The sequence below is a fragment of the Streptomyces sp. B1I3 genome (assembly GCF_030816615.1).
In the GTDB taxonomy this organism is placed as follows: Bacteria; Actinomycetota; Actinomycetes; order Streptomycetales; family Streptomycetaceae; genus Streptomyces.
Genome location: NZ_JAUSYD010000001.1, coordinates 6,034,067 through 6,091,010 on the forward strand (window position 1 = coordinate 6,034,067; position 56,944 = coordinate 6,091,010).

53 protein-coding genes (2 of these 53 cut by a window edge) are annotated in these 56,944 nt (G+C 71.7%); 32 read left to right on the plus strand and 21 right to left on the minus strand.

Translation table 11 applies throughout. The features are described 5' to 3' along the window. The 3 genes from QFZ58_RS27360 to QFZ58_RS27370 all read left to right on the plus strand — a co-directional run. On the plus strand, window positions 1-104 hold the 3' end of the coding sequence (locus QFZ58_RS27360) for a PAC2 family protein (protein ID WP_307127559.1). 835 nt of this gene lie to the left of the window's left edge; only the last 104 of its 939 coding nucleotides appear in the window; its start codon lies beyond the left edge, outside the window; the stop codon is at window positions 102-104. A 55-nt stretch (window positions 105-159) separates the two neighbouring features. Further along, window positions 160-765, plus strand: a complete 606-nt coding sequence (gene coaE, locus QFZ58_RS27365) for a dephospho-CoA kinase (RefSeq protein ID WP_307127560.1) — start codon at window positions 160-162, stop codon at window positions 763-765. A gap of 72 nt (window positions 766-837) precedes the next feature. Then, window positions 838-1,221, plus strand: a complete 384-nt coding sequence (locus tag QFZ58_RS27370; protein ID WP_307127561.1) for a tetratricopeptide repeat protein — start codon at window positions 838-840, stop codon at window positions 1,219-1,221. A 71-nt stretch (window positions 1,222-1,292) separates the two neighbouring features. On the opposite strand, the gene QFZ58_RS27375 is transcribed toward QFZ58_RS27370, so the two are convergent. After that, a complete protein-coding gene (locus QFZ58_RS27375; protein WP_307129011.1) occupies window positions 1,293-1,571 on the minus strand; it encodes a DUF6343 family protein in 279 nt (92 codons plus the stop codon). A gap of 82 nt (window positions 1,572-1,653) precedes the next feature. Here QFZ58_RS27375 and QFZ58_RS27380 point away from each other — a divergent pair, with 82 nt between their 5' ends. Further along, window positions 1,654-2,796, plus strand: coding sequence for an ADP-ribosylglycohydrolase family protein (locus QFZ58_RS27380; RefSeq protein ID WP_307127562.1), 1,143 nt, complete (start codon window positions 1,654-1,656; stop codon window positions 2,794-2,796). Window positions 2,797-2,925: 129 nt separating this feature from the next. After that, window positions 2,926-3,462: a DoxX family protein gene (locus tag QFZ58_RS27385; protein WP_307127563.1), complete on the plus strand. Its 537-nt coding sequence runs from the start codon at window positions 2,926-2,928 to the stop codon at window positions 3,460-3,462. On the opposite strand, the gene QFZ58_RS27390 is transcribed toward QFZ58_RS27385, so the two are convergent. Further along, on the minus strand, window positions 3,456-3,824 hold the full coding sequence (locus QFZ58_RS27390) for a hypothetical protein (RefSeq protein WP_307127564.1): 369 nt from the start codon (window positions 3,822-3,824) through the stop codon (window positions 3,456-3,458). The genes QFZ58_RS27385 and QFZ58_RS27390 overlap by 7 nt on opposite strands. Window positions 3,825-4,041: 217 nt before the next feature. On the opposite strand from QFZ58_RS27390, the gene QFZ58_RS27395 reads away from it, so the two are divergent. The 3 genes from QFZ58_RS27395 to QFZ58_RS27405 all read left to right on the plus strand — a co-directional run bounded on the left by QFZ58_RS27395 (window position 4,042) and on the right by QFZ58_RS27405 (window position 9,471). After that, entirely contained in the window at window positions 4,042-5,151 is a 1,110-nt protein-coding gene (locus QFZ58_RS27395) for a slipin family protein (RefSeq protein ID WP_307127565.1), read from the plus strand. A gap of 121 nt (window positions 5,152-5,272) precedes the next feature. Next, window positions 5,273-8,191, plus strand: coding sequence for a DEAD/DEAH box helicase (locus tag QFZ58_RS27400; RefSeq protein WP_307127566.1), 2,919 nt, complete (start codon window positions 5,273-5,275; stop codon window positions 8,189-8,191). Beyond that, complete coding sequence (locus QFZ58_RS27405) at window positions 8,188-9,471, plus strand: SWIM zinc finger family protein (protein ID WP_307127567.1); 1,284 nt, start codon at window positions 8,188-8,190, stop codon at window positions 9,469-9,471. The genes QFZ58_RS27400 and QFZ58_RS27405 overlap by 4 nt, the downstream gene beginning before the upstream one ends. Window positions 9,472-9,478: 7 nt before the next feature. Here QFZ58_RS27405 and QFZ58_RS27410 read toward each other — a convergent pair whose 3' ends face one another. The 3 genes from QFZ58_RS27410 to QFZ58_RS27420 form a co-directional block, all read right to left on the minus strand. Then, on the minus strand, window positions 9,479-9,787 hold the full coding sequence (locus QFZ58_RS27410) for a hypothetical protein (protein WP_307127568.1): 309 nt from the start codon (window positions 9,785-9,787) through the stop codon (window positions 9,479-9,481). A 209-nt stretch (window positions 9,788-9,996) separates the two neighbouring features. After that, window positions 9,997-10,620, minus strand: a complete 624-nt coding sequence (locus tag QFZ58_RS27415) for a peptidase (protein ID WP_373428597.1) — start codon at window positions 10,618-10,620, stop codon at window positions 9,997-9,999. A gap of 23 nt (window positions 10,621-10,643) precedes the next feature. After that, the gene (locus QFZ58_RS27420) at window positions 10,644-11,855 is read right to left on the minus strand and encodes a pyridoxal phosphate-dependent aminotransferase (RefSeq protein WP_307127570.1); all 1,212 of its coding nucleotides are present in this window, start codon (window positions 11,853-11,855) and stop codon (window positions 10,644-10,646) included. An 86-nt stretch (window positions 11,856-11,941) separates the two neighbouring features. On the opposite strand from QFZ58_RS27420, the gene QFZ58_RS27425 reads away from it, so the two are divergent. Further along, window positions 11,942-12,625 (plus strand): helix-turn-helix domain-containing protein, encoded by a 684-nt coding sequence (locus tag QFZ58_RS27425; RefSeq protein WP_307127571.1) that lies wholly within the window; start codon window positions 11,942-11,944, stop codon window positions 12,623-12,625. A gap of 121 nt (window positions 12,626-12,746) precedes the next feature. Here the strand turns inward: QFZ58_RS27425 and QFZ58_RS27430 are convergent, their stop codons facing one another. Beyond that, window positions 12,747-13,112, minus strand: a complete 366-nt coding sequence (locus tag QFZ58_RS27430) for a nuclear transport factor 2 family protein (RefSeq protein WP_307127572.1) — start codon at window positions 13,110-13,112, stop codon at window positions 12,747-12,749. Between the two features lie 34 nt (window positions 13,113-13,146). Between QFZ58_RS27430 and QFZ58_RS27435 the strand changes: the two genes are divergently transcribed. Then, window positions 13,147-13,788: a uridine kinase gene (locus tag QFZ58_RS27435; RefSeq protein WP_307127573.1), complete on the plus strand. Its 642-nt coding sequence runs from the start codon at window positions 13,147-13,149 to the stop codon at window positions 13,786-13,788. Between the two features lie 307 nt (window positions 13,789-14,095). On the opposite strand, the gene QFZ58_RS27440 is transcribed toward QFZ58_RS27435, so the two are convergent. The 5 genes from QFZ58_RS27440 to QFZ58_RS27460 all read right to left on the minus strand — a co-directional run bounded on the left by QFZ58_RS27440 (window position 14,096) and on the right by QFZ58_RS27460 (window position 19,036). Then, on the minus strand, window positions 14,096-14,998 hold the full coding sequence (locus QFZ58_RS27440) for a carbohydrate kinase family protein (protein WP_307127574.1): 903 nt from the start codon (window positions 14,996-14,998) through the stop codon (window positions 14,096-14,098). Next, entirely contained in the window at window positions 14,995-15,945 is a 951-nt protein-coding gene (locus QFZ58_RS27445) for a pseudouridine-5'-phosphate glycosidase (protein ID WP_307127575.1), read from the minus strand. The genes QFZ58_RS27440 and QFZ58_RS27445 overlap by 4 nt, the downstream gene beginning before the upstream one ends. A gap of 44 nt (window positions 15,946-15,989) precedes the next feature. Continuing rightward, on the minus strand, window positions 15,990-17,285 hold the full coding sequence (locus tag QFZ58_RS27450; protein WP_307127576.1) for an MFS transporter: 1,296 nt from the start codon (window positions 17,283-17,285) through the stop codon (window positions 15,990-15,992). 251 nt (window positions 17,286-17,536) lie between these two features. Further along, window positions 17,537-18,082: a methylated-DNA--[protein]-cysteine S-methyltransferase gene (locus QFZ58_RS27455; RefSeq protein ID WP_307127577.1), complete on the minus strand. Its 546-nt coding sequence runs from the start codon at window positions 18,080-18,082 to the stop codon at window positions 17,537-17,539. Window positions 18,083-18,163: 81 nt separating this feature from the next. Further along, window positions 18,164-19,036, minus strand: coding sequence for a glycerophosphodiester phosphodiesterase family protein (locus tag QFZ58_RS27460; RefSeq protein WP_307127578.1), 873 nt, complete (start codon window positions 19,034-19,036; stop codon window positions 18,164-18,166). A 213-nt stretch (window positions 19,037-19,249) separates the two neighbouring features. Here QFZ58_RS27460 and QFZ58_RS27465 point away from each other — a divergent pair, with 213 nt between their 5' ends. From QFZ58_RS27465 to QFZ58_RS27485, 5 genes are all read left to right on the plus strand, one after another. Then, complete coding sequence (locus QFZ58_RS27465) at window positions 19,250-20,119, plus strand: MHYT domain-containing protein (RefSeq protein WP_307127579.1); 870 nt, start codon at window positions 19,250-19,252, stop codon at window positions 20,117-20,119. 39 nt (window positions 20,120-20,158) lie between these two features. Further along, on the plus strand, window positions 20,159-22,282 hold the full coding sequence (gene uvrB / locus QFZ58_RS27470) for an excinuclease ABC subunit UvrB (RefSeq protein WP_307127580.1): 2,124 nt from the start codon (window positions 20,159-20,161) through the stop codon (window positions 22,280-22,282). A gap of 131 nt (window positions 22,283-22,413) precedes the next feature. Continuing rightward, window positions 22,414-22,992, plus strand: a complete 579-nt coding sequence (locus tag QFZ58_RS27475; protein ID WP_307127581.1) for a TerD family protein — start codon at window positions 22,414-22,416, stop codon at window positions 22,990-22,992. A gap of 131 nt (window positions 22,993-23,123) precedes the next feature. Further along, window positions 23,124-25,070 (plus strand): TerD family protein, encoded by a 1,947-nt coding sequence (locus QFZ58_RS27480; RefSeq protein WP_307127582.1) that lies wholly within the window; start codon window positions 23,124-23,126, stop codon window positions 25,068-25,070. Window positions 25,071-25,353: 283 nt separating this feature from the next. Next, window positions 25,354-26,352 (plus strand): TerC family protein, encoded by a 999-nt coding sequence (locus tag QFZ58_RS27485; RefSeq protein WP_307127583.1) that lies wholly within the window; start codon window positions 25,354-25,356, stop codon window positions 26,350-26,352. A gap of 93 nt (window positions 26,353-26,445) precedes the next feature. On the opposite strand, the gene QFZ58_RS27490 is transcribed toward QFZ58_RS27485, so the two are convergent. Then, complete coding sequence (locus QFZ58_RS27490) at window positions 26,446-27,102, minus strand: MBL fold metallo-hydrolase (protein ID WP_307127584.1); 657 nt, start codon at window positions 27,100-27,102, stop codon at window positions 26,446-26,448. Between the two features lie 10 nt (window positions 27,103-27,112). Then, complete coding sequence (locus QFZ58_RS27495; protein ID WP_307127585.1) at window positions 27,113-27,802, minus strand: maleylpyruvate isomerase family mycothiol-dependent enzyme; 690 nt, start codon at window positions 27,800-27,802, stop codon at window positions 27,113-27,115. Window positions 27,803-27,976: 174 nt separating this feature from the next. Here QFZ58_RS27495 and uvrA point away from each other — a divergent pair, with 174 nt between their 5' ends. From uvrA to QFZ58_RS27565, 14 genes are all read left to right on the plus strand, one after another. Then, entirely contained in the window at window positions 27,977-30,994 is a 3,018-nt protein-coding gene (gene uvrA, locus QFZ58_RS27500; protein ID WP_307127586.1) for an excinuclease ABC subunit UvrA, read from the plus strand. 251 nt (window positions 30,995-31,245) lie between these two features. Further along, window positions 31,246-31,674 (plus strand): Rieske (2Fe-2S) protein, encoded by a 429-nt coding sequence (locus tag QFZ58_RS27505; protein WP_307127587.1) that lies wholly within the window; start codon window positions 31,246-31,248, stop codon window positions 31,672-31,674. 110 nt (window positions 31,675-31,784) lie between these two features. Then, window positions 31,785-33,848 carry an excinuclease ABC subunit UvrC gene (gene uvrC, locus QFZ58_RS27510; RefSeq protein WP_307127588.1) on the plus strand — a complete coding sequence of 688 codons (2,064 nt, stop codon included), beginning with the start codon at window positions 31,785-31,787 and terminating at the stop codon, window positions 33,846-33,848. A gap of 77 nt (window positions 33,849-33,925) precedes the next feature. Next, complete coding sequence (gene rapZ / locus QFZ58_RS27515) at window positions 33,926-34,870, plus strand: RNase adapter RapZ (protein ID WP_307129012.1); 945 nt, start codon at window positions 33,926-33,928, stop codon at window positions 34,868-34,870. Further along, window positions 34,867-35,901, plus strand: a complete 1,035-nt coding sequence (yvcK, locus tag QFZ58_RS27520; RefSeq protein ID WP_307127589.1) for a uridine diphosphate-N-acetylglucosamine-binding protein YvcK — start codon at window positions 34,867-34,869, stop codon at window positions 35,899-35,901. Before rapZ ends, yvcK begins: the two co-directional genes overlap by 4 nt. Continuing rightward, window positions 35,892-36,881 (plus strand): DNA-binding protein WhiA, encoded by a 990-nt coding sequence (gene whiA, locus QFZ58_RS27525; RefSeq protein ID WP_030919772.1) that lies wholly within the window; start codon window positions 35,892-35,894, stop codon window positions 36,879-36,881. The genes yvcK and whiA overlap by 10 nt, the downstream gene beginning before the upstream one ends. A 191-nt stretch (window positions 36,882-37,072) precedes the next feature. Beyond that, window positions 37,073-38,083: a type I glyceraldehyde-3-phosphate dehydrogenase gene (gene gap, locus QFZ58_RS27530; protein WP_307127590.1), complete on the plus strand. Its 1,011-nt coding sequence runs from the start codon at window positions 37,073-37,075 to the stop codon at window positions 38,081-38,083. 110 nt (window positions 38,084-38,193) lie between these two features. Next, a complete protein-coding gene (gene pgk, locus QFZ58_RS27535; RefSeq protein ID WP_307127591.1) occupies window positions 38,194-39,405 on the plus strand; it encodes a phosphoglycerate kinase in 1,212 nt (403 codons plus the stop codon). Window positions 39,406-39,411: 6 nt separating this feature from the next. Then, on the plus strand, window positions 39,412-40,188 hold the full coding sequence (gene tpiA / locus QFZ58_RS27540; protein ID WP_307127592.1) for a triose-phosphate isomerase: 777 nt from the start codon (window positions 39,412-39,414) through the stop codon (window positions 40,186-40,188). A 114-nt stretch (window positions 40,189-40,302) separates the two neighbouring features. Beyond that, complete coding sequence (gene secG / locus QFZ58_RS27545) at window positions 40,303-40,539, plus strand: preprotein translocase subunit SecG (protein ID WP_307127593.1); 237 nt, start codon at window positions 40,303-40,305, stop codon at window positions 40,537-40,539. A gap of 109 nt (window positions 40,540-40,648) precedes the next feature. Continuing rightward, window positions 40,649-40,984, plus strand: coding sequence for an RNA polymerase-binding protein RbpA (locus QFZ58_RS27550; RefSeq protein ID WP_073747820.1), 336 nt, complete (start codon window positions 40,649-40,651; stop codon window positions 40,982-40,984). Window positions 40,985-41,137: 153 nt separating this feature from the next. Beyond that, window positions 41,138-42,790: a glucose-6-phosphate isomerase gene (gene pgi / locus QFZ58_RS27555; RefSeq protein ID WP_307127594.1), complete on the plus strand. Its 1,653-nt coding sequence runs from the start codon at window positions 41,138-41,140 to the stop codon at window positions 42,788-42,790. A gap of 4 nt (window positions 42,791-42,794) precedes the next feature. After that, window positions 42,795-43,298, plus strand: a complete 504-nt coding sequence (locus QFZ58_RS27560) for a PH domain-containing protein (RefSeq protein ID WP_307127595.1) — start codon at window positions 42,795-42,797, stop codon at window positions 43,296-43,298. Next, complete coding sequence (locus QFZ58_RS27565; protein WP_307127596.1) at window positions 43,295-44,806, plus strand: PH domain-containing protein; 1,512 nt, start codon at window positions 43,295-43,297, stop codon at window positions 44,804-44,806. Before QFZ58_RS27560 ends, QFZ58_RS27565 begins: the two co-directional genes overlap by 4 nt. Before the next feature lie 222 nt (window positions 44,807-45,028). On the opposite strand, the gene pgl is transcribed toward QFZ58_RS27565, so the two are convergent. Genes pgl through tkt form a run of 5 tightly spaced genes read right to left on the minus strand, consistent with a single transcriptional unit; the run spans window position 45,029 to window position 51,613 of the window. Further along, window positions 45,029-45,811: a 6-phosphogluconolactonase gene (gene pgl / locus QFZ58_RS27570; protein WP_307127597.1), complete on the minus strand. Its 783-nt coding sequence runs from the start codon at window positions 45,809-45,811 to the stop codon at window positions 45,029-45,031. Further along, window positions 45,808-46,839 (minus strand): glucose-6-phosphate dehydrogenase assembly protein OpcA, encoded by a 1,032-nt coding sequence (gene opcA, locus QFZ58_RS27575; protein WP_307127598.1) that lies wholly within the window; start codon window positions 46,837-46,839, stop codon window positions 45,808-45,810. Before opcA ends, pgl begins: the two co-directional genes overlap by 4 nt. After that, on the minus strand, window positions 46,836-48,368 hold the full coding sequence (zwf, locus tag QFZ58_RS27580; protein WP_307127599.1) for a glucose-6-phosphate dehydrogenase: 1,533 nt from the start codon (window positions 48,366-48,368) through the stop codon (window positions 46,836-46,838). The genes opcA and zwf overlap by 4 nt, the downstream gene beginning before the upstream one ends. A 4-nt stretch (window positions 48,369-48,372) precedes the next feature. Next, window positions 48,373-49,491 carry a transaldolase gene (tal, locus tag QFZ58_RS27585; RefSeq protein WP_307127600.1) on the minus strand — a complete coding sequence of 373 codons (1,119 nt, stop codon included), beginning with the start codon at window positions 49,489-49,491 and terminating at the stop codon, window positions 48,373-48,375. 34 nt (window positions 49,492-49,525) lie between these two features. Beyond that, on the minus strand, window positions 49,526-51,613 hold the full coding sequence (gene tkt, locus QFZ58_RS27590) for a transketolase (RefSeq protein WP_307127601.1): 2,088 nt from the start codon (window positions 51,611-51,613) through the stop codon (window positions 49,526-49,528). 286 nt (window positions 51,614-51,899) lie between these two features. Between tkt and QFZ58_RS27595 the strand changes: the two genes are divergently transcribed. Then, entirely contained in the window at window positions 51,900-52,853 is a 954-nt protein-coding gene (locus tag QFZ58_RS27595) for a heme o synthase (RefSeq protein ID WP_307127602.1), read from the plus strand. 100 nt (window positions 52,854-52,953) lie between these two features. Continuing rightward, complete coding sequence (locus QFZ58_RS27600) at window positions 52,954-53,322, plus strand: hypothetical protein (RefSeq protein WP_307127603.1); 369 nt, start codon at window positions 52,954-52,956, stop codon at window positions 53,320-53,322. A 113-nt stretch (window positions 53,323-53,435) separates the two neighbouring features. On the opposite strand, the gene QFZ58_RS27605 is transcribed toward QFZ58_RS27600, so the two are convergent. The 3 genes from QFZ58_RS27605 to QFZ58_RS27615 all read right to left on the minus strand — a co-directional run bounded on the left by QFZ58_RS27605 (window position 53,436) and on the right by QFZ58_RS27615 (window position 56,227). Beyond that, window positions 53,436-54,452: a heme A synthase gene (locus tag QFZ58_RS27605; RefSeq protein ID WP_307127604.1), complete on the minus strand. Its 1,017-nt coding sequence runs from the start codon at window positions 54,450-54,452 to the stop codon at window positions 53,436-53,438. Between the two features lie 75 nt (window positions 54,453-54,527). Next, window positions 54,528-55,295 carry an ABC transporter permease gene (locus QFZ58_RS27610; RefSeq protein WP_307127605.1) on the minus strand — a complete coding sequence of 256 codons (768 nt, stop codon included), beginning with the start codon at window positions 55,293-55,295 and terminating at the stop codon, window positions 54,528-54,530. Continuing rightward, on the minus strand, window positions 55,292-56,227 hold the full coding sequence (locus QFZ58_RS27615) for an ABC transporter ATP-binding protein (RefSeq protein WP_307127606.1): 936 nt from the start codon (window positions 56,225-56,227) through the stop codon (window positions 55,292-55,294). The genes QFZ58_RS27610 and QFZ58_RS27615 overlap by 4 nt, the downstream gene beginning before the upstream one ends. 203 nt (window positions 56,228-56,430) lie before the next feature. On the opposite strand from QFZ58_RS27615, the gene QFZ58_RS27620 reads away from it, so the two are divergent. After that, window positions 56,431-56,944, plus strand: the 5' portion of a protein-coding gene (locus QFZ58_RS27620; RefSeq protein ID WP_307127607.1) for a metalloregulator ArsR/SmtB family transcription factor. 236 nt of this gene lie beyond the right edge of the window; 514 of the gene's 750 nt are visible here — the first part of the coding sequence; it begins with the start codon at window positions 56,431-56,433; the stop codon falls past the right edge of the window.

Consider the following 56,944-nt stretch of genomic DNA (forward strand, 5'->3'; position numbering starts at 1 on the left):
AGACCCGGGGCAACCTGGTCGCGGAGCCCGCCGACCTCCCGTCGGCGGACGAGATCGGCCTCGAGTTCGAGCGCTTCCTCGCCGAACGTGAGGGCGACTCCTGAGCGGTCGCGAACGGTCACGGACAGGTGGCCACCGGTCGGCCGATAGGCTCGGCGCATGCTGAAAGTGGGCCTGACCGGCGGGATCGGCGCCGGCAAGAGCGAAGTGTCACGGCTGCTGGCGAGCTACGGAGCCGTACTGATCGACGCCGACAGGATCGCGCGCGAGGTCGTCGAGCCCGGTACCCCCGGGCTCGCGTCCGTCGTCGAGACCTTCGGACCTGGTGTGCTCACGCCCGACGGCACCCTGGACCGGCCGGCGCTGGGCGCGATCGTCTTCGCCGATCCCGGCCGTCTGGCCGCGCTCAACGCCATCGTCCACCCGCTCGTCGGCGCCCGCTCCGCCGAACGGGAGCGGGCCGCCGGCCCCGACGCGGTCGTCGTCCACGACGTACCCCTGCTCACCGAGAACGGCCTCGCCCCGCTCTACGACCTGGTGGTCGTGGTGGACGCCGCCCCCGGAACCCAGCTCGACCGGCTCGTACGGCTGCGCGGCATGACGGACGCGGACGCCCGCGCGAGGATGGCGGCGCAGGCCACGCGTGAGGAGCGGCTGGCCGTCGCCGACCTGGTCGTCGACAACGACGGACCGCTTGAGGATTTGGAACCGCAGGTGCGCCGGGTGTGGTCGGAGCTGACCGAGCGTGCCGCCGCCACCCACTGAAGCGGGATCCGCCCGGAATACCGGTAGCCCGCGGGATGTTGAGGAGCGGCAGGCCAGGGGAAGGATGTGACCGTGCCCGAGAACAACCCGGAAACCCATGTCATCGATTTCCGTGCGGCGGAGCAACTGCTCGCCGCACGGGATCCGCGGGGCGCGGTCAAGTTGCTCGACTCGGTGATAGCCGCCCACCCGGAGAACACCGCGGCCCGTCTGCTGCGTGCCCGGGCGTTCTTCGCCGCAGCCCAACTGCGCCCGGCGGAGCTCGAATTCGAGCTGGTCCTGGAGCGGGAGCCCGACAACGCCTTCGCGCACTTCGCCCTGGCCCGCACCTTCCAGCGCGCCGGCCGGCCCGAACAGGCGACCCGGCACTTCCGGCTGGCCGCCGCCCTTGACCCGAAGCCGGAGTATCTGCAGGCCGCCCGCTTCGACGACCGCCCCGGCGGCGACCGCTCCTGACGGCCCCGGCTCAGGCCACCTGCCGCCCACCCGTGGGGGTCTTACAGCGGTCCTGCGGGTGGAGGCGGGTCCTACGGCTTCCGGTCGTCCCGGGAGGCCTCGTCGGGTTCGTACGGAGGGATGTCCCGGCCCGGCTGGTAGTGCGGGCCCTGGCGGATGTGGCGGACGACGAGACAGCAGTCCGTGAGCGCGACCAGCAGCAGTACTCCGCAGGCGGTCGCCCAGCCGACGCGTCCGGCCACCAGGAATGCGGCCAGACCGAACGCCGCCCAGGCCATCCCCCATACACTCAGCCAGAGCCGCATCCGCAGGGGGCTGCGCGCAGTGGCCGGTTCACTTCCGGTACGCATCGGCATCGCCTCTCTCCTCCCAGGATGACCCCGCGGAGCGGTGTGCGGAAGCCGAGGCCGGACGGAAGACGGGGAGCGTGCCGTGAACGCGACAGGGCAGGGGACCGCCGGCAGCGCGCCGTGGGGTGAGAGCGTCGCCCGCCGGGCCAGAGTGCGCGGCACCCTGCTGGGCGGCGCGATCGGGGACGCGCTCGGCAACCCGGTGGAGTTCCTCTCGATCGACGGCATCCGCCGCGCCTACGGGGAACGGGGTGTGCGTGAGCTCGTCGCGGACGCGGACGGGGTCGTCGGGCGGATCACGGACGACACGCAGATGACGCTCTTCACGGCCGAAGGGCTGATCAGAGCCCGCGCCCGGGCCCGCTCCACAGGCATCGGCGGCGCGGAGGCCGCGATCGTGCGCAACGCCTACCTGCGCTGGCTCGACACCCAGAACCACCCCGCCCCGCCCGCGCGCGGCGGCGGCAGCGCCGTACGGACCGGGTGGCTGAGGCAGCAGCCCTGGCTGTACGCGCGCCGGGCGCCCGGCAACGCCTGTCTCACGGGACTCGCGGCCGGCCACGCCCCCGACGACGGCGCGCCCCTCGATGTGCCGGGGCCGGTCAACCCGCAGTCCAAGGGCTGCGGCACGGTGATGAGATCCGCGCCGTTCGGCCTGCTGGGCGACGACCCGGCGACAGCCTTCCGGCTGGCCGCCCGGTGTGCGCAGATCACCCACGGCCACCCCACCGGGGCATTCGCGGCGGGCGCGCTCGCCGCGATCGTCGCGCACCTCCTGGAGGGCGACTCCCCGGCGGGTGCCGTACTGCGTGCGATGGAACTGCTGGGCCGCCACCACGGCCACGATGAGACGACTGCCGCCCTGCGCGCCGCCGTCGACCTGGCCGCACGGGGCGGGCCGACGGCCGAGCGGGTGGAGTCACTGGGAGCGGGCTGGGTTGCCGAGGAGGCCCTGGCCATCGCCGTGTACTGCGCGCTGGTGTTCCCGCAGGAGCACGAGATGGCCGAGGCGCTGCTGCTCTCCGTCAACCACTCCGGTGACAGCGACTCCACCGGTTCGATCTGCGGGAACCTGCTCGGGGCGCGTCACGGTGACGTACGGCTGCCCGCGTCCTGGCTGGCCGCGGTCGAGGGGCGGTCCGTGATCGCCGAGCTCGCGGACGATCTGTGCATGGAGTCCGAGCAGCCGGTCACGTGGCCCGAAGGACGCTACCCGGAGTGCTGATCCGCCTCCGGCGGGCCTCCCCGCCGGGGACGGGGGCGGGTGCGGTCGCGCCGAGGAGCCCGTGAGGCCGGAGCAACGCGGTCCTTCCTGCGGCGATGAGTTCCGCGACCGGGTACGGTCCACCTCTCCGTGAACGCCGAGAAGGCGCAGCGGCCCGAAGCCGCCGCCGCATCGGCGCACGCCGCCCCGACGTCCTCCGAGGAGACCTCCATGCCCGCGAACACCCCCGCCTCCTTCCCGGTGCCGGTATCCGCCGTCCCGCGCCGCAACCGGGCCGCGACCGCCCTGACCGTGGCCCGCGTCGTCCTCGCCCTCTTCCTGGGCTTCAGCGCGGCGGCCAAGCTCGGCGCGCACGAGTCCGCCGTGGCGTCCTTCGACCGGATGGGCTGGAGCGATACGGCGATGTACACGATCGGCGCACTGGAGATGGCGGGCGCCGTCGCCCTGCTGATTCCGCTGCTGGCCGGAGTCGCGGCGCTCGCCCTGGCCGGTCTGCTGGCCGGTGCGGCGATCGTCCAGCTGACGCTCCTGGACCCGCCGAACGCGCCCATGCCGGCCCTGCTGGTCGTCGTGGTCCTGCTGATCGCCCGGGACCGCAGGGAGCGGACCGCGGAGCTGTTCGCTCTGCTCCGGGGACGTGGCCGTGCGGAGCGCGGCGGTCAGTGAACGAACCGATAGCTGCGCCACGGCAGGGCGCGCGGGGAGTTGACGTCGGCGAGCGTGGTGGCCACGTAGGTGGTTCCACCGCCGGTGCAGTCGCGGGTGCGGTACAGGACCATGTCGATCAAGGTCCGGTTCTCGACCTCGTGCGCACCGGCGGGTGCCATCCGGTGGCACCCCTTCACCGACGGGCTGTGCACGCTGACGACCCGGTCGCGCCCGGTGGTGTAGACGACCGGCCCGACAGCGGTGCGCCCCAGGCCGGAGCAGCCCGAGACGGTGAGGGTGAGCACGGCCGCGCCGGCGGCGATGCCGGCGCGGCGCCGGCGGCGGAGGTCGGTGGGGGCGGCTGTCGCGGTGACGGACATGGCGGGGTCCTCGTCTGCTCGTCCGGCTCATCGGTACGTCACAGAGACGTGCTGGCGCTGGCCACCCTGCCTGTTCCCGGGAGGCCGGGCATCCGGTGCGCGGCCGACCGGGGCCACCGGCACCCGGACAGAGGTTCGACGGGTGCGCAAACCGGGCATATCGTGGTAACAGGCGTCCAGGGGCGCCGGAACCCACTGTCGGACGCAGGGGGCCGTGATGGTCGAGGAGTTGGTGATCGCAGCGGCGGCGGCGGGCTCGGGTGTCGTCGTCTACACCATGGCGGCGGCCCGGGTGGTGAAACAGTACGAGCGGGGCGTGGTGCTCCGGCTCGGCCGGTTGCACGACCGTGTGCGCGCCCCCGGTTTCACGTTGATCGTCCCCGTCGTGGACCGGCTCCGCAAAGTGAACATGCAGATAGTGACGATGCCCGTCCCCGCGCAGGACGGGATCACCAGGGACAACGTCACGGTGCGCGTGGACGCCGTCATCTACTTCAAGGTCGTCGACCCGGCCAGCGCCGTGATCCAGGTGGAGGACTACAGGTTCGCGGTCTCGCAGATGGCGCAGACGTCCCTGCGGTCGATCATCGGCAAGAGCGACCTGGACGACCTGCTGTCGGACAGGGAGAAGCTGAACCAAGGGCTGGAACTGATGATCGACAGCCCGGCGGTGGGCTGGGGCGTGCAGATCGACCGCGTGGAGATCAAGGACGTGTCGCTCCCGGAGACCATGAAGCGCTCCATGGCCCGGCAGGCCGAGGCCGACCGGGAGCGGCGCGCGAGGGTCATCAACGCGGACGCGGAACTCCAGGCGTCGAAGAAGCTGGCCCAGGCGGCCCACGAGATGTCCAGCCAGCCGGCGGCGCTGCAACTCCGCCTGCTGCAGACGGTGGTCGCGGTCGCGGCCGAGAAGAACTCCACACTCGTGCTGCCGTTCCCCGTCGAGCTGCTCCGGTTCCTGGAACGGGCGCAGTCAGGGCAGCAGCCGCAGGTGCCGCAGCCCCCGGCCGAGGCACGGGAGCCGCAGGACGCGCCGGGCCGGCACGCGGCGGAGCCGGGGCCGGACCGGGTGGAGCCCTCCGGTACCGGGTCGCCGGTGCCTGATCCGCATGCCCCCGACCCGCTCGCCGCCCGGGATCCGCTCGCCCCCGACCCGCTCGGCCCGGCATCTCCCTTGCCTGACCCGCTCTCGCCTGACCCGCTCTCGCCCGATCCGCTCGCGCCCGATCCGGTGCTTCCCGATCCCCTGCGGCCCGCGTCGCCGCCCGACCGGCCGCGCGCCGATCCGCCGAGCGACTCCCGCACGGATCCGTACCCGCCGGGCTGAGTCCGGCTCCGCCCGCTCCGCGCCGCGTGCACACGGCCGGGGCGGGCGTTGTCGTACCCCCCGCCTAGACTCGCCGGAACAGCGGCGACACGACCGGACCAGGCCGAAAGGGGCGGTGGACATGGCACAGCGGCAGCACGACGCGACCGCCGACCGGCTGCTCCGGTGCGCGGCGGTCTTCCTGCCGGCCGAGCTGCCGAGGGACGGCCGCGTGGCCTTCTGGGACCCCGAGGGGACGGCCGACCTCACGGGTGCCGAAGCCCCGTCGTCCGGAGCGGCCGCCGACGGTGGGGGAGCCGTTCCCGCCGCCTCCGAGCTGACGGTCCTCGTACGGGACGGCGCGGGCGGTGCCCGCCGCCGCACGGTGCCCGCCCTGCTGCTCCCCGTCGCTGACGCGGTGCCTCTGCTCGCCAGGGCCCGCCACCGGGCCGTGGCACACCCGGCCACCCGCGCCTGGGGCGCGGCGGCGCTGCACGCGCTCACGCTGGTGGCGCGCGGCAGGCTGCTGCCCGGACTGACCGCCGAGGACCACGACGCCTGGCGGGCCGGACCGCGCGATGCCGAGGACATCGCCCACCTGAGAGCCGTCGCCGCCTCGATGCCGCCCGAGGGACACGCGGTCCCGCTGGACGGCATGCCCCTGCGGGTCCCCGAGATCCAGGCCCTGCTCGGCGCCTTCCTCGACGCCGTCGCCGACACCCTGCCCCGCACCCCTGCCGCGGCCCATGCCATGGGGGCGCCCTTCGCCGCCTTCGAGGCCCAGCATCTCCCCGGTGCCCGCGCCTGGGCCGTCGATGTGGCCGCCGGACTCGACGCGGGAGTGCGAGTCTCCCTCCGCCTCGACCTGTCCGCGTACGACCTCTTCGAACCCTCCGCCCCCGCCATGCCGGCGGACGCGGACGAGGAGACGTACGCGCCGGCGCCCGCCCCCCGCCGTGCGGCCGCCGCCGTCACCCAGGTGCACAGCCTCGCCGACCCCACCTACGTCACCGACGCGGCCACGCTGTGGAGCGGCGGGGCCGGTGAGCCGTTCGGGCCGAGGGCCAGGATCGACGCGGTGCTCGCGCTGCGCCGCGCCGCCCGGATCTGGCCCCCGCTGGAGAGACTGCTCGACCAGCCCGTCCCCGATGTGCTCGCCCTCACCGAGGACGAGCTGTACGAGCTGCTCGGCCGGTCCGGAGCCCGGCTCGCCGAGGCCGGGGTGGTCGTCCACTGGCCGCGCGAGCTGGCCCGTTCGCTCACCGCCGCGGCCGTCGTCCGGCCCGCGCCGGGATCGGCCACCGACGGCACCTCCTTCTTCGACGCCGAGCAGCTCTTCGCGTTCGACTGGCAGCTGTCCCTCGGCGACGAGCAGCTCACCGAGGCCGAGATGGACACACTGGCCGAGGCCCACCGGCCGGTGGTGCGCCTGCGTGACCAGTGGGTGGTCGTCGACCCCGCGCTCGTGCGCAAGGCCCGCAAACGCGAGCTCGGACTGCTCGACCCGGTCGACGCCCTCGCCGTCGTCCTGACCGGCAGTGCCGAGATCGACGGCGAACAGGTCGAGGCCGTGCCCGTCGGCGCCCTCGCCGAGCTCCGCGCGCGCGTGCTGGACGAGGACGCCACCCTCCCGCCGCCGCCCGGGCTCGACGCCACGCTCCGCGACTACCAGCTGCGTGGGCTGGCCTGGCTGGACCGGATGACGTCCCTCGGCCTCGGCGGCTGCCTCGCCGACGACATGGGCCTGGGCAAGACCATCACCGTCATCGCCCTCCACCTGCACCGCGCCCATGCCGCACCCACCCTCGTGGTCTGCCCCGCCTCCCTCCTCGGCAACTGGCACCGCGAGATCAACCGCTTCGCGCCCGGCGTCCCCGTGCGCCGCTTCCACGGCGCCGACCGCTCCCTCACCGACCCGGACGGCGGCTTCGTCCTCACGACCTACGGCACGATGCGCTCCAGCGCGGAGCAGCTCGCCGCACACACCTGGGGCCTCGTCGTCGCCGACGAGGCCCAGCACGTCAAGAATCCGCACTCCTCCACGGCCAGGGCGCTGCGCACCATCCCGGCCCCGGCGCGCGTCGCGCTCACCGGCACGCCCGTCGAGAACAACCTCTCGGAGCTCTGGGCGCTGCTCGACTGGACCACCCCCGGGCTGCTCGGCCCGCTGAAGGCCTTCCGGGCCCGGCACGCCCGGATCGTCGAGAACACCGGCACCGCCGCCGGCCTGGGCAACGACGAAGCGGTCGAGCGGCTCTCCCGGCTGGTCCGCCCCTTCCTGCTGCGCCGTAAGAAGTCCGATCCGGGCATCGCACCCGAGCTGCCGCCCAAGACCGTGACCGATCACCCCGTCTTCCTCACCCGGGAGCAGGCCACGCTGTACGAGGCCGCCGTTCGGGAGACGATGGCGTCCATCGAGCAGTCCGAAGGCATCACCCGCCGAGGGCTGGTCATGAAGCTGCTGGGCTCGCTCAAGCAGATCTGCAACCACCCCGCGCAGTACCTGAAGGAGGAGCCGACCCGGCTCGCCGGACGCTCGGGAAAGCTCGCCCTGCTCGACGAGCTCCTCGACACGATCCTCTCCGAGGACGGCTCCGTCCTGATCTTCACCCAGTACGTGTCGATGGCCGGCCTGCTCTCCGCCCACCTGGCCTCCAGGGGCATACCTTCCCAACTGCTGCACGGCGGTACGCCGGTGCCCGAGCGGGAGCGCATGGTGGACCGCTTCCAGTCCGCCGAGGTCCCCGTCTTCCTGCTCTCCCTCAAGGCGGCCGGCACCGGCCTGAACCTCACCCGGGCGGCCCACGTCGTCCACTACGACCGATGGTGGAACCCTGCCGTCGAGGAGCAGGCCACCGACCGTGCCTACCGCATCGGCCAGACCCAGCCCGTGCAGGTGCACCGGCTGATCGCGGAGGGCACCGTCGAGGACCGGATCGGTGAACTGCTGGAATCCAAGCGGGCCCTCGCCGACGCGGTGCTCGGCTCGGGCGAGGCCGCCCTGACCGAGCTCAGCGACCGTGATCTGGCCGACCTCGTCTCGCTGCGGAGGACGTCGTGAGTCCCGCCGCGGGCCCCCGCCCCGCCGCCCGCCCCGGCCCCGACGACCTGCGGCGTACCTTCGAAGCGGTGCCCGCCCGGGCCTCGCACGGTGACGGGCCCTTCGCGGACAGCTGGTGGGGGCGGGCCTGGGTGGACGCCCTGGAGGCCCTGTCCATGGACGAGGGGCGGCTGGCCCGCGGCCGTACGTACGCCGACGGTGGCCACGTCGCCGCGATCACCGTCACCCCCGGCCGGGTCATCGCCTACGTCCACGGCAGCCGCCCCCGCCCGTACCGCGCCGAGCTCAGGCTGCGTACGTTCTCCGCCTCCGACTGGGACACGCTCCTGGACGCCGTCGCGGCACGGCCCGGGCACCTGTCCGCGCTGCTCGACAAGGAGATGCCGCACTCCCTGGTCGACACGGCGGGGGAGACCGGCATACGGCTGCTGCCCGCCGCCGGCGACCTCGATCCCGACTGTTCCTGCCCGGACCGCGGCTGGCCCTGCAAACACGTGGCGGCGCTCTGCTACCAGACGGCACGGCTCCTGGACAGTGACCCGTTCGTCCTCCTGCTGATGCGTGGCCGGGGCGAGCGCGAGCTCCTCGACGAGCTGGGCCGCCGCAACGCGGAGCACTCCGCCCGTGAGCGTTCCGCCCCTCCCGTCATGCCCTCCGTCTCGGCCGGTGAAGCCCTGGCCGACCGCTTCCTCCCACCGCTGCCCGCGCCCCTTCCCCTGCCGCCGCACCCGGGTGGGCCGCCGTCCTACCCGGAGCTGCCCGGGGGCCGGGACCCGCTGGCCCTGGACCACCTCGCCTCGGACGCGGCGGCCCGGGCCCACACCCTCCTGACGACGGGCGAGGACCCGCTCGCCGGGCTCACGACCTGGCAGGACGCGGTGCGTATCGCCGCGTCCCGCCCCACGGCGGGGCTCACCGCCACGACCCGGGCGCTCTACCGCGAACTGGCCTTCGCCACCGGCCGCAGCACCACGGACCTGGCCCGCGCCGTCGCCGCCTGGCGGCAGGGCGGCGCAGAGGGCCTGGCCGTCCTGGAGACTGCCTGGGATCCGCCCGCGGGCCCGTTCGACCGGGCCCGCCCCGCCCTCGCGGCTGCCGGGTTTCCACGCTTCCAGCCCCGGCGCAACCACCTGACCAACGCCGCCGGTACGCTCCAGCTCCGCTTCGGCCACGACAGCCGCTGGTACGGCTACGAGTCGGACCCGGGCGAGGACGACTGGTGGCCCCGGTCCGCCCCGGACACCGACCCGGTGGGCGCACTCAGCGCGCTCCGCGGCTGACGCGGCCTCAGGCGAAGGCGTAGACGAGCACCACGATCAGTACGAGGGCGCACAGGGGCAGCATCACCCGGCGGGCCTTGCTGAACGCCTCGTTCTCCTGCTGGGAGAGTCCACGGTCGGCACCGTGGACGGTGGCCAGGTGTTCTCCTGCCATGTCGATGATTTTCCGCCTGGTCAGCAGGGAGGGTGACCAGTCGCAGTGCGCGCAGACCAGAAAGTCGCGGTACGGGTCGTACCGGAAGTCCCACTCGATGTTCACCGTGAAGACCTGGTCCCCGGGCCCGAGGGCGGTGAAGTGGCGTATCGGCGTCCCCATGTGCATCGCTCCCGTGCCCGTCGGTGTCCCTGCGCGCTCGTGTCCGGCGGCGGAACACTACCGAACGTGGGCAGGGCGGGTCCGGTCACCCGGGCGGCGCAGCCGGCAGCCCGCCCGGGACCCGGGAGCCGACGGGCGCGGGCCTCCACAGCAGGCGGGGGTACGGATCGTCCCCGGGGCGGTCCGGAACCGCCCGCGCGGACGACGTGTCACGCCGGGGCCGCGCCTTCTCCCCTGTCCCGCACCGCAGCCCGGGACAGGGACACACCGCGGCCCGCGAAGAAGCGTTCGAATACCGGTAGCGGCAGCGTGGCCGCGCGTGTGGCCGCCGTCGTCCCCGAGGGGTTGTGGAAGTGCACGCCCTTCCCGTCCGCGGAGCGGGCGCTCACCAGCACGAGATGCCCACCCCGCCCCGGAGCCGGCCGGTCCGGATGCCGGATCCCGTAGTGGACCGAGGCCATCACGCTCCGGCCCTCGTCGAGCAGACGCACGATCCCGGTGGGGGAGAGGTCCCGGTGGACGACCGCGTCGAGGCCGTGGACCTCGGCCACGTACTCGGCGAAGGGGGCGTAGACCAGCCCCTTGATCAGACCCTGGGAGTCCTCGGTGTACCCCCCGTACCTCAGTGCCCCGTCGCGCAGCGCGAACAAGGCCGGAGCCCCGGTGCCCAGTGCCATGCGCAGGCAGGTCATACCGCACAGATGGCCTGCCCAGCGGGCGTATTCGGCGGGCGAAGCGGCGCCCGAACCCGCCCAGCCCGGATCCTTCGCCGGATCGAGACCGCCCTCGACGATCGGCCCCACCAGGCCGGGGGAGGCGAACTGCGTCAGCACGGGAAGACGACACTCCGGGCAGCTCACTGGCGGTACCCGCTGAGGAAGCGCCCGATGCGGCTGATCGCCGCGTCCAGGTCGTCGGCCTGGGGCAGGGTGAGGATGCGGAAGTGGTCCGGGCGCGGCCAGTTGAAGCCGGTGCCCTGCACCACCTGGATCTTCTCGCGCAACAGCAGGTCGAGGACGAACCGCTCGTCGTCGACGATCGGGTGCACCTTCGGGTCGATGCGCGGGAAGGCGTACAGCGCGCCCTTCGGCTTGACGCACGACACCCCGGGGATCTCGTTCAACCGCTCCCAGGCCCGGTTGCGCTGCTCGTGGAGCCTGCCGCCAGGAGCGACCAGTTCCCGGATCGACTGCCGGCCGCCGAGGGCCGCCTGGATCGCGTACTGCGCCGGGGCGTTGGGGCACAGCCGCATGGAGGCGAGCGTGGTGAGCCCCTCCAGGTAGTTGCGGGCGTGCTGCTGAGGGCCCGACACCACCATCCAGCCCGAGCGGAACCCCGCGACCCGGTACGTCTTGGACAGCCCGCTGAAGGTGAGGCAGAGCAGGTCCGGGGCGAGGACCGCCACGCTGTGGTGCTCGGCGTCGTCGTAGAGGATCTGGTCGTAGATCTCGTCGGCGAACACCATCAGGCCGTGCCTGCGCGCCAGGTCGAGCATGCCCTCGAGGATCTCGCGCGGGTAGACGGCGCCCGTCGGGTTGTTGGGGTTGATGATCACCATGGCCCTGGTGCGGTCGGTGATCTTGGAGGCCATGTCGGCGAGGTCCGGGTTCCAGTCGGCGGCCTCGTCGCAGGTGTAGTGCACGGCCTTGCCGCCGGCGAGTGTGGTGACGGCGGTCCACAGCGGGTAGTCGGGGCTCGGGATCAAGACCTCGTCGCCGTCCTCCAGCAGCGCCTGGACGGCCATGGAGATCAGCTCGGAGACACCGTTGCCGAGATAGATGTCGTCGACGTCGACATCGGCCAGACCCATCGCCTGGTAGCGCTGCGCCACGGCGCGGCGCGCGGAGAGGATGCCGCGCGAGTCGGTGTAGCCGTGTGCCTTGGGGAGCATCCGGATCATGTCCTGGACGATCTCCTCCGGGGCCTCGAAACCGAAGAGCGCCGGATTGCCCGTGTTGAGGCGGAGCACGCTGTGGCCCGCCTCCTCCAGGGCGTCGGCCTGTTCGATGACCGGCCCCCGGATCTCGTAACAGACCTCGTTGAGCTTGCTGGACTGCCGGAATTCCATGCGGTGCCTCCCCGACCCGAATTGCGATACTTGGTTTTACCAAGCTGGAGCTTGGAAAGTCCAACAACATGTCTAGACTGCGTCGTATGCCACGTCAGCAGCAGCCAGCAGCACGCCCCGCCCGCCGCCGCAGTTACGACCAGTTCTGCGCCGCCGCCCGGGCCCTCGACTCCGTCGGTGACCGGTGGACACTGCTGATCGTGCGTGAACTGCTGGCCGGGCCGCGCCGCTACACCGACCTGCACGCCGATCTGCCCGGAGTCAGCACGGACGTACTGGCCTCCCGGCTCAGGGACATGGAGCAGGGCGGCCTGGCCGTGCGCCGCCGGCTGCCGCCACCGGCCTCCGCCGCCGTGTACGAACTGACCGAGCACGGCCGAGGCCTGCTGCCGGTCCTCACCGCGCTCGCCGGGTGGGGCGCTCCCGCCCTGACCGAACGCCGCCCCACGGACGCCGTGCGGGCCCACTGGTTCGCCCTGCCCCTGCTGCGCGCGCTGGACGGCCTCACGCACGCCGGAGTCGTCGAAGTGCGGCTGGACGAAGGGGAGTTCCACTTCCGCACGGGCGTGGACGCGGCAGCGGGCGACGCCTACGGGTACGGCCCAGCGGCGCATCCGGACGCCTGCGTCGTACTGGACGCGGAGCTCTGCCTGGCGCTGGGCCGCGGTGACCTGACCCTCGCCCAGGCGGTCGGGGAGGGCAGGGCCCAGGTGCTGGGCGAAGGCCCGCTCGCCGCCGAACTGCGCGGTGGCCGGCCGGCAGGCCCCTGACGGCGGTGGGGGTAACCCCCGCCCGCCGCACGGTCGTTCGGCTGTCGTGTCCCGGGCGGCGGACTCCACGACGACACGGACGCGGTGCACCGCCCGGCGCCTGCACGGGCGAGCCCGCGCCTCAGTCGGCGGCTGTCTCGCCGTACGCGCCGAAACCGGTGACGACCAGGCCGTCGCGGAAGGTCAGTACCTCGCTCAACCGGCCGCCGATCTGGTTGCGGTGGTCGATCACCAGGGAGTCCACACCCGCCCGCACGTCGATCACTTCGAACCTCAGGTCCGGGATCTTCTCCAGCCCGGCCGCCCAGTACGCGCGCAGGGCGGCCTTGCCGTGCACGGTGCCTGCCGGATCGCCCGTCAGCCGGGTGATCATGGGCGAACTGAAGCTCACGTCGTCGTGGTGATGCGCGAGGATGCGGTCCAGATCGTGGGAGTTCCAGTCGTCCTGCCACCGCGCTGCGAACCGGCGGGCCACATCAAGATCCATACCGACCGTGATGCGCCAGGGGCATGATTGACGGGTGCGATTCGAACCGATCACCTGGGAACGGCTGGCCCGATCCCTGGCCGAGCACGCCGACGGCCTCCGGCCGGCCGACGGCGGCCCCTGGCTGAAGGTCGGCGTCGACGGCGCTCCGGCCGCCCGGCCCGGGGACCAGGCCGCCCGCGTCGCCGAGGCGCTGCGGGCGCGGGGCCGCGCCGTGCTCACCATCTCCACCGGCGGCTTCCTGCGCCCGGCGAGTCTGCGCTTCGAGTACGGCAGGGAGGACCCCGACTCCTACGCCGACAGCTGGTTCGACACCGGAGCCCTGTGGCGCGAGGTGTTCCGCCCGCTGGAGCCGGGCGGCAGCGGCCGGGTCCTGCCCGACCTCTGGGACCCTGTGACGGACCGGGCGACCCGGAGCCCGTACCGGACGCTGCCGGAGGGCGGGGTGCTGATCCTGCACGGCCCGTTGCTCCTCGGGCACTGGTTCCCCTTCGACCTCAGCGTCCATATCGGCCTCTCTCCGGGTGCGCTGCGACGGCGTACGGAGGAGGGCGAGCAGTGGACGCTGCCGGCCTTCGCACGGTACGAGGACGAGGTGGCGCCGGCCGACCGCGCGGATGTGACCGTACGCGCCGACGATCCGAACCACCCGGCGTGGACCGGGCCGGGAACCTGAGCCTCTCGTCCGCGTCCTGGGGCGTCCGCATCCTCCTGGGCCCGTGCCCAGGAGCCGCAACCTCGCCGCGTCGCCTTCGGCTGCCGGGGCTCCATCCCCGGGCTCTCCCGGCTTCGCTCCAGCAGGGGAGAGCCCGACCGCGCCTTCCTCCGCCTCGCGTTGCACGATTCCAGGCCCGCCCCTTGGTCCGGTCCGATCGATGACGAAGAACCCGGGCGCATCCGCTCCGACCCGGCCTGCACCGGGCTCCCGGCGTCCGGGCTTCCGGCGTCGGCGTCCGGGTCGGCCGGACGGAAGACCCCGGCCGTCAGGGGCGGGGCCCCGGGCGGCCGCCGACCAGGGAGACCGCCTCGGCCCCTGCCCGGCAGCCCTCCGTGGCGGCCGCCGCCTCGTCCGCCCCCGCGATCAGGGCCGCGAGGAATCCGCCGGTGAAGGCGTCCCCCGCGCCCGTCGAGTCCACCGGGTCCCGGACGTCCGCCGCCGGGACGCGTGCGGTCACCGCGCCCCCGGCCGCGAGCAGGACGCCCAGGTCCCCGAGGGTCACGGCGACCCGGCCGGCGTGCCGGCTCAGCTTGGCCGCGGCGTCGGCCGGGTCCGGCAGCCCGGTCAGCTCCCGGGCCTCGTCCGCGTTGGGCAGGAGCAGGTCCACGCCCTCGACCAGGTCGAGGAAGGAGGCTGCCCCCAGCTCCGAGAGGAAGCCCGCCGAGGCAGGGTCCACGCTCACCGGGACACCGCGCCGACGGGCTTCCCGGATGGCGAGGAGAGCCGTCGCCCGGCTCGTCGGCGCGAAGAGGAGGTAGCCGGACACATGGAGCCGGGCGACACCGTCGAGCAGTGGCGTCGACCAGTCGCCGGGGGCCAGCCGCAGGACGGCCCCGGCATCGGTGAGGAAGGTGCGCTGGGCCGAGGGGTCGACCAGGGCCACCACGGTTCCGGTCGGCACCTCCTCGTCCACGGCCAGCAGCGGACGTACGCCCGCCCGCCGCAGCGCGTCCGCGTGCCAGTCCGCGGACCCGGCCCCGGCCCGTGCGAGCAGCCGTACGTCACGGCAGCCCGAACGCGCCGCCCAGCACGCGACGTTGGCGCCCGCTCCGCCCGGCAGCGTACGGATGCTCGCCGGCGTGTCCGTGCCGTGGGCCGGCGTCCGGCTGTGGCGTACGACGACATCGGTGACCACCTCCCCGACGACGAGCAGGGCGCCCCCGGTCACCGGGCGGCCGCCGAGGCGATGAGGCCGGCGAGCCGCACGTTGCCGCGTACGGCCGCGAGGTTGGCCTCCAGTGACGCCCCGCCGGTCTCCCGCGTCAGGTACGCCAGGAGGAACGGCGTGACGGCCTGCCCCACGACCCCGTGCTCCCGGCAGGCGTCCAGGGCCTGGGCGAGCACCCGGTCGTGCACGACCGGGTCCAACTGCTCCGCCTCCGGTACGGGGTTGGCGACGATCAGTGCCGCAGGCGGGCCGCCCAGCGCCGCCCGGGCCCGCATCACCTCCACCACCTCCCGCGGCGTACCGGCCGTCCAGTCCACGGGTTCGCCCGAGCTGCTCAGGTAGAAGCCGGGGAACTCCGCCGTGCCGTAACCGAGCACGCCGACGCCGAGGGTCTCCAGGCGCTGCAGCGTGGCAGGCACGTCCAGGATCGACTTCACGCCGGCGCACACCACCGTGATGCCGGTCCGGGCGAGCAGGCGGAGATCCGCGGATTCGTCCTGGGTGTCCGTCCACTCCCGGTGTACGCCGCCGAGGCCGCCCGTCGCGAAGACCTCCAGGCCCGCCCGCGCGGCCAGGAACGCCGTCGCGGAGACGGTCGTCGCCCCGCTCGCGCCCAGCGCCAGCGCCGGTGCGAGGTCGCGGTGACCCAGCTTCCGCATCGCCGGGTCCTCGGCGACCCGCTCCAACTGCGCGGCCGTCAGGCCCACGTGCGCCCGGCCGTCCAGTACGGCGATCGTGGCGGGCACGGCTCCCGCCGCGCGTACGAGCTCTTCGAGCTCCCGCGCGACCGCCAGGTTGCGGGGGCGGGGCAGGCCGTGCGAGATGATCGTCGACTCCAGGGCGACGACGGGCCGGTGCCGGTCCAGGGCGTCCCGGACCTCGGCGGCGAGGACGGGGGAGTGGCGGCCGGTGTCCCGAGGGGCAGGTGCCGAGGGGTTGGTGGGCATGCCCCATCCCTGTCGCGGGCACGGTGGCCGCAAACCCGGAGGGACTAATCGCGCCGGCCGGGCAGACCCTTCCCGGCCACCGCGGCCGGCCGGTCGGCCGCCCGCCGCAGGGCGAGGGACGCCATCGGGAGCAGCAGGCAGGCGGCGGCCGCGTTCAGCCAGCCGTAACCGAACCGGGAAACGACCACTCCGGCGACCGCGCCTCCGACGCCCGCCGCCGTGTTCATCGTCAGGTCGGAGAGACCCTGGACGGCGGCGCGGGCGGCCTGTGGGACGGAGTCGGTGAGCAGGGCCGAACCGGCGACCAGACCGGCCGACCAGCCGAGGCCGAGGACGAACAGGCCCGCGGCGGTCCGGCCGTGCCCGCCGCCGGACGTGCCGGCCAGCAGCGCGGCGCAGCACAGCAGGCCGGCGGCGAGGCCGATGACGGCCGGCCGCCCGACCCGGTCGGTGAGCCGGCCCATCACGGGGGAGAAGGCGTACATGCCGGCGATGTGACCGCTGATGACCAGGCCGACGAGCTGGAGGCCCGCGCCGTGGTGCCCCAGGTGCACGGGAGTCATGACCATGATCGAGACCATGGTGGTGTGGGACACGGCGACGGTCACCAGCGCCAGCCTGGCCATCGGCGAGGCCCGCACCGCCGCGATGCCGGCCCGCAGCGAGCGGTGCTCCGGGCCGGTCTCCTGCGGGGCCAGGGCCCGGGCGGTGAGCAGCGGGTCGGGACGCAGCAGCACGGCGACCAGGAGGCCGGTGAGCAGGAAGATCGCCGCCGCCCAGGCGAACGGGCCGGCCGTCTCGGGCACCGACGTGTCCCGGAAGACCCGGCCCGCGGGCGCCGCGATGTTGGGGCCGAGTACCGAACCGATCGTGGTCGCCCAGATGACGGTCGAGATCGCCCGGCCCCGGCGGTCCGGCGCGGCCAGGTCGGCCGCGGCGAACCTGGCCTGGAGGTTGGCCGATGAGCCGGCGCCGAAACCCGCCATGCCGAGGAGCAGCAGCGGGAAGCTGCCCACCATGGTGGCGGTCACCACCAGCAGTGCGCCGGCAGCCCCGACGAGATAGGCGAGGACGAGCCCGGGGCGCCGGCCCCGCGAGGCCATCAGCGCGGCGAGCGGCAGCGACAACAGTGCCGTCCCCGCGACCGACGCGGTCGGCGCGAGCCCGGACAGGGCCTCGGAGCCGCTCACCTCCGTCGCCAGGACCGGGGCCAGGGCGATCCCGACGGGCACGCCGAGCCCGCCGAGTATCTGGCTGAGGATGAGGACGGCGGAGGTCCTGCGCTGCAGCGCGGGCAGGTCGGCGGCCGTGACAGGGGTGGCGGGGAGGGCGGTCGTCACCGCCGCAGTGTTTCAGGCCGTACGTCCGTGCGACACCGAGTTCGGCCGGCGCGCGCGCGGCGGGCGTCCCCCGGGCAGAAGACGATCTCCGGCCTGGGGATGACACCGACGACCCCCGGCCCGGTGAGCGCCCGACGACCCCCGGCCCGGTGATCGCACGGACCGGACGCCGCCGGGCCAGCCCTCCGGGAGTACTGCGGCGCTGTGGTCCACGTTCTCGGAGCGTACTGCGGCGGCGCTCTCGGCCGGCCCTAGAACAAGGGCTGGGGAAGTATCCCCTCGAGCGCCAGCAGCTGCCGTTTGGTCTCCAGTCCCCCGCCGAACCCGCCCAGCCCTCCGCCGCTCTCCACCACCCGGTGGCACGGCACCACGACGGGGAGGGGGTTGGAGCCCATGGCGGCTCCCACGGCCTGGGCGGCCCCCGGCTGCCCCACCCGGTCTGCCAGGTCCCCGTAACCGACGACCGTCCCGTACGGCACGCCGGCCGCCAGCTCCCGGAGCACCTCGCGGTTGAAGCCGGAGGACAGCGACCAGTCCAGGGCCAGCGAGAACTCCCGCAGCCCGCCCGCGAAGTAGGCCGTGAGCTGGCGCACCGGCTCGGCGAGCCGGCCGGAGCCGGGCGCGCGAACAGGCTCCGTGCCCAGCCGCGTCCGCAGCCGGCCGAGCGCCTGCTCCCGGACGGCGGGACGCGCGTGGAAGACCACGCTCACCAGGCCCCTGGCGGTCGCGGCGAGCAGGAGCGGCCCGATGCCGCTCTCCACGACGGACCACTCCACGCCCTGCTCCTCGTCGTCCATGCGGCCACCGTACGGCCGGGCACCGACAGTCAGGCCCGGCCGCGGGGCGATCCGCCGGGGCCCGTGGGCCGCCACGCGCCGTCAGCGGGTGGCGTCCCGGACGACGTCGGGCTTGTCGGTGATGATGCCGTCGACACCGAAGCCCGCCACCTCCACCGCCTCGGCCGCGTCGTCGACCGTCCAGGTGTTCACCCGGAGCGGCTTCCCGTGGGCGCCCTTCAGCTTCTGGACCGAGGCGACGTAATCGGCGCCGATCGTCTCGTACGACGGATTGATCTGGTCGGTGAACGCCGCGTACGAGGGCAGATCGGCCACCGCCGGGGTGCCGAGGAAGCCCGTGACGACGTCGGGACGCTGCGCGTGGACGGTTTTCACACTCTCTGCACCGAAGCTCTGGACGACCAGCCGGTGTGTGACGTGCTCGCGGTCCAGCCAGCCCTCCTTGCGCAGGATCCGCAGGATCTCCTTCTCGATCCCCGGATGGATCTCGGGGCTCTTGATCTCCAGGAGCAACTTCTGGCGGTTGCGTTCGACGCGGCGCAGGTACTGGGTCAGCGTCGGCACCCGGGCGCCCGCGTACCGGGCGCCGAACCAGCTGCCCGCGTCGAGTCGCGCGATCTCGGCCGCGGTGAAGTCCTTGACCGCCCAGGGGGCGCGGTCGGGGTAGACCTCCTCCGCGTCCGTTGTGCGCTCCAGGCCGGTGTCGTGCACCACGACCAGCACACCGTCCCTGGTGAGCTGCACGTCGTTCTCCACCCAGGCGATGCCCAGGTCGCCGGCCGCGTCGACGGCCGCCAGGGTGTTCTCCGGGGCGTAGGCCGAGGCGCCGCGGTGGGCGAGGACCACCGGGGCGGAGCGGTCGTCCGAGGCATGCGTCCGGGGGGCGGGCAGCAGGACGCAGCCGCCGAGCAGGGCGGCGACGGCGGCGGAGACGGTTGCTGTGCGTACGGACACGTGTACTCCTTGCGTCGGGATCCGGCACGCAGAAGGGGCGCAGCCGGTGTCCGACGGGCGGCAGGGTGGTGGTGACCAAGATGTGAACGGAATGTCGGGTACCCGATTACCCGGGAGTATGCGGACGGCTAAGATGCCGCTCTTATATTTGCTTGCCGGGCTTTGCCCTTTAGGGTCACCCCGAACCCGGGCTTCCGCGAAGGGCGTACCAGCATGCAGGGCACAGTTGACGGATTCGGCTACGGCCTCACGACTCCGGTCGTGGCCTTTGTCATGGCATGCCTCGGAGCGGCTCTGGGGCTGCGCTGCACCACACGGTCCCTGCGGGCGGGCCGCTCCCGCAGAGCGGGCTGGCTGGCCCTGGGCGCGACCTCCATCGGTTCCGGCATCTGGACGATGCACTTCGTCGCGATGCTGGGCTTCACCGTCGAGGAGGCGTCGGTGACCTACGACAGGCCGCTCACCTTCGCCAGTCTCGCCGTGGCGATCCTCATGGTCGGCATCGGCATCTTCCTCGTCGGTTACCGGGGCGCCACCCCCATGGCACTGGTCACCGGCGGGACGATCACCGGCCTCGGCGTCGCGTCGATGCACTACCTGGGCATGGCCGGGATGCGGTTCGACGGGCAGTTCGCCTACGACACGCCGACCGTCTCGCTCTCCGTCGTCATCGCCGTGGTGGCGTCCACCGCCGCACTGTGGGCGGCGGTCTCCATCCACGGCTTCCTGCCCAGCCTGGGTGCCAGCGTGGTCATGGGTGTCGCGGTGAGCGGTATGCACTACACGGGAATGGCCGCCCTCCAGGTGCATCTGCACCCCGGCGCGGCGACGGGAACGGCCGGTGACACCCCCACCTCGCTGCTCATCCCGATGATGATCGGCCCAGGCTGCTTCCTGCTGCTCGCCGGGGTGATCGTGATGTTCGACCCCCTGGTCGTGACGGGCGGCCCCGACGGCCCCGGCCGTCCGTCCGGGCGCGGTCTGCCGTCCGGCGGACAGGCCCTCGCCATCCCCGTCCAGCGGCGGCGCACGTCCTACGCGACCACCGCCCGCCGGGAGGACCGGCAACCACGGAACCACTGATCCGGCGCCGTTGTCAGTGGCGGGTCGTACGGTGGTTGCATGCGGCCCGTTTCGAAGATCGAACGTTCGGTGGCGCCTTTCGAGGTCGTCAGTCCCTACCAGCCCAGCGGTGACCAGCCCGCGGCCATCGCCGAGCTGGAGCGGCGCGTCCGCGCCGGCGAGAAGGACGTCGTGCTGCTCGGCGCGACCGGCACGGGCAAGTCGGCGACGACGGCCTGGATGATCGAGAAGCTGCAGCGCCCCACGCTGGTGATGGCGCCGAACAAGACGCTCGCCGCCCAGCTGGCCAACGAGTTCCGCGAGCTCCTGCCGAACAACGCCGTCGAGTACTTCGTCTCGTACTACGACTACTACCAGCCCGAGGCGTACGTCCCGCAGTCGGACACCTACATCGAGAAGGACTCCTCGATCAACGAGGAGGTCGAGCGGCTGCGGCACTCCGCCACGAACTCGCTGCTCACCCGGCGGGACGTCATCGTGGTGGCCTCCGTCTCCTGCATCTACGGCCTCGGCACCCCGCAGGAGTACGTGGACCGGATGGTCCAGCTCAAGGTGGGCGACGAGATCGACCGCGACCAGCTGCTGCGCCGCTTCGTCGAGATGCAGTACACCCGCAACGACCTGGCGTTCACCCGGGGCACCTTCCGGGTCCGCGGCGACACCGTCGAGATCTTCCCGGTCTACGAGGAGCTCGCCGTCCGCATCGAGATGTTCGGTGACGAGATCGAGGCCCTCTCCACGCTCCACCCGCTCACCGGCGAGATCATCAGCGAGGACTCCTCGCTCCACGTCTTCCCCGCCAGCCACTACGTCGCGGGACCCGAGCGCATGGAGAGGGCGGTCGGCCGCATCGAGCGGGAGCTGGAGCAGCGCCTCGCCGAGCTGGAGAAGCAAGGCAAGATGCTGGAGGCCCAGCGACTGCGCATGCGCACGACGTACGACATCGAGATGCTCCGCCAGATCGGGACCTGCTCCGGTGTCGAGAACTACTCGATGCACTTCGACGACCGCGACCCCGGCACGGCCCCCCACACCCTCCTCGACTACTTCCCCGAGGACTTCCTCCTCGTCCTGGACGAGTCGCACGTCACGGTGCCGCAGATCGGCGCGATGTACGAGGGCGACGCCTCCCGTAAGCGGACCCTCGTCGACCACGGCTTCCGGCTGCCCTCCGCCCTGGACAACCGCCCGCTGAAGTGGGAGGAGTTCCTGGGCCGGATCGGGCAGACCGTCTACCTCTCCGCCACACCCGGGAAGTACGAGCTGTCCCGCGGCGACGGTTACGTCGAGCAGATCATCCGGCCCACCGGGCTCGTCGACCCCGAGGTCGTCGTCAAGCCCACCGAGGGCCAGATCGACGACCTGGTCCACGAGATCCGCAAGCGGACCGAGAAGGACGAGCGCGTCCTGGTGACCACACTCACCAAGAAGATGTCCGAGGACCTCACGGACTACTTCCTCGAGCTCGGCATCCAGGTCCGCTACCTCCACAGCGACGTCGACACCCTGCGCCGCATCGAGCTGCTGCGCGAACTGCGCTCCGGTGAGTACGACGTCCTGGTCGGCATCAACCTCCTGCGCGAGGGCCTGGACCTGCCCGAGGTGTCGCTGGTCGCCATCCTCGACGCGGACAAGCAGGGTTTCCTGCGCTCGGGCACCTCGCTGATCCAGACCATCGGACGCGCCGCCCGTAACGTCTCGGGCCAGGTCCACATGTACGCCGACAAGATCACCCCGGCCATGGCGCAGGCCATCGACGAGACCAACCGCCGCCGCGAGAAGCAGATCGCCTACAACACCGAGCGCGGGGTGGACCCCCAGCCCCTGCGTAAGAAGATCAACGACATCGTGGCGTCCATCGCCCGCGAGGAGGTGGACACCGAGCAACTGCTCGGAACCGGCTACCGCCAGTCGAAGGGCGCCAAGGCGCCGGTGCCCGCGCTCGGCGGGAAGGCCACGGTGCCCGGCGGGAAGTCCAGGGCGGACGGCGCGGTCGTCACCGACCGGCCCGCCACGGAGCTCGCCGGGATCATCGAGGAGATGACGGACCGGATGCGGGCGGCCGCCGCCGACCTGCAGTTCGAGGTGGCGGCCCGGCTGCGCGACGAGGTGGGCGAGCTGAAGAAGGAGCTGCGACAGATGCGGGAGGCGGGGCTGGCCTGACCCGTGGGGTCCGCAGTGTTGCAGGACCGACACAATAACGGCCCACCAGTGCGTACGGCCTCGGCGGACTGCGTAGGGTGCGGGGAAACCGCACAGGATGGTTGCGGGGCCAAGGGGAGAGGGGACAGCGCGTGACGGTCAACATGACCAAGGGTCAGGCCATCAGCTTGCAGAAGAGCGACGGGGGGACCCTGACCGCGGTACGGATGGGGCTCGGCTGGCAGGCGGCCCCGCGCCGCGGGCTGTTCGGCTCGCGTACGAGGGAGATCGACCTGGACGCCTCGGCGGTGCTCTTCGCCGACAAGCAGCCTGTGGACGTCGTGTTCTTCCGCCACCTCGTCAGTGACGACGGCTCCGTCAAGCACACCGGCGACAACCTCGTGGGCGGCGCCGGCTCGGGCGGCGACGACGAGGCGATCCTGGTCGACCTGCAGCGGGTCCCGGTCCACATCGACCAGATCGTCTTCACGGTGAACTCGTTCACCGGCCAGACGTTCCAGGAGGTGCAGAACGCCTTCTGCCGCATCGTCGACGAGACCAACGGCCAGGAGCTCGCCCGTTACACGCTCGACGGCGGCGGCCAGTACACGGCGCAGATCATGGCGAAGGTGCACCGCGCCGGCAACGGCTGGCAGATGACCGCCCTCGGAAACCCGGCCAACGGCCGGACCTTCCAGGACCTGATGCCGTCGATCCTGCCGCACCTGTAGACACCGGCAGGACCGGGTCCGCACGGACGGGACCGGTCCGCACGTCCGTCACGAGCAGCTCCCGGAGGCGCCCGCCGCCGGGAGCTGCGCCCATGGCAGGGCACCACACCGAACGTCGAGGGGACAGGGCGATGACGGCCGAGCTGGTCCGGGGGCAGAACCACACCTTGCCCCAGACCCGACTGGAGATCAGGGTGTCGGCGGGCTCGCCCGTCGTGGCCGGAGCCACGCTCGCGGACGAGCAGGGCACGGTCCGCGGCGCCGAGTGGATCGTCCACCCGGGGGCGCACCGGCTGCCCGGCCTGGAGGTGTCCCGGCAGGCCGCGGCCGACCACCGGCTGGCCGTGGACCTCGACGCCCTGTCCGAAACGGTGCACCGGGTGACGGTCCTCCTGGCCCTTCCCACGGGGCCGGGACGCCCCGCCACCTTCGGCGCGGTCGCCGCACCGTTCGTCGCCGTGACCGGACTCGACGGTACCGAGATCGCGACGTTCACCCTCACGGGCCTGGACACCGAGTCCGCCGTGACGGCCCTGGAGCTCTACCGCCGCCAGGGCGCCTGGAAGGTCCGTGCCGTCGGCCAGGGGTACGCCGCCGGACTCGCCCAGATGCTCGCCGACCAAGGCGTCGCGCGGGCCGCGGAACTGGCCGGTGCGATCCAGGAGGCCGTCGCCTCCGGGCTCGCCCGCTCCGTCACACCCCCACCGGCCCGGACGTCGGACGAGGAGCGTGTGCGCCATCCCGCCGGCCCCGCTCCGTCCGGGGGTGGCGGGCAGCCGCCCGCTCCCACGACCCCGGCCCCACCCTCCGGGCCGCTCCCGGAGCCGGTTCCCGCGCCGGCGGACCTCACGCCGGGCCCCGTCAACTACGCGCACCCCCGCCGGCAGACGTCCGCCCCGCCCCCGCCGCCCCCGGCCAACCCGCCGGCCGCCCCGGGGCAGCCGGTGCAGCCCGTCGCGGGTGACGCCACCGGCTGGTCCATGGACGAGCGCCTGTACAACCAGGTCTGGGGCATGTTCGAGGACCTGTCCCGCGCCGTCGCCGCCTACCGCAGCGCGGTCGACTTCGCCGAGTCCCGGATGGACCAGGAACTCGACCGGACGCTCTCGGACCCGCGAAGCCGCATCGGAGGCGCGGGCGACCGCGCCCGCGAGGAGGCACGGGCCAGACGCGACGAACTGGCCACCCGGGCGCGCGAGGCCCTCGACCGCGACCTCGCCCAGCTGGCCGCCGAATCCGCCGTGGTGGAGCCCGCCCTGCCGGCCGCGTACGCAGGATGGGACAACCCCGTCTGGCACGCCTACCGCGTGCCGATGGAGATCCCGATGGCGCTGCGCCTCGGCGACCTCCACCTTCCCGAGCGCACCGACCTGCGGATCCCGCTCCTGGTACGGCTGCCGCTGGAGCGCGGGCTCTGGATCGACTGCGGCCGTACGGCCGGTGAGGCGGCCGTGGCGACGGACGGGGACCAGCTGCGCCGCGCGGCCACGGAGACGGCGGTCGCCGTGGCCGCGCGGCTGCTGGCCGTCTACCCGGCCGGCGATTTCGCGGTGCACGTCATCGACCCGGCCGGGTCCGCCGCCGCGTCCCTCCGGCCCCTCGTCGCGGCCGGCGTCCTCGCCGGACCGCCTGCGGCCGGGGCAGGGGGAGTGGCCTCGGTCCTCGCCCACCTGACCCGGCGCGTCGATCTCGTACAGATGGCGCTCAGGGCGGGCGCCGCGGACTCGCTGCCGCCGGATCTGGACACGGGCGAGCAGTTGCTGATCGTCAACGACTTCCCGCACGGCTTCGACGACCGGGCCGTCACCCAACTGCGCTATCTCGCCGACGAGGGGCCGGCGGTGGGTGTGCACCTGCTGATGGTGGCCGACCGCGAGGACGCCCGGGCCTACGGCCCCGTGCTGGACCCGTTGTGGCGGTCCCTGCTGCGGATCACGCCCGTCGCCGCCGACCACCTCGCCGACCCCTGGGTGGGCCACGCGTGGACGTACGAGCCGCTACGGGTGCCGCAGGGCAGCCGCGTCCTGGAACAGGTCCTCGCGCTCGTGGCTGCGGCACGGCGTGGCGGCGGCCGCTGAGCGGTACTGCGTCCGGGGGACGTCCCGGGCCTCGCACCGGCCGCGTAGAACAGTTCTGACCAGGTGTTTTGAGCCCTCCTTGTCCTTGGCTTTACCTTTCCTTGGTACTTCCTGTACTGTTCTTTGGGCGGAGGGGAGTACTCCCGATCGCGGCGTTCCCGTCAGTACGGACTGTGACCGGTCCCGGGGCGCCGGCCCGGCGCGCAGCCCGCGCACCCGGGTGGAAGAGACCTCCGGCAGCGACGACGCTGATCTATAGCCGTAGCGAACTGCCGGAGGCGCAGTGGACGTTTCATGGACTCTCTGGGTGCTGACCATTGTCGGTCTTGCAGCCCTGATCGCCGTCGACTTCTTCATCGGGCGTAAGCCCCATGACGTGTCGACCAAGGAAGCCGGCATCTGGACCGTCGTCTGGATCGTGCTGGCCGCCCTCTTCGGGCTAGGCCTGCTGATCTTCGGCGAGAGCCAGGCCTCGGGCGAGTTCTTCGCCGGCTTCATCACCGAGAAGTCGCTCAGTGTGGACAACCTCTTCGTCTTCGTCCTGATCATGGCGAAGTTCTCGGTGCCCTCACACCTGCAGCAGCGGGTGTTGCTCATCGGTGTACTGATCGCCCTGGTGCTGCGGGCGATCTTCATCGCCGCCGGTGCGGCGGTCATCGCCAACTTCTCGTGGATCTTCTACATCTTCGGCGCGTTCCTCATCTACACCGCCTGGAAGCTGATCCAGGAGGCGCGGGCCGATGACGAGGAAGAGGAGTTCGAGGAGAACCGCCTCCTCAAGTCGATCGAGCACCGCTTCGGTGTCGCCGACCGGTACCACGGTACGAAGCTCTTCATCAGGAACAACGGCAAGCGCGTCATGACCCCGCTGATGGTCGTCATGCTGGCCATCGGCACCACCGACGTGCTGTTCGCGCTGGACTCGATCCCCGCGATCTTCGGGCTGACCCAGGATCCGTACATCGTCTTCACCGCCAACGCATTCGCCCTGATGGGTCTGCGGCAGCTGTACTTCCTCATCGGCGGTCTGCTGAAGAAGCTGGTCCACCTCAGCTACGGGCTCTCGGTGATCCTCGGCTTCATCGGCGTCAAGCTGGTGCTGCACGCACTGCACGAGTCCGGGGTGCACGTCCCCGAGATCTCCATCCCGTTCTCGCTCGCGTTCATCTGCGGCGTCCTGGTGGTCACCACGATCACCAGCCTGATCGCCAACAAGAAGCAGGCCGCGGCCGAAGCGGAAGCGGCGGACGAGGAGAGCGAGAAGGCCGGCGTCGAGAAGTAGCCGGAGTGACAGCCGGACGGACCGGCGGCCGGTGCCATGAGGCACCGGCCGCCGGTCCTTCGCATGCCGGCCGCGGACGCGGCCGGCGGGGTGTCACCAGCCGCGCTCGCGCCACTCCGGCAGATGCGGGCGCTCGGCGCCGAGCGTGGTGTCGTGCCCGTGGCCCGGATAGACCCAGGTCTCGTCCGGCAGGCGGTCGAAGAGCTTGGTCTCCACGTCGTGGAGCAACCGCGCGAACGCCTCCGGGTCCTTGTTCGTGTTGCCGACTCCCCCGGGGAAGAGGCAGTCCCCGGTGAACACGTGCGGCGCCCCGTGCGGGTCGTCGTAGACCAGGGCGATCGACCCCGGCGTGTGCCCGGTCAGGTGGCGGGCGGTCAGCACGACGCGGCCCACCTCGATCGTCCCGCCGTCCTCGACGAGCACGTCCGTGGGGACCGGGATGCCCTCGGCGTCGTACGCGCCTGCGTACGTGCGCGCGCCGGTGGCCGCCACCACCTCGCCCAGCGCCTGCCAGTGGTCACCGTGCCGGTGCGTCGTGACGACGGAGGTGATGCCGTCGTCGCCGATCAGCCGCAGCAGCGTGCCGGCCTCGGCGGCCGCGTCGATCAGGAGCTGCTCGCCGGTGGCCCTGCAGCGCAGCAGGTAGGCGTTGTTGTTCATCGCGCCGACGGCGACTTTGGAGATCATCAGATCCGTCAGCTCGTGTGTGTGCGCAGGCCCGCCGACCTTGACCGCTCCGCTGTACGTCATGCGCCTCAGCCTATAGCGGGGGCAGGGCGGGAAGGGGGCCGCCCTCGACGTCGAGCGCGGAGCCGTCACGGCGTCCGCAGAGCCAGCCGAGGATGTCCGCGGCCGTGCCCCGGACCGTGACCGGTCCGCCGTCCGCACCGCCTCCCGTGGTCCACAGGCGGCCGTCCCCGGACGCCGCCGTGACCGGGACGACGTCGGGGTGTCCGGTGAACCGCTCCGCGAGGAAGTCGTTCTCCCGGGTCACGAACTCCTCCGGGAGGTCCTCCAGCTCGTATCCCAGCCCCAGGTCGACGTGGTGCAGCTCGATCTCGATCCAGCGGCGGAAGGGCACCCGCGCCGCCGTGTCCGTCACGCCGTTGCGCAGCGTGACGGTGCGGGACCGGTCGGCCGGAGCCGAGGCCGCCGCGAGGAACCGCTCGCCGCTCTCGCGCAGATCGGCGAGCTGCGCGACGAGGGGCCGGGGCGCGTCACGCCGGATGTCGGCGTCCCGGGTTTCGCTGTTCGCGTACATCGGGCGTCCTTGGAGAACATTTGTGAGCGCGTCGGCGTTACGTGACAGGTGGGCGAGAACATGGCCGCGGCTCCAGCCCGGCAGGCGCGACGGCTCGGCCAGTGATTCGTCGCCCAGTCCGTCCATGGCACTGAGCAGCCGATCGGTCGCTTCCCGTAGGGCTTCCAGGTCGTGCGCATGATCAATCATGGCGGGAGCGTAGCCCTCGACACTCATTCGGGTGAAGGAGTCTGCGGCCGACCATAAATCGAATGCGCGTGCTATACGCTCGGAGTCGAAAGCTTCGTACAACGCTGTGGCGCCCCCCTATCCTGGGACGGGGGCTCAGTTCCCCTCGTTCTCTCCAGAAAGGTGCGGACCGGCGTGGCCGACCGTCTCATCGTCCGTGGCGCGCGCGAGCACAACCTGAAGAACGTCTCGCTCGACCTCCCCCGTGACTCCCTCATCGTCTTCACCGGGCTGTCCGGGTCGGGCAAGTCCTCTCTCGCGTTCGACACGATCTTCGCCGAGGGCCAGCGGCGCTACGTGGAGTCGCTCTCCTCGTACGCCCGGCAGTTCCTCGGCCAGATGGACAAGCCGGACGTGGACTTCATCGAAGGCCTCTCGCCCGCCGTCTCCATCGACCAGAAGTCGACCTCGCGCAACCCGCGCTCGACGGTCGGCACCATCACCGAGGTCTACGACTACCTCCGGCTGCTCTTCGCGAGGATCGGCAAGCCGCACTGCCCCGAGTGCGGCCGGGCCATCTCCCGCCAGTCGCCGCAGGCCGTCGTCGACAAGGTGCTCGGTCTGCCCGAGGGCAGCCGCTTCCAGGTGCTCTCCCCGCTGGTGCGTGAGCGCAAGGGCGAGTTCGTCGACCTCTTCGCCGACCTGCAGACCAAGGGCTACAGCCGGGCCCGGGTCGACGGTGCGACGATCCAGCTCTCCGAGCCGCCCAAACTGAAGAAGCAGGAGAAGCACACCATCGAGGTGGTCATCGACCGCCTCACCGTGAAGGACAGCGCCAAGCGCCGGCTGACCGACTCGGTCGAGACCGCGCTCGGCCTCTCCGGCGGGATGGTCGTGCTCGACTTCGTCGACCTCGCCGAGGACGACCCCGAGCGCGAGCGGATGTTCTCCGAGCACCTCTACTGCCCGTACGACGACCTCTCCTTCGAGGAGCTGGAGCCCCGCTCCTTCTCCTTCAACTCCCCCTTCGGCGCCTGCCCCGACTGCACCGGCATCGGCACGCGGATGGAGGTCGACCCGGAGCTGATCGTCCCGGACGAGGACAAGTCCCTCGACGAGGGCGCGATCCACCCCTGGTCGCACGGCCACACCAAGGAGTACTTCGGGCGCCAGATCGGCGCGCTCGCGGACGCCCTCGGCTTCCGTACGGACATTCCCTGGGCCGGGCTGCCGCAGCGCGCCAAGAAGGCCCTGCTCCACGGTCACAAGATCCAGACCGAGGTGCGCTACCGCAACAGGTACGGGCGCGAGCGCGCCTACACCACCCCGTCCTTCGAGGGCGCCGTGCAGTTCGTCAAGCGGCGCCACTCCGAGGCGGAGAGCGACTCCAGCCGGGAGCGCTTCGAGGGCTACATGCGCGAGGTGCCCTGCCCCACCTGCGAGGGCACCCGGCTCAAGCCGATCGTCCTCGCGGTCACGGTGATGGAGAGGTCCATCGCCGAGGTCTCCGCGATGTCGATCAGCGAGTGCGCCGAATTCCTCGGCCGGCTCAGGCTGAGCGCCCGCGACAAGAAGATCGCCGAGCGGGTGCTCAAGGAGGTCAACGAACGGCTGAAGTTCCTCGTCGACGTCGGCCTCGACTACCTCTCGCTCAACCGTGCCGCGGGCACCCTCTCCGGCGGTGAGGCCCAGCGCATCCGGCTCGCCACGCAGATCGGCTCCGGACTGGTCGGCGTGCTGTACGTGCTGGACGAGCCGTCCATCGGACTGCACCAGCGAGACAACCACCGGCTGATCGAGACACTGGTCCGGCTCCGCGACATGGGCAACACGCTCATCGTCGTCGAGCACGACGAGGACACGATCAAGGTCGCCGACTGGGTCGTCGACATCGGCCCCGGCGCCGGTGAGCACGGCGGCAAGGTCGTCCACTCGGGCTCGCTCGAGGAACTGCTGGCCAACAAGGAGTCGGTCACCGGGCAGTACCTGGCCGGCAAGAAGTTCATCGCCATGCCCGACGTCCGGCGGCCCGTCGACCCCGCGCGCCTGCTGACGGTGCACGGGGCCCGGGAGAACAACCTCCAGGACATCGACGTCTCCTTCCCCCTGGGCGTGCTCACGGCGGTCACCGGTGTCTCGGGCTCCGGGAAGTCGACCCTGGTCAACGACATCCTCTACACCCACCTCGCCCGTGAGCTCAACGGTGCCAAGTCGGTCCCCGGGCGGCACACCCGGGTCGACGGGGACGACCTCGTCGACAAGGTGGTCCACGTCGACCAGTCGCCGATCGGCCGGACGCCCCGCTCCAACCCGGCCACCTACACCGGGGTCTTCGACCACGTCCGCAGGCTGTTCGCCGAGACGATGGAGGCGAAGGTGCGCGGCTACCTCCCGGGCCGCTTCTCCTTCAACGTCAAGGGCGGCCGCTGCGAGAACTGTTCCGGTGACGGGACGATCAAGATCGAGATGAACTTCCTGCCCGATGTGTACGTCCCGTGCGAGGTCTGCCACGGAGCGCGGTACAACCGGGAGACGCTGGAGGTCCACTACAAGGGCAAGTCCATCGCCGAGGTGCTGGACATGCCGATCGAGGAGGGCCTGGAGTTCTTCGAGGCCGTCCCGACGATCGCCAGGCACCTGCGCACGCTCAACGAGGTCGGCCTCGGATACGTCAGGCTCGGTCAGTCCGCGCCGACGCTCTCCGGTGGCGAGGCGCAGCGGGTCAAGCTGGCCAGCGAGCTGCAGAAGCGCTCGACGGGCCGTACGGTCTACGTCCTGGACGAGCCGACGACCGGTCTGCACTTCGAGGACATCAGCAAGCTGATCACGGTGCTGTCGGGCCTGGTCGACAAGGGCAACACGGTGATCGTCATCGAGCACAACCTCGATGTCATCAAGACGGCCGACTGGGTCATCGACATGGGACCCGAGGGAGGCAGCGGCGGCGGCCTGGTCATCGCCGAAGGCTCCCCGGAGTACGTCGCCTCGGTACCCGCGAGCCACACCGGGAAGTTCCTCCAGGAGGTCCTGGGCGCGGACCGGATCAACGAGGCCGCGGTGCCAGCGGCCCGTAAGCCGGCCCGCAGGGCGACCGCCAAGAAGACGGTCGCCGCGAAGCAGGCCCCAGCCCGCGGGGCGGCCACCGCGAAGGCCGCCAAGGCGGCGCCGGAGCGGCCCGCGGCCAAGAAGGCCACCCGGGCACGGAAGGCCTGACACCGTCCGGCCAGGACGGCCCCCGCACCGCGGGGGCCGTCCTTCGCGCGCCCGCCGGCGCCGGGCGGTGGCCGCCCTCCGGCGGGGCCGGTACGGGCTGTCCGGGGCCGGTCGCGTGCGAGGCGTTCTCCGTCGGTATCGTCGGGTCTGTCGCCGATGCCTTCCGGTGCGGCCCGTGCCCGATGCCGATGGGCACCCGGCGCCCCGGACGGACACGGCGCCCCTCTGTCCCCCCGACCAGTGGAGACCGCATGTCCGGCCTGCCCGCCGCCCGCCGAACCGTACTGAAGGGCGCTGCTCTCGCGGGCGCCGCCGGGCTGGGAGCGGCCGCCTGCTCGACCGAGTCGAAGCTGGGCCACGCACAGACCCCCACGCCCACCGCGCCCGTCGAGCTCGGCGCCGCGGACGAGGTCCCCGTCGGTGGTGCGAAGCTCTACCGCGAGCAGCGGGTCGTCGTGAGCTGCCCGGCCGAGGGCCGGTACAAGGCCTTCAGTGCCCAGTGCACCCATGCGGGCTGCCTCCTGGACAAGGTCGAGGGCATCGAGGGCGACTGCCCCTGCCACGGCAGCCGCTTCGACGTGACGACCGGCAAGGCGGTGCAGGGCCCGGCCACGGTGCCGCTGCCCGCGGTGCCGGTGAAGGTCGAGGGCGGGAAGCTCATCGCGGGCCCCGGGGCCTGACCGGCGGGGGAGGGCCGCCGGGCCGGAGCCGGGAGCGGGCCCGCCGGAGCCGTCTTCCGGGTCCCGTCGGGAATCCCGGTCTGTCACTGCCCGCAAGTAGGGTGTGAGACATGGCAGACCCCTCCAGCTACCGCCCCAAGCCGGGACAGATCCCCGACTCCCCGGGGGTCTACAAATTCTGCGACGAGCACCGCCGGGTGATCTACGTCGGGAAGGCCAAGAACCTGCGCCAGCGCCTGGCCAACTACTTCCAGGACCTGTCGGGTCTCCACCCGCGCACCCGGACGATGGTCACCACGGCCGCGTCCGTCGAGTGGACCGTCGTCTCCACCGAGGTCGAGGCGCTGCAGCTGGAGTACTCCTGGATCAAGGAGTACGACCCCCGGTTCAACGTCAAGTACCGCGACGACAAGAGCTACCCCTACCTCGCCGTGACGCTCAACGAGGAGTTCCCGCGCGTCCAGGTCATGCGCGGAGCCAAGCGCAAGGGCGTGCGCTACTTCGGTCCGTACGGGCACGCCTGGGCGATCCGCGAGACCGTCGACCTCATGCTCCGGGTCTTTCCCGTGCGCACGTGCTCCGCCGGGGTGTTCAAGAACGCCGAGAGGAGCGGCCGCCCCTGCCTCCTCGGCTACATCGGCAAGTGTTCCGCCCCGTGCGTCGGCCGGGTCACCCCCGACGAACACCGGGAGCTCGCCGAGGACTTCTGCGACTTCATGGCAGGCCGGACGGGCACGTACATCCGGCGCCTGGAGAAGGAGATGACGCAGGCGGCCGAGGACATGGAGTACGAACGGGCGGCCCGTCTGCGCGATGACGCGGGGGCGCTGAAGCGGGCCATGGAGAAGAGCGCCGTGGTCCTCGCCGACGCCACCGACGCCGACCTGATCGCCGTCGCCGAGGACGAACTCGAGGCCGCCGTCCAGATCTTCCACGTCCGTGGCGGACGGGTCCGCGGCCAGCGGGGCTGGGTCACCGACAAGGTCGAGGCGGTCGACACGGCGGGCCTGGTCGAACACGCGCTCCAACAGCTGTACGGGGAGGAGACGGGTGACTCCGTACCGAAGGAGGTGCTGGTCCCGGCCCTCCCCGAGGACCCCGACGCCGTCGCGCAGTGGCTCGCGGGCCGCCGTGGCTCCCAGGTCAGCCTGCGCATCCCGCAGCGGGGCGACAAGAAGGACCTGATGGGCACGGTCCAGCGCAACGCCCAGCAGGCCCTCGGGCTGCACAAGACCAAGCGCGCCTCCGACCTCACGACCCGTTCCCGGGCGCTGGAGGAGATCGCCGAGGCGCTCGGTCTGGAGACCGCCCCGCTGCGCGTCGAGTGTTTCGACATCTCGCACCTGCAGGGCGAGGACGTCGTCGCGTCCATGGTGGTCTTCGAGGACGGGCTCGCGCGCAAGAGCGAATACCGCCGCTTCCAGATCAAGGGCTTCGAAGGACAGGACGACGTCCGGTCGATGCACGAGGTCATCGGCCGTCGCTTCAAGCGTTACCTCCAGGACAAGGAGCGCACGGGGGAGTGGGAGGAGACCCCGGCCGTCTCCGGCCCCGCGCCCGCTCCGGTCTCCGGCCCCGTGCCCGCTCCGGGGGAGCCCGTGCCCGCTCCGGCCGTGGACTCCCCTGAGGAGCCCCGGGAGGACGACGGGCGCCCCAAGCGCTTCGCCTACCCGCCGCAACTCGTCGTCGTCGACGGAGGGCAGCCCCAGGTGGCCGCCGCCAAGCGGGCCCTGGACGAGCTGGGCATCGACGACATCGCCGTCTGCGGGCTGGCCAAGCGCCTCGAAGAGGTCTGGCTGCCCGGCGACGACGACCCGGTGGTCCTGCCCCGCTCCAGCGAAGGCCTCTACCTCCTCCAGCGGATCCGGGACGAGGCCCACCGCTTCGCCATCACCTACCAGCGGGCCAAGCGCGCCAAGCGGATCCGCAGCAGCCCGCTGGATGCCGTCGCCGGCCTCGGCGACACCCGTAAGCACGCGCTGATCAAGCATTTCGGCTCCGTCAAGAAGCTGCGGCAGGCGACAATCGATGAGATCTGCGAGGTTCCGGGGATAGGGCGCAGGACGGCGGAATCGGTGGCCGCCGCCTTCGCCACGGCCGCCCCGGCCGCGCCTGCCGTGAACACGGCCACAGGAGAGATCATCGAAGAGGACGACGGGGGCAGCACGACATGACCGAGCACGCACACGAAGGCCAGGACGAACGCGGCGACGAGCGGGAGCGCGGCGGCACGGCGTCCGATGGCGAACACATGCACGAAGGCACCGACCGAGCAGACGGAGCAGCACACGTGAGTACGGGCAGCACCAAGGAGAAGGCCGAGGCCGCCGTGCCCGCCATCCCCGAACTGGTGATCATCTCCGGCATGTCGGGCGCCGGGCGCAGCACCGCCGCCAAGTGCCTGGAGGACCTGGGCTGGTTCGTCGTCGACAACCTGCCGCCCGCGCTGATCCCCACGATGGTGGAGCTCGGTGCCCGGTCCCAGGGCAACGTCGCCCGCATCGCCGTCGTCGTCGACGTGCGGGGGCGCCGCTTCTTCGACAACCTCCGGGAGTCCCTCGCGGACCTGGAGGACAAGCACGTCACCCGGCGGATCGTCTTCCTGGAGTCCTCCGACGACGCCCTCGTGCGCCGTTTCGAGTCCGTCCGCCGTCCGCACCCCCTCCAGGGCGACGGCCGCATCGTCGACGGCATCGCGGCCGAGCGCGATCTCCTGCGCGAGCTGCGCGGCGACGCCGACCTGGTCATCGACACCTCCAGCCTCAACGTGCACGAGCTGCGGGCCAAGATGGACGCCCAGTTCGCCGGCGACGAGGAGCCGGAGCTGCGGGCCACGGTCATGTCGTTCGGCTTCAAGTACGGCCTGCCGGTCGACGCCGACCTGGTCGTGGACTGCCGGTTCCTGCCCAACCCGCACTGGGTCCCCGAGCTGCGCCCCTTCACCGGGCTCAACGAGGAGGTGTCCGAGTACGTGTTCGACCAGCCGGGCGCCAAGGAGTTCCTCAACCAGTACACGGAGCTGCTGCAGCTGATCGCCGCCGGGTACCGCCGCGAGGGCAAGCGCTACGTGACCATCGCCGTCGGCTGCACGGGCGGTAAGCACCGATCCGTCGCCATGTCGGAGAAGCTGGCCGCCCGGCTGGCCACGGAAGGCGTCGAGACCGTCCTCGTCCACCGGGACATGGGGCGCGAGTGACCAGTCGCAATCTGCGCCTGCGGCGGCTGAGCCGGGCCACGGCCGCCCTCTCCGGGCGCAAGCGCGGCACACAGCCCAAGGTCGTCGCCCTCGGCGGCGGCATGGGCCTGTCCGCGTCGCTCACGGCGCTGCGCCGGATCACCGGCGATCTCACCGCCGTGGTCACCGTCGCCGACGACGGCGGCTCCAGCGGCCGGCTCCGGGAGGAGCTCGGCGTCCTGCCGCCCGGCGACCTGCGCAAGGCGCTGGCCGCGCTCTGCGGGGACGACGAATGGGGCCAGACCTGGGCCCGGGTCATCCAGCACCGTTTCGAGTCCAAGGGCGACCTGCACGAGCACGCGGTGGGCAATCTGCTCATCGTCGCCCTCTGGGAGCAGCTGGGCGACCCCGTCCAGGCCCTCGACCTCGTCGGCAAGCTGCTCGGCGCGCACGGCAGGGTGCTGCCGATGTCCGCCGTGCCCCTGGAGCTCCAGGCTCTCGTCCGTGGCCACGACCCGGAGCGTCCGGAGGAGGTGGTCACCGTGCGCGGACAGGCGACGGTGGCTCTCACCCCCGGCGAGGTGCAGTCGGTCCACGTCGTCCCGGCCGACCCGCCGGCGGTCCCGGAGGCGGTCGCCGCCGTTCTGGACGCCGACTGGGTGGTGCTCGGTCCGGGCTCCTGGTTCTCCTCCGTCATCCCGCACCTGCTGGTGCCGGAACTGCTCGACGCGCTGATCGCCACGAAGGCCCGTAAGGTCCTCTCGCTGAACCTCGCGCCGCAGCCCGGCGAAACAGAAGGCTTCTCACCGCAGCGTCATTTGGAGGTTTTGGGACGACACGCCCCTAAACTCGCCATGGACGTGGTGCTGGCCGACGAGGCCGCCGTGCCCGACCGTGAGTCCCTCGCCGACGCCGCCAAGCGGCTCGGAGCCGCGGTCGAGCTGGCCCCTGTGGCCTCACCCGACGGCGTTCCGATTCATGATCCGGAGCTGTTGGCCGCCGCGTACGACCGTATTTTTCGGATGCATGGAAGGATCGGCCCATGGCGATGACGCCAGCGGTGAAGGACGAAATCTCTCGGCTTCCCGTGACCCGGACCTGCTGCAGGAAAGCAGAGGTCTCGGCGATTCTTCGGTTCGCGGGCGGGCTGCACCTGGTGAGCGGCCGGATTGTGATCGAGGCCGAGCTGGACACGGCGATGGCCGCGCGCCGGCTCAAGCGGGACATCCTGGAGATCTTCGGGCACAGCTCGGAGCTGATCGTGATGGCTCCCGGCGGGCTGCGCCGCGGCTCCCGCTACGTCGTGCGGGTGGTGGCGGGCGGCGACCAGCTGGCCCGCCAGACCGGCCTGGTCGACGGGCGCGGCCGCCCCATCCGCGGCCTGCCTCCGCAGGTGGTCTCGGGGGCCACCTGCGATGCCGAGGCGGCCTGGCGGGGTGCCTTCCTGGCCCACGGTTCGCTGACCGAGCCCGGCCGCTCCTCCTCGCTGGAGGTGACCTGCCCAGGCCCCGAGGCCGCCCTCGCCCTGGTCGGTGCCGCCCGCAGGCTGTCCATCGCGGCCAAGGCCCGCGAGGTGCGCGGGGTGGACCGGGTCGTCGTCCGTGACGGTGACGCGATCGGCGCGCTGCTGACCCGGCTCGGTGCCCACGAGTCGGTCCTGGCCTGGGAGGAGCGCAGGATGCGGCGCGAGGTCCGCGCCACCGCCAACCGCCTGGCCAACTTCGACGACGCCAACCTCCGCCGCTCCGCACGTGCCGCGGTCGCCGCCGGTGCCCGTGTGGGGCGCGCGCTGGAGATCCTGGGCGAAGAGGTCCCGGAGCACCTGGCGGCTGCCGGACGGCTGCGCATGGAGCACAAGCAGGCCTCCCTGGAGGAACTGGGCGCGCTCGCCGACCCGCCGCTGACCAAGGACGCCGTCGCGGGCCGGATCCGGCGCCTGCTGGCCATGGCCGACAAGCGTGCCCAGGACCTCGGGATCCCGGGCACGGAATCGACCCTCAGCGAGGAACTGGCGGACGGCCTCGTCGGCTGAGCCGCCGCCCGTGCCGTGACCGCGGATCCGCAGGTCCGTGCTCCTACTCGGGAGTACGGACCCCGCCGTCCGTCCCGTCCCGCTCGATGTCACTCCCGGGCCTCGGGAGAGGTAGGGTCGGAGGCGGTCGGGGACATCCCATACAACTCGCCGGCGTCGAAAACCGGCGTACCTAACGAGGAGATCGGTTCGTGACGATCCGCGTAGGCATCAACGGCTTTGGCCGCATCGGTCGTAACTACTTCCGCGCGCTGCTGGAGCAGGGTGCGGACATCGAGATCGTGGCTGTCAACGACCTGGGTGACACTGCGACCACGGCCCACCTGCTGAAGTACGACACCATTCTGGGTCGTCTCAAGGCAGAGGTGAGCCACACCGCCGACACCATCACCGTCGACGGTCACACCATCAAGGTTCTTTCCGAGCGCAACCCGGCCGACATCCCCTGGGGTCAGCTGGGCGTCGACATCGTCATCGAGTCGACCGGCATCTTCACCAAGAAGGCCGACGCCGAGAAGCACATCGCGGGCGGCGCCAAGAAGGTCCTCATCTCGGCTCCGGCCAAGGACGAGGACATCACCATCGTGATGGGCGTCAACCAGGACAAGTACGACGCGGCCAGCCACCACGTCATCTCCAACGCCTCCTGCACCACCAACTGCGTGGCGCCGATGGCCAAGGTTCTCGACGAGAACTTCGGCATCGTCAGGGGCCTGATGACGACGGTCCACGCGTACACGAACGACCAGCGCATCCTGGACTTCCCGCACTCGGACCTGCGCCGCGCCCGCGCCGCCGCCGAGAACATCATCCCGACGACGACCGGCGCCGCCAAGGCGACCGCTCTGGTCCTGCCGCAGCTCAAGGGCAAGCTCGACGGCATCGCGATGCGCGTGCCGGTCCCGACGGGCTCCGCGACCGACCTGGTCGTGACGCTGCAGCGCGAGGTGACCAAGGACGAGGTCAACGCCGCGTTCAAGAAGGCCTCCGACGACGGTGACCTCAAGGGCTACCTGACGTACACCGAGGACCCGATCGTCTCCTCGGACATCGTCGGCGACCCGTCGTCCTGCACCTTCGACTCCTCCCTGACCATGGTCCAGGAGGGCAACTCGGTGAAGATCCTCGGCTGGTACGACAACGAGTGGGGTTACTCCAACCGCCTCGTCGACCTGACCGTCTTCGTCGGCGGCCAGCTCTGATCCTCGGATCGGCAGGCATCTCGATGTGAGCAAGGGGCTCGGACGGCGCAACGTGGCGCCGTCCGAGCCCCTTGCGTGCTCATCCGTCCTTCCAAGGAGTACCGCAACAGATGAAGACGATCGACGAACTTCTCGCCGAAGGGGTCGCGGGCAAGCGGGTTTTCGTCCGCGCCGACCTGAACGTGCCGCTGGACGGCACCACGATCACCGACGACGGCCGCATCCGCGCCGTCCGGCCGACCGTCGCCCGCCTCGCCGAAGCCGGCGCGCGGGTGGTCGTCGCCTCGCACCTCGGCCGCCCCAAGGGTGCGCCGGACCCGGCCTTCTCACTCGCCCCGGCCGCCGCGCGCCTCGGTGAACTGCTCGGCGCCGATGTCGCGTTCGCGACCGACACCGTCGGTGAGTCCGCCCGCGCCACGGTCGCCGCCCTCTCCGACGGCCAGGTCGCCGTCATCGAGAACCTCCGCTTCAACGCGGGTGAGACCTCCAAGGACGACGCCGAGCGCGGTGCGTTCGCGGACCGGCTCGCCGAGCTCGCCGACGTGTACGTCGGCGACGGTTTCGGCGCGGTCCACCGCAAGCACGCCTCGGTCTTCGACCTCCCGGCCCGGCTGCCGCACGCGGCCGGCGGTCTCATCGCCACCGAGGTCGGCGTCCTCAAGAAGCTCACCGAGGACGTCGCGCGCCCGTACGCCGTGGTCCTCGGCGGTGCCAAGGTCTCCGACAAGCTCGGGGTCATCGACCACCTGCTGGAGAAGGCCGACCGCATCCTGATCGGGGGCGGCATGGCGTACACCTTCCTCAAGGCCAAGGGCCACGAGGTGGGCATCTCGCTGCTCCAGGAGGACCAGGTCCCGGCCGTGCAGGAGTACCTCAAGCGGGCCGAGGAGGTCGGTGTGGAGTTCGTGCTCCCCGTCGACGTCCTGGTCGCCGGGGAGTTCCCCGACCTGAAGACCAAGGCCCCGGCCAATCCGACCACGGTCGCCGCCGACGCCATCCCGGCCGACCAGGAGGGCCTGGACATCGGCCCCGAGACCCGCAAGCTGTACGCGGCGAAGCTCGCCGACGCGGCCACCGTCTTCTGGAACGGCCCGATGGGTGTCTTCGAGCACCCCGACTACGCCGAGGGCACCAAGGCCCTCGCCCAGGCTCTCGTCGACTCCCCGGCCTTCACCGTCGTCGGCGGCGGCGACTCCGCTGCCGCCGTCCGCATCCTGGGCTTCGACGACAACGCATTCGGCCACATCTCGACCGGTGGCGGCGCCAGCCTCGAATACCTCGAGGGCAAGACGCTTCCCGGCCTCGCCGCACTGGAGGACTGACCCCTGATGAGCAATCGCACCCCGCTGATGGCGGGCAACTGGAAGATGAACCTCAACCACCTCGAGGCCATCGCGCACGTCCAGAAGCTCGCGTTCGCCCTCGCCGACAAGGACTACGACGCCGTGGAGGTCGCCGTCCTGCCGCCCTTCACGGACCTGCGGTCCGTGCAGACCCTGGTCGACGGCGACAAGCTGAAGATCAAGTACGGCGCCCAGGACATCTCGGCCCAGGACTCCGGCGCCTACACCGGTGAGATCTCCGGCCCGATGCTCGCCAAGCTGAAGTGCACGTTCGTGGCCGTCGGTCACAGCGAGCGCCGCCAGTACCACGGCGAGAACGACGAGATCTGCAACGCCAAGGTGAAGGCCGCGTTCAAGCACGGCCTGACCCCGATCCTCTGCGTGGGCGAGGGCCTGGACATCCGCAAGGCCGGTGACCAGGTCTCCTACACCCTCGCGCAGCTCGACGGCGCCCTGAAGGACATCCCGGCCGAGCAGGCCGAGTCCATCGTGATCGCCTACGAGCCTGTCTGGGCCATCGGGACCGGCGAGGTCGCCACCCCCGAGGACGCCCAGGAGGTGTGCGGAGCGATCCGCGGCCGACTCGCCGAGCTGTACTCGCAGGAACTGGCCGACGCCGTCCGCATCCAGTACGGCGGCTCGGTGAAGTCGGGCAACGTCGCGGCCATCATGGCGCAGCCCGACGTGGACGGCGCCCTGATCGGCGGCGCCGCGCTCGACGCCGACGAGTTCGTCAAGATCGTCCGCTTCCGCGACCAGTGAGTATGCGGTAGCGCGGATCCGTCGTACCCTAGCGGGGGCCGAGGGGGGTACCACCCCCGGCCCCCGCTGTTCGTACATGCAGTCCTAGGAATTTCCGGAAAGTAGGGACCAGCCGTGATTTTGGCGTTCGAGATCGCCCTGATCGTCTTCAGCCTGCTGCTGATGCTGCTGGTGCTGATGCACAAGGGAAAGGGCGGCGGCCTCTCCGACATGTTCGGTGGCGGAATGCAGTCCTCCGTGGGCGGCTCCTCGGTCGCCGAGCGCAACCTCGACCGCATCACCGTCGTGGTCGGCCTGGGCTGGTTCGCGTGCATTGTTGTCCTTGGTCTGCTCATCAAGCTGGACAGCTGACCCCGCGTCCGCGATTCCCGGTGACGGTGTAACTCCTTTCACTGGACGCGCGTTGGGCCTTACGTAGACTGGGGCATCTTCGAGCACCATCACGCAGGGAGTTACGACCGTGGCAAGTGGCAACGCGATCCGGGGAAGCCGGGTCGGAGCGGGGCCGATGGGGGAGGCCGAGCGGGGCGAGTCCGCGCCGCGCCTCCGCATCTCCTTCTGGTGCTCGAACGGGCACGAGACGCAGCCGAGCTTCGCCCATGACGCGCAGGTACCGGAGACCTGGGACTGCCCGCGCTGCGGCTTCCCGGCCGGGCAGGACCAGGACAACCCGCCGGACCCGCCCCGCACCGAGCCGTACAAGACGCACCTCGCGTACGTACGGGAACGGCGCAGCGACGCGGACGGCGAGGCGATCCTCGCCGAGGCCCTCGCGAAACTCCGAGGCGAGATCTGAGACTCTTCACCGGCCGGCCACCCCCTGGGTGCCCGGCCGGAATCCGTATGTCGCCCACCAGCTCGCCGGTGCCCCGTCGCACCCTCCGGATCAATTAGGTTGGAGGGGCAGCGGGGAAGGTTGCAGGTACGAGAGAAGTGGGCGATTTCCGGGATGAACGCACAAAGCCGAACCAAGCTCAGCCAGATGCCCGAGTGGACGGCTCTCGGCAAGCACCGTGAGGAGCTCGGGGAAACGCATCTGCGGCAGCTGTTCGCGGACGCGCCGGACCGGGGGAAGCAGTACACCCTCCGGGTCGGCGACCTCCACATCGACTACTCCAAGCACCTGGTCACCGACGAGACGCTGCGCCTGCTGCGTGAGCTCGCCGCCGCCACGGACGTGGCCGGGCTGCGGGACGCCATGTTCCGCGGCGAGAAGATCAACACGACCGAGGACCGTGCCGTCCTGCACACCGCGCTCCGTGCCCCGCGGGGCGCGGTGGTCGAGGTCGACGGCGAGAACGTGGTGCCGGCCGTGCACGCCGTCCTCGACAGGATGGCCGCCTTCTCCGACCGGATCCGGGCGGGCGAGTGGACCGGCCACACCGGGAAGCCGATCAAGAACATCGTCAACATCGGTATCGGCGGCTCCGACCTCGGACCCGCCATGGCGTACGAGGTGCTGCGCTCCTTCACGGACCGCTCGCTCACCGTCCGCTTCGTGTCGAACGTCGACGGCGCCGACCTGCACGAGGCGGTACAGGGCCTCGACCCGGCCGAGACGCTCTTCGTCGTCGCGTCCAAGACCTTCACGACGATCGAGACCATCACCAACGCCACCTCCGCCCGCGACTGGCTGCTCACCGAGCTGAGGGCCGGTCAGGACGCCGTCGCCAAGCACTTCGTGGCCCTGTCGACCAACGCGGAGAAGGTCGCGGACTTCGGCATCGACACGGCCAACATGTTCGAGTTCTGGGACTGGGTCGGCGGCCGGTACTCCTACGACTCGGCGATCGGCCTCTCGCTGATGATCGCCATCGGCCCCGACCGGTTCCGCGAGATGCTCGACGGCTTCCACCTCGTCGACGAGCACTTCCGTACCGCTCCCGCCGAGGAGAACGCCCCGCTGCTGCTGGGCCTGCTGGGCATCTGGTACGGCCAGTTCTTCGACGCCCAGTCGCACGCGGTGCTGCCCTACAGCCACTACCTGTCCAAGTTCACCGCGTACCTGCAGCAGCTGGACATGGAGTCCAACGGCAAGTCCGTGGACCGGGACGGCAATCCGGTGGAGTGGGAGACGGGCCCGGTCGTCTGGGGCACCCCCGGCACCAACGGGCAGCACGCCTACTACCAGCTGATCCACCAGGGCACCAAGATCATCCCGGCCGACTTCATCGGCTTCGCGGCCCCGGTCCACGACCTGCTGCCCGGGCTGATCGGCCAGCACGACCTGCTGATGGCCAACTTCTTCGCCCAGACCCAGGCCCTCGCCTTCGGTAAGACGCCCGAGGAGGTCCGCGCGGAGGGCGTGCCCGAGGAGCTCGTCCCGCACAAGACCTTCCGGGGCAACCACCCGACGACCACGATCCTCGCGGACCGTCTCACCCCGTCGGTGCTCGGCCAGCTGATCGCGCTGTACGAGCACAAGGTCTTCGTCCAGGGTGCCGTGTGGAACATCGACTCCTTCGACCAGTGGGGCGTCGAACTCGGCAAGGTCCTCGCCAAGAAGATCGAACCGGTCCTGACCGAGGGCACCGGCGGTGAGGGGCTGGACAGCTCCACCGCCGCGCTCGTGGCCACGTACCGCACACTGCGCGGTCGCTGAGCCGGTGGGGGCGGGGGAGGGGACGGTACGGCTCCGGCCGCCGCGGAACGCACCGGCCCGGCGGGCCGTCGGCTGGTGGCGGGCCCGGTGCCTGTTGCTGACGGCGGCCCCGGCGGCCGTTCTGGGCACCCTCGGCGCGTTCGTCGCCACGGCGAGGTTCTGGCTGTGGATGCCCGCGGCCGTGCTGGTGGCCGTCGGGCTGTCGTGCGCCGTCCTCTTCCCTCCCTGGTGGTTCCGCACGCACCGCTGGGAGGTCACCGACGAGGCGGTCTACGTGAGGACCGGGGTCGTCCTGCGGGAATGGCGGATCGCGCCGATGTCCCGCATCCAGACCGTGGACACCGTGCGCGGCCCGCTGGAACAGCTCTTCGGGCTGGCCACGGTCACCGTCACCACCGCCTCCGCCAAGGGAGCCGTGAGGATCGAGGGTCTCGGCCACGAGACGGCCGCGGACCTCGCCGAGCGGCTCACCCGGATCACCCAGGGCACGCCCGGTGACGCCACATGAGCACCGCCGCCGACGAGACCGGTCCCGCGTGGGAGCGGATCCACCGGCGGACGGTCCTGGCCACCGCGCTCGTGACGGCGGGGGTGGCGGTGGGCGCCGCCCTCCCGGTCGTGGCGGGGTTGTCCGGACGGCTGGGATATCCCGCCGCCGCCGGATGGGCGCTGGCCGGGGCCGTGCTCCTCATCGGCTGTGCCGCCGCGGGGGACTACGTACGGTGGCGGCGCACCCGGTACCGCGTCGGCGGTGCACGGGTCGAGCTGCACACCGGGCTCCTTCTGGCCAGACGCCGCTCCCTGGCCCGTGAGCGGATCCGCAGCGTCGACCTGACCGCTCACCCACTGCAGCGGGCCCTCGGACTGGTCACGGTCCGTATCGGCACGGGCGAGCAGACCGGGGGGGAGTCCACGCTGGAACTCGACCCCGTCGGCCGGGCCGAGGGCGAGAGGCTGCGCCGTGAACTCCTCGACCGGATCGCCGAGGCGGCCCCCGGCACGCACCGCGAGGGCGAGCTGGCCAGACTGGACCCCCGCTGGATCCGCTACGCGCCGGTCTTCTTCGTCGTGCCCGTGCTCGGCGGCGCGGCGGCCGGAGGCGTCATGCAGGTCAGCGAATGGGTCGGGGCGCAGGGCGAGGTCGTCGAGTGGGTCGCCGACCGGTTCCGCGACACCTCCCCGCTCCGGACGGTCATCGTCCTGGTGGCGGCGGCGCTGGCCGCCGGGATCGCCGGAGCGCTCGGGCTCTGGGCCGAGATGTGGTGGAACTACCGGCTGGAGCGCGAACCGGGCGGCACCCTGCGGGTGCGGCGCGGACTGTTCACCGCACGCTCGCTCTCCGTCGAGGAACGGCGGCTGCGCGGGGTGGACCTGGTGGAACCCCTCGGCGTACGGCTGGTCGGCGCGGCCCGGGTGGACGCCGTCACCACGGGCCTGGCGAAGGACGAGGAAGCACACAAGGCCGACCACAACACCCTGCTGCCGGCCGCGCCCCGGGCATTCGCCGACGCGGTCGCCGCCGAGGTGCTGCGCGAGCCCGTCGCACCGACCGGCGCGCCGCTGACGACCCACCCGCCGGCCGCCCGTGGCAGGCGGCTGCGCCGGGCCCTCGCGGCGGCCCTCGCCCCTGTGCTGGTCCTGGCGGTGCCGGGCGCGCTGCTGACGCCCGTACTGATGTGGATCGCGCTCGGCTGCGCCCTCGTGTGCCTGCCGCTCGCCGTGGCGCTGGGCCTCGACGCCTACCGGTCCCTGGGGCACACGCTGAGCGGCGGATACCTCGTGACCCGGTCCGGGACTTTCCGACGCTCCACGGCGGCCCTCCGGCGCGACGGCGTGATCGGCTGGACCGTGAGGCAGTCGTACGTCCAGCGCCGGGCCGGGCTGCTGGACGTCACCGCCACGACGGCAGCCGGAGCGGGCGCCTACACGGCGTACGACACGGACGCCTCCGAAGGGCTGGTCTTCGCCGCCGACGCCGTGCCGGGGCTGCTGGAGCCCTTCCTGGAACGCGGCTGAGGCGACGGGGCCCGGAGGAGGGGGACAGGGACCTGGCCCGCCGGGTGCCCGGAGAGGGGAGCGGACCCGCTCCCGCCCGGAATCCGGGGACGGCATCTCGTGGGATCCGGCCGGGATGCCCGCCCCGGACGGCCGGGTGGTGCGGCACCCGGACCGGGCGCACCACGGGAGAGGCCCCGGCCCCGCTCCGGGGAGCGGGACCGGGGCCTCTGCGGTGTCCCGTTACGCCGAAGCGGGCGGATACAGCGCCCGCGGCAGCTCGGAAGCCGCCGCGGCGTCCAGCAGCCACAGGGTGCGGCTGCGGCCGTACGCTCCCGCCGCCGGGGCCTGGATCTCCCCGGCACCGGACAACGCGATCTTCACCGCCTCCGCCTTGTCCTCGCCCGCGGCCAGCAGCCACACCTCACGTGCCGCCCGGATGGCAGGCAGGGTGAGGGTGACCCGCGTGGGCGGCGGCTTGGGCGCACCGTGCACACCGACGACGGTGCGTTCGGTCTCCCGTACCGCCGGCAGCTCCGGGAAGAGCGACGCGACGTGCGTGTCCGGGCCGACGCCCAGCATCAGCACGTCGAACGCCGGTACGGAACCGTGGTCCTCCGGGCCCGCCGCGGCGGCGAGTTCCTCGGCGTACCCCGCGGCGGCGGCGTCCACGTCACCGCCGTACGGTCCGTCCGACGCGGGCATCGCGTGCACCCGGGCGGGGTCCGCACCCACCGCGTCCAGCAGGGCCTCGCGGGCCTGCGTGACGTTGCGCTCCGGATCACCCTCCGGCAGGAACCGCTCGTCGCCCCACCACAGGTCGAGCCGCGACCAGTCGACCGCGTCGCGCGCGGGCGAAGCGGCGAGCGCGGCCAGCAGGCCGTTGCCGTTGCGCCCGCCGGTGAGCACCACCGAGGCGGAGCCGCGTGCGGACTGGGCGTCCACGATCTTCGTGATCAGCCGGGCCGCCGCGGCCTGAGCCATCAGCTCCTTGCCGCGGTGCACGACGAGTTGCGGAGCACTCACTTGGACGCCGCCTTCTTGGCCGCCGCCTTCTTCGCGGCAGGGGCTCCCGCGCCCGCCGGAGACGACGGCTTCTGACCGGATCCGACGGACGAGGCCTCCGTGGGTCCGCCGAGGCGCTCCACCCCGAACTTCACCGTGGACTCGTAGATGTTGTCGGGGTCCAGGCGCCGCAGCTCCTCCGCGAGGAGCTCCGCGGTCTCCCGCCGCTTCAGCGCCACCGCACGGTCGGGCTGGCCCACCATGCAGAGCGTGGCGAGCGAACCGTCGGCCCGGTCCAGGACGATGTCGCCGTTCCTGGTCGCCATCCGGACGGCCGTCAGGCCGGGGCCGCCGGACAGGGTGCGCTCCACCGGGACGCCGAGCCGGTCCGCGAGCCACATGGCCAGCAGTTCGCAGCTCGGGTTGTCGGACTCGCCCTCGACCGTGGCCGAGACGACCTCGGCGGGCTGCTGGTCGAGCGCCGCCGCCAGCATCGACCGCCACGGCGTGATGCGGGTCCATGCCAGGTCCGTGTCACCCGGCTGGTACGTCGCGGCGCGCACCGCCAGCTCGTCGAGCGGGTGCTCGGCGGAGTAGGTGTCGGTGATCCGGCGCTGGGCGAGCGCGCCCAGCGGGTCCTTCGCCGGGTCCGCAGGCGCGTCCTCGGGCCACCACACCACCACCGGGGCGTCCGGCAGCAGCAGCGGCAGGACGACCGACTGGGCGTGGTTGGCCAGCTCGCCGTGCAGACGCAGCACGACGGTCTCGCCCGAGCCCGAGTCGGAACCGACGCGGATCTCCGCGTCGAGCCGCGCGTCGCGCCGGGCACGGGGGGAACGGCTGACCCGCTTGATCACCGCGATGATCCGCGAGGGGTGCTCGCGTGAGGAGTCGCTCGCCGCCTTCATCGCGTCGTAGGCGTTCTCCTCGTCGGTGACGATGACGAGGGTGAGCACCATGCCGATGGCCGGCGTGCCGATGGAGCGGCGCGCCGAGATGAGGGCCTGGTTGATCTTGCTGGACGTGGTTTCCGTGAGATCGATCTTCATGGCCGGCGCCAGCTCCGTCCGTCGCGTGCGAGCATCTCGTCGGCCTCGGCCGGACCCCACGTGCCGGCCGCGTACTGGGCGGGCTTGCCGTGCTTGTCCCAGTACTCCTCGATCGGGTCGAGGATGTTCCAGGAGAGCTCGACCTCCTGGTGGCGCGGGAAGAGGTTGGCGTCACCGAGCAGGACATCGAGGATGAGCCGCTCGTACGCCTCCGGACTGGACTCCGTGAAGGACTCGCCGTACGCGAAGTCCATCGTGACGTCCCGGACCTCCATGGACGTGCCGGGCACCTTGGAGCCGAACCGGACCGTGACCCCCTCGTCCGGCTGCACCCGGATGACCAGGGCGTTGCCGCCCAGCTCCTCCGTCGCACCGGACTCGAAGGGAAGGTAGGGGGCGCGCTTGAAGACGACCGCGATCTCCGTGACCCGGCGGCCGAGCCGCTTCCCGGTACGGAGGTAGAACGGCACACCCGCCCACCGGCGGTTGTTGATCGTCAGCTTGATCGCGGCGAAGGTGTCGGTCTTCGACTTGGCGTCGATGCCCTCTTCCTCGAGGTAACCGGGCACCTCCTGCCCGCCCTGCCACGCGTGCGTGTACTGACCGCGCACCGTGTGCTTGCCGAGATCGTCCGGCAGCTCGACGGCCGTGAGCACCTTCAGCTTCTCCGCCACCAGCGCCTTCGGGTGGAAGGAGCCGGGCTCCTCCATCGCGGTCAGCGCCAGCAGCTGCAGCAGGTGGTTCTGGATGACGTCACGGGCCGCGCCGATGCCGTCGTAGTAGCCGGCCCGGCCGCCGATGCCGATGTCCTCGGCCATCGTGATCTGGACGTGGTCGACGTACGACCTGTTCCAGATCGGCTCCCACATCGTGTTGGCGAAGCGCAGCGCCAGGATGTTCTGGACCGTCTCCTTGCCGAGGTAGTGGTCGATGCGGAAGACCTCGTTCGGCGGGAAGACGTCGTGCACGAGCTGGTTCAGCTCCTGCGCGCTCTCCAGGTCGTGACCGAACGGCTTCTCGATGACGGCCCGCCGCCAGGAACCCTCCTTCTGGTCGGCCAGCCCGTGCTTCTTGAGCTGCTGGACGACCTTGGGGAAGAACTTGGGCGGCACGGACAGGTAGAAGGCGAAGTTGCCGCCGGTGCCCTGTGCCTTGTCGAGTTCCTCGATCGTGGCCCGCAGGGTCTCGAACGCCACGTCGTCGTCGAAGTTGCCCTGGACGAAACGCATACCCTGGGCCAGCTGCTGCCAGACCTCCTCACGGAAGGGCGTGCGCGAGTGCTCTTTGACCGCGTCGTGGACGACCTGCGCGAAGTCCTCGTCCTCCCAGTCGCGGCGCGCGAAGCCGATGAGCGAGAAGCCCGGTGGCAGCAGGCCGCGATTGGCCAGGTCGTAGACGGCAGGCATCAGCTTTTTACGGGACAAATCGCCTGTGACGCCGAAAATCACCAGACCCGACGGCCCCGCGATACGCGGGAGCCGTCGGTCCTGGGCGTCACGGAGCGGGTTGGCTCCGGGAACACCAGACAAGTGGTCAGCCCTCCGAAGGAGCGAGGCGCTTGAGCTCGGCCTCGGTGGAGTTGAGCAGGTCGTTCCAGGCCGCCTCGAACTTGTCGACGCCCTCGTCCTCCAGCAGCTGGACGACTTCGTCGTAGCTGACTCCGAGCTTCTTGATCGCCTCGAGGTCGGCACGCGCCTGGTCGTAGCCACCGGCGACGGTGTTGCCGGTGATGTCTCCGTGGTCGGCCACGGCTTCCAGCGTCGCCTCCGGCATGGTGTTGACCGTGTTGGGGGCGACGAGGTCGTCGACGTACAGGGTGTCCTTGAGGGACGGGTCCTTGACGCCGGTGGAGGCCCACAGCGGACGCTGCTTGTTCGCGTGCGCCTTGTCGAGGGCGGCCCAGCGGTCACCCGCGAAGACCTCCTCGTACGCCTCGTAGGCCAGACGCGCGTTGGCGAGGGCGGACTTGCCCTTGGCCGCCTTGGCCTCGTCGCTGCCGACGGCGTCCAGCCGCTTGTCGATCTCGGTGTCCACACGGGACACGAAGAACGAGGCCACCGAGTGGATCTTGGCGAGGTCCAGGCCCGCGGCCTTCGCCTTCTCCAGGCCCGCCAGGTAGGCGTCCATGACCTCGCGGTAGCGCTCCAGCGAGAAGATCAGGGTGACGTTGACGCTGATGCCGCGCCCGATCGTCTCGGTGATCGCCGGCAGGCCGGCCTTCGTCGCGGGGATCTTGATCAGCGTGTTCGGCCGGTCCACCAGCCACGCCAGCTGCTTGGCCTCGGCGACCGTGGCCAGGGTGTTGTGGGCAAGACGCGGGTCGACCTCGATGGAGACCCGGCCGTCCTGGCCGTCCGTCGCGTCGAAGACCGGGCGCAGGATGTCGGCGGCGTCGCGGACGTCCGCCGTGGTGATCATGCGGAGCGCCTCCTCGACGGTGACCTTGCGGGCGGCGAGGTCGGTGAGCTGCTGCTCGTAACCGTCACCCGAGGAGATCGCCTTCTGGAAGATCGAGGGGTTCGTCGTGACGCCCACGACGTGGCTCTGGTCGATCAGCTCGGCCAGGTTGCCGGATGTGATCCGCTTGCGCGACAGGTCGTCGAGCCAGATCGCCACGCCCTCGTCGGAGAGGCGCTTGAGTGCGTCTGTCATGAGAGTTGCATCTCCTACTAGTCGTATAACCGCGTCAGCGCGCAGTGGAGGCGAGAGATTCCCGTGCGGCCTGCGCCACGTGCCCGGCGGTGAACCCGAACTCGCGGAAGAGGACCTTGGCGTCGGCGGAGGCACCGAAGTGCTCCAGCGAGACGATCCGGCCCGCGTCGCCCACGTACCGGTACCAGGTCAGGCCGATGCCCGCCTCGACGGCGACCCTGGCCTTCACGGACGGCGGCAGCACGCTGTCCTTGTAACCCTGGTCCTGCTCCTCGAACCACTCGACGCACGGCATCGACACCACACGGGTGGGGACTCCGGCGGCCTGGAGCTCCTCGCGAGCCTCGACGGCCAGCTGTACCTCGGAGCCCGTACCGATCAGCACGACCTGCGGCTCGCCGCCGTCGGCCTCGAAGAGCACGTACCCGCCCTTGGCGGCGTCCTCGTTCGCGGCGTAGGTCGGCACGCCCTGGCGGGTGAGCGCCAGACCGTGCGGGGCGCCCTTGCCGAACTCCTTGGTCCAGCGGCGCAGGATCTCGCGCCAGGCGATCGCCGTCTCGTTGGCGTCGGCCGGGCGGACCACGTTCAGGCCCGGGATGGCACGCAGCGACGCCAGGTGCTCCACCGGCTGGTGGGTCGGGCCGTCCTCGCCGAGGCCGATCGAGTCGTGCGTCCACACGTACGTCACCGGCAGGTGCATCAGCGCGGACAGGCGCACGGCGTTGCGCATGTAGTCGGAGAACACCAGGAAGGTGCCGCCGTAGATGCGGGTGTTGCCGTGCAGCGCGATGCCGTTCATGGCCGCGGCCATGGAGTGCTCGCGGATGCCGAAGTGGATCGTCCGGCCGTACGGGTCCGCCTCGGGCAGCGGGTTGCCGGCCGGGAGGAACGACGACGTCTTGTCGATCGTGGTGTTGTTCGAGCCCGCCAGGTCGGCGGAGCCGCCCCACAGCTCGGGAATGACACCACCGAGCGCCTGCAGGACCTTGCCGGAGGCCGCACGCGTGGCCACCGCGTGGCCGGCCTCGAAGACCGGAAGCTTGTCCTCCCAGCCCTCGGGCAGGTCGCCCGCGGCGATCCGGTCGAATGCGGCGGCGCGCTCCGGGTTGGCGGTGCGCCACGCGGCGAAGGACTTGTTCCACTCCGCCTTGGCCTCGCGGCCGCGGTCCAGTGCCTCACGGGTGTGGGCGATGACCTCGTCGGAGACCTCGAAGGTCTTCTCCGGGTCGAAGCCGAGTACGCGCTTGGTCGCCGCGATCTCGTCGTCACCGAGAGCCGAGCCGTGCGCGGCCTCGGTGTTCTGGGCGTTCGGGGCGGGCCAGGCGATGATGGAGCGGGCCGCGATGAAGGACGGGCGCTCCGTCTCGGCCTTGGCCGCCTGCAGCGCCTCGTACAGGCCCGCGGGGTCGAGGTCGCCGCTGGGCAGCTGCTCGACGCGCTGGACGTGCCAGCCGTAGGACTCGTACCGCTTCAGGGTGTCCTCGGAGACCGCGGTCTCCGTGTCGCCCTCGATCGAGATGTGGTTGTCGTCCCACAGGAGCACCAGGTTGCCGAGCTTCTGGTGACCGGCCAGCGAGGACGCCTCGGCCGAGATGCCCTCCTGGAGGCAGCCGTCACCGGCGACGACCCAGACGGTGTGGTCGAAGGGGGAGGTGCCGGGGGCCGCGTCCGGGTCGAACAGACCGCGCTCGTAGCGGGAGGCCATCGCCATGCCCACGGCGTTGGCGACACCCTGGCCCAGCGGGCCGGTCGTCGTCTCGACACCGGTGGTGTGGCCGTACTCCGGGTGGCCGGGGGTCTTGGAGTTCCAGGTACGGAAAGCCTTGAGGTCGTCGAGCTCCAGGCCGTATCCGGCCAGGTAGAGCTGGATGTACAACGTCAGGCTGGAGTGGCCCGCGGAGAGCACGAACCGGTCGCGGCCGGTCCAGTCCGCGTCCGCCGGGTCATGGCGCATCACCTTCTGGAAAAGGGTGTACGCGGCCGGAGCCAGGCTCATCGCCGTACCCGGGTGGCCGTTTCCGACCTTCTGTACGGCGTCCGCGGCGAGGACGCGGACGGTGTCCACGGCCCGCTGGTCCAATTCGGTCCACTGGAGGTCTGTGGTGGTCGGCTTGGTGCTCACCCTGAGTCAGGGCTCCTCTCCACTGTCGTAAACCGGTGGCTGGTTACCGCACCGGGCATTGCCGAGCCTACCCCCGACACCAGGCGGTACTTCTGCCCTTTCCACAGTGCGGGCGACCTGCGGAGTTCGCCTCCCGTATGAGCGCTCCCGTTCACTTCTGCGCCACCGTCAACACGACCCCACCCCCGCGAAGAACGGCGTGTGCGCAACGTCTACAGTGGTCTGGTTCGCGCAAGTCTTTACCGGGCCTTCATGCCCGGAGCTTGCTGGGATTTCTCTGTCAGGGGTGTGCGTGACGGCCGTCGAGTCCCGACCCGCGGGGGTCGCCTTGACTCCGGGCCCGGTGGGTCATCGCCCGTTCGGGGCCCGCGTCAAGGCATTCGTGGCGCTTACCAAGCCGCGCATCATCGAGCTGCTGCTGATCACCACCGTTCCGGTGATGTTCCTCGCGGCCCGGGGAGTGCCCGACCTGTGGCTCGTGGTCATCACCACCATCGGCGGATATCTCTCCGCGGGCGGCGCCAATGCGCTCAACATGTATATCGACCGTGACATCGACGCGCTGATGGACCGCACGTCGCAGCGGCCGCTCGTCACCGGCATGGTGTCTCCGCGTGAGTGCCTGGTCTTCGGAATCGCCCTCGGTGTCATTTCCACGGTCTGGTTCGGGCTGCTCGTCAACTGGCTCTCGGCCGCTCTCGCGCTCGGCGCACTTCTGTTCTACGTGGTCGTCTACACGATGCTGCTGAAGCGCCGTACCTCGCAGAACATCGTCTGGGGCGGAATCGCCGGCTGCATGCCCGTACTCATCGGCTGGTCCTCCGTGACCAATTCGATGTCCTGGGCCCCGGTCATTCTTTTCGCCGTGATGTTCTTCTGGACGCCGCCGCACTACTGGCCGCTTTCGATGAAGGTCAAGGACGACTACGCCCGGGTCGGCGTGCCGATGCTTCCCGTGGTCGCCTCCAACCGGGTGGTCGCCCGCCAGATCGTCCTCTACAGCTGGGTGATGGTCCTCGTCTCGCTGCTGCTGACGCCGCTGGGCTACACGGGCTGGTTCTACACGGCCGTAGCCCTGCTGGCCGGCGGCTTCTGGCTCTGGGAGGCGCACGGCCTGCAGAGCCGGGCGAAGGCGGGGGTGACCGGGGGCAAGCTCAAGGAGATGCGGCTGTTCCACTGGTCCATCACCTACGTGTCCTTCCTCTTCGTCGCCGTCGCGGTGGACCCCTTCCTGAGGTAGTCCCGCACGTACCGGAGCTCCGCCGACGGGCGGGGGACGTGGCCGATGCCACGCCCCCCGCCCGTCGCCACATGATCTACCCGTCGGTAGCATCCTGTTCATGGCAGAGACGGCAGGAACGGCAGAGTCCGGGACCCAGCAGGACGACGGCAGGCAGGCGGCCCGCGCGGAGCGCAAGGCAGCCAAGCTCGCCAGGGAGATCGGCGCCTTCAGCAAGGCGCACGGCGGTGCCGAGGGGCAGCTCGCCCACCTCGGCCAGGTGGGCACCCGCATCGTCCTCGTCGGAGAGGACGGCGGCTGGGGCGATCTGGTCGCCCCCTCCTACGCCGTGGCGGAGAGTGCCGCGCGGAAGGCCGGCATCACGCTGCACGAGACGTTCGACGGCGAGTTCGCGGCGAAGGTCCGCACAGGCCCCTACGAGTGGTCCCGCATGGCCGGTATCCAGGTGGGCGGCCCCTCCAACGGCTGAGACGCCGCACCGGAGGCGGGGCGACGCCTCCCTGGAGACGGCGAAGGGCCTCTGTCGCGACCCGCCCGGGCGGGTCGCGACAGAGGCCCTTCGCGTTGCGGGCCGTACGGGTCTCAGCCCGCGGGCGCGTGCTCCGGCTGCGGCATGGCCACCGGTGCGGGAGCGGCCGCCCCCGCCGACGGGCGTTCCCGCAGCGAGAGCAGCACCCGCAGGACGGCGATCCAGACCAGGCACGAGCCCAGCATGTGCAGGCCCACCAGAAGCTCCGGGGTGTCCAGGAAGTACTGGACGTAACCGACGACACCCTGCGCCAGCAGCACGAGGAAGAGCTCACCGGCCCGGCGCCGGGGCCCGGCCGGGGCGTCCACGGCCTTCAGCACGAACCAGAGCGCGATCGTCAGCGCCACGACGACCCAGGCCAGGTCGGCGTGCAACTGGCTGATCAGCTTCCAGTCGAGCGGGATGCGGTGCACGTCGCTGGAGTCGCCGGCGTGCCGTCCGGACCCCGTCACGACGGTGCCGACCGCGACGAGCAGTCCGGCTGCGCCCACCAGGATCCAGGTGAGCTGCGCGACCGCCGCGCCGACCAGCGGCTTGGGTGCGGCGTCGCCCTCGCCCAGCCGGTTCCACATCAGCACCGCGAGCGTGAGCAGCGCGGTCGAGAGCAGGAAGTGCGCCGCGACGGTGTACGGGTTGAGCCCCACCAGGACGACGACCCCGCCGAGCACCGCGTTGCCCATGACGACCCAGAACTGCGCCCAGCCGAGGCGGGTGAGGCTGCGCCGCCGGGGTTCGCCCGACCGCACGGCGATGATCGCCCAGCCGACCGCCGCGCACAGCACGTACGTCAGCATCCGGTTGCCGAACTCGATGACGCCGTGCAGGCCCATCTCGCCGGTCGTCGTCAGGCTGTCGTCGGTGCACTTGGGCCAGGTGGGGCAGCCGAGGCCGGAGCCGGTCAGACGCACGGCGCCACCGGTCACGACGATGACCACGGCCATGACGATCGTGGACATCACGGCGCGGCGCACGGTCCGTGGCGTCGGCGTCCACCGCTCGGCGATGTACTGGAGCGGGTTGCGGGCGGCTTGAGCGACGTCGGCTCGGGTCAGCTTGGGCACGCGCACCATCGTAAGCGGCGGCTTGTGCACGCTTTCACGAGGGGGACGGGTGGCGACGACGTGTTACTGCGTGCCGTCGCCGCGTCACTCCCAGCGGAAGAACCTCGCCGCCGCGCCCAGCCCGAGCACGGCCCACACCGCCAGGATCCCCAGGTCGCCCCACGGCATCCCGGCGCCGTGCTGCAGGACGTCCCTGAGCCCGTCCGAGAGGGCCGAGATCGGCAGCAGCTCCAGGACGGACCGGGCCGCCTCCGGGAACCTGTCCAGGGGCACGATCACCCCGCCGCCCACCAGGAGCAGCAGGAAGACCAGGTTGGCAGCGGCCAGGGTCGCCTCGGCCTTCAGCGTCCCCGCCATCAGCAGCCCGAGACCGGAGAAGGCCACGGTGCCCAGCAGCAGGAGCAGCAGCACGGCGAACGGGCTGCCCTCGGGCGACCAGCCGAGCGCGAAGGCGATCCCCGTCAGCAGGACGATCTGCAGCACCTCGGTGACCAGTACCGAAACGGTCTTCGCCGCCATCAGCCCCCACCGCGGCAGTGGGGAGGCCCCCAGCCGCTTGAGGACGCCGTAGCGCCGCTCGAAGCCGGTCGCGATGGCCTGGCCGGTGAAGGCCGTGGACATCACCGCGAGCGCGAGGACGCCGGGCGCGAGGAAGTCGACCGGCTCGCCCGCCCCCGTGTCGACGATGTCGACCGCGCTGAACAGGACCAGCAGGAGCGTGGGGATGACCACCGTCAGCAGCAGCTGCTCGCCGTTGCGCAGCAGCATCCGTGTCTCCAGCGCGGCCTGCGCGGCGATCATGCGGGGCAGCGGGGCGGCGCCGGGGCGGGGGGTGTACGTACCGGCGCTCATGCGCGCAGCTCCTTGCCGGTCAGTTCGAGGAAGACGTCCTCGAGCGTGTGCCGCTCCACCGCGATGCCGTCCGGCATCACGCCGTGCTGGGCGCACCAGGAGGTCACGGTGGCCAGCAGTTCCGGATCGATGCGCCCGGTGATGCGGTACGTGCCGGTCGTGAGCTCGGCCGCCTCGCTGCCGTCGGGCAGGGCTTTCAGCAGCGAGGCCAGGTCCAGCCCGGGGCGGCCGGTGAAGCGCAGGGTGTTCTCGGCGCCCCCGCGGCGCAGCTGCTCGGGGCTGCCCCGGGCGATGACGCGGCCCGCGTCGATGACGGCGACGTCGTCGGCGAGCTCCTCGGCCTCGTCCATGAAGTGGGTGGTCAGGACGACGGACACGCCGTCCGAGCGCAGCTCCCGTACCAGGTCCCACGTGGAGCGGCGGGCCTGCGGGTCGAGGCCCGCGGTCGGCTCGTCCAGGAAGACCAGCTCGGGGCGGCCCACGACGGCCGTGGCGAGGGCCAGGCGCTGCTGCTGGCCGCCGGAGAGCCGGCGGTAGGTGGTGCGTCCGCAGCTGCCGAGGCCGAGGCGTTCGATCAGCGCGTCGACGTCCAGGGGATGGGCGTGCAGCCTCGCCATGTGGCGCAGCATCTCGTCGGCGCGGGCGCCGGAGTAGACGCCGCCGGACTGCAGCATGACGCCGATGCGGGGGCGCAGCTCGGCGGCGTCGGCGACGGGGTCGAGGCCGAGGACCCGCACCGTCCCCGCGTCCGGCCGGCGATATCCCTCGCAGGTCTCGATGGTGGTGGTCTTGCCGGCGCCGTTGGGTCCCAGGACCGCGGTGACCGCGCCCGCCGCGACCTCCAGGTCGAGGCCGTCCACTGCGGTCTTGCGGCCGTACCGCTTGACCAGGCCGGTCACCTGTACGACCTGCCGGCCGGGCTCGCTGCTCATGGCGGGCAAGTCTAGGCGGGGCGGCCCGGGGTGCCGCGCGGAGGGCTCACCCGGCGGCGGCCGCGGGTGGCCCCACCTGCGAAGGGTGTGCCGTGGTCATCCGTTTGCGCAGGTCAACTTAGGTCTGCCTAAGTGATGAAGCGCACCACGCCCGGCCTAGGGGCGGGTTGTCAGGCTCGAAGGAATTACGCAACAATGGCGTTGTGAAATACGTTGGCGAGGCTCCCCAGGAGGAACTCGCGACCGGTGAGCGCTCCACGCGCAACAAGGTCGCGCGCTCCATCCTGGACCACGGCCCGTCCACGGCCGCCGACCTCGCCCAGCGTGTCGGTCTGACCCAGGCCGCCGTACGCCGTCATCTCGACGCCCTCGTCTCCGACGGCGTCGTCGAGGCCCGTGAGCAGCGGGTGTACGGCGCGCGGACCCGCGGCCGGCCGGCCAAGGTGTTCGCTCTGACCGACTGCGGCCGGGACGCGTTCGACCAGTCCTACGACAAGCTCGCCGCCGACGCACTGCGCTGGATCGCCGAGACGGCGGGGGACGAGGCGGTCGTCGCCTTCGCCCGCGCCCGGATGGCCGCCCAGGTGGAGACCTACCGTGCGGCGGTCGAGGCCGCGGACCCCGAGTCGCGCACCGAGGCGCTCGCCAAGGCCCTGTCGGCCGACGGGTACGCTGCGACGGCGCGCAGCGCGCCGGGCCCGCAGCAGGGTGAGCAGC

Excerpts from the sequence above, each read along its gene's own strand:
- coaE (WP_307127560.1), top strand. The coding sequence starts at position 160 with ATGCTGAAAGTGGGCCTGACCGGCGGGATCGGCGCCGGCAAGAGCGAA.
- QFZ58_RS27375 (WP_307129011.1), bottom strand. The coding sequence starts at position 1,571 with ATGCGTACCGGAAGTGAACCGGCCACTGCGCGCAGCCCCCTGCGGATG.
- QFZ58_RS27390 (WP_307127564.1), bottom strand. The coding sequence starts at position 3,824 with ATGTCCGTCACCGCGACAGCCGCCCCCACCGACCTCCGCCGCCGGCGC.
- QFZ58_RS27395 (WP_307127565.1), top strand. The coding sequence starts at position 4,042 with ATGGTCGAGGAGTTGGTGATCGCAGCGGCGGCGGCGGGCTCGGGTGTC.
- QFZ58_RS27400 (WP_307127566.1), top strand. The coding sequence starts at position 5,273 with ATGGCACAGCGGCAGCACGACGCGACCGCCGACCGGCTGCTCCGGTGC.
- QFZ58_RS27410 (WP_307127568.1), bottom strand. The coding sequence starts at position 9,787 with ATGGGGACGCCGATACGCCACTTCACCGCCCTCGGGCCCGGGGACCAG.
- QFZ58_RS27420 (WP_307127570.1), bottom strand. The coding sequence starts at position 11,855 with ATGGAATTCCGGCAGTCCAGCAAGCTCAACGAGGTCTGTTACGAGATC.
- QFZ58_RS27425 (WP_307127571.1), top strand. The coding sequence starts at position 11,942 with ATGCCACGTCAGCAGCAGCCAGCAGCACGCCCCGCCCGCCGCCGCAGT.
- QFZ58_RS27430 (WP_307127572.1), bottom strand. The coding sequence starts at position 13,112 with ATGGATCTTGATGTGGCCCGCCGGTTCGCAGCGCGGTGGCAGGACGAC.
- QFZ58_RS27445 (WP_307127575.1), bottom strand. The coding sequence starts at position 15,945 with ATGCCCACCAACCCCTCGGCACCTGCCCCTCGGGACACCGGCCGCCAC.
- QFZ58_RS27455 (WP_307127577.1), bottom strand. The coding sequence starts at position 18,082 with ATGGACGACGAGGAGCAGGGCGTGGAGTGGTCCGTCGTGGAGAGCGGC.
- QFZ58_RS27465 (WP_307127579.1), top strand. The coding sequence starts at position 19,250 with ATGCAGGGCACAGTTGACGGATTCGGCTACGGCCTCACGACTCCGGTC.
- uvrB (WP_307127580.1), top strand. The coding sequence starts at position 20,159 with ATGCGGCCCGTTTCGAAGATCGAACGTTCGGTGGCGCCTTTCGAGGTC.
- QFZ58_RS27480 (WP_307127582.1), top strand. The coding sequence starts at position 23,124 with ATGACGGCCGAGCTGGTCCGGGGGCAGAACCACACCTTGCCCCAGACC.
- QFZ58_RS27490 (WP_307127584.1), bottom strand. The coding sequence starts at position 27,102 with ATGACGTACAGCGGAGCGGTCAAGGTCGGCGGGCCTGCGCACACACAC.
- QFZ58_RS27495 (WP_307127585.1), bottom strand. The coding sequence starts at position 27,802 with ATGATTGATCATGCGCACGACCTGGAAGCCCTACGGGAAGCGACCGAT.
- QFZ58_RS27505 (WP_307127587.1), top strand. The coding sequence starts at position 31,246 with ATGTCCGGCCTGCCCGCCGCCCGCCGAACCGTACTGAAGGGCGCTGCT.
- uvrC (WP_307127588.1), top strand. The coding sequence starts at position 31,785 with ATGGCAGACCCCTCCAGCTACCGCCCCAAGCCGGGACAGATCCCCGAC.
- rapZ (WP_307129012.1), top strand. The coding sequence starts at position 33,926 with ATGCACGAAGGCACCGACCGAGCAGACGGAGCAGCACACGTGAGTACG.
- whiA (WP_030919772.1), top strand. The coding sequence starts at position 35,892 with ATGGCGATGACGCCAGCGGTGAAGGACGAAATCTCTCGGCTTCCCGTG.
- pgk (WP_307127591.1), top strand. The coding sequence starts at position 38,194 with ATGAAGACGATCGACGAACTTCTCGCCGAAGGGGTCGCGGGCAAGCGG.
- tpiA (WP_307127592.1), top strand. The coding sequence starts at position 39,412 with ATGAGCAATCGCACCCCGCTGATGGCGGGCAACTGGAAGATGAACCTC.
- pgi (WP_307127594.1), top strand. The coding sequence starts at position 41,138 with ATGAACGCACAAAGCCGAACCAAGCTCAGCCAGATGCCCGAGTGGACG.
- QFZ58_RS27565 (WP_307127596.1), top strand. The coding sequence starts at position 43,295 with ATGAGCACCGCCGCCGACGAGACCGGTCCCGCGTGGGAGCGGATCCAC.
- opcA (WP_307127598.1), bottom strand. The coding sequence starts at position 46,839 with ATGAAGATCGATCTCACGGAAACCACGTCCAGCAAGATCAACCAGGCC.
- tal (WP_307127600.1), bottom strand. The coding sequence starts at position 49,491 with ATGACAGACGCACTCAAGCGCCTCTCCGACGAGGGCGTGGCGATCTGG.
- QFZ58_RS27600 (WP_307127603.1), top strand. The coding sequence starts at position 52,954 with ATGGCAGAGACGGCAGGAACGGCAGAGTCCGGGACCCAGCAGGACGAC.
- QFZ58_RS27605 (WP_307127604.1), bottom strand. The coding sequence starts at position 54,452 with ATGGTGCGCGTGCCCAAGCTGACCCGAGCCGACGTCGCTCAAGCCGCC.
- QFZ58_RS27610 (WP_307127605.1), bottom strand. The coding sequence starts at position 55,295 with ATGAGCGCCGGTACGTACACCCCCCGCCCCGGCGCCGCCCCGCTGCCC.
- QFZ58_RS27615 (WP_307127606.1), bottom strand. The coding sequence starts at position 56,227 with ATGAGCAGCGAGCCCGGCCGGCAGGTCGTACAGGTGACCGGCCTGGTC.